The sequence below is a fragment of the Streptomyces celluloflavus genome (genome assembly GCA_000720995.1).
In the GTDB taxonomy this organism is placed as follows: domain Bacteria; phylum Actinomycetota; class Actinomycetes; order Streptomycetales; family Streptomycetaceae; genus Streptomyces; species Streptomyces celluloflavus.
Genome location: JOEL01000010.1, coordinates 1 through 53,208 on the forward strand (window position 1 = coordinate 1; position 53,208 = coordinate 53,208).

Annotated in this window: 61 protein-coding genes (1 of these 61 only partly in view); 25 read left to right on the forward strand and 36 right to left on the reverse strand. The window is 71.7% G+C overall.

Going from position 1 to position 53,208, the window contains the following annotated elements; translation table 11 throughout:
- Positions 1-110: 110 nt before the first annotated feature.
- Positions 111-419, reverse strand: a complete 309-nt coding sequence (locus IH09_RS10940; RefSeq protein ID WP_052855956.1) for a hypothetical protein — start codon at positions 417-419, stop codon at positions 111-113.
- Between the two features lie 467 nt (positions 420-886).
- Between IH09_RS10940 and IH09_RS10945 the strand changes: the two genes are divergently transcribed.
- Both IH09_RS10945 and IH09_RS10950 read left to right on the forward strand, forming a co-directional pair.
- Positions 887-1,894 carry an NlpC/P60 family protein gene (locus IH09_RS10945; RefSeq protein WP_052855957.1) on the forward strand — a complete coding sequence of 336 codons (1,008 nt, stop codon included), beginning with the start codon at positions 887-889 and terminating at the stop codon, positions 1,892-1,894.
- Positions 1,895-2,130: 236 nt separating this feature from the next.
- Positions 2,131-2,880: a phosphatase PAP2 family protein gene (locus tag IH09_RS10950; protein ID WP_052855958.1), complete on the forward strand. Its 750-nt coding sequence runs from the start codon at positions 2,131-2,133 to the stop codon at positions 2,878-2,880.
- 192 nt (positions 2,881-3,072) lie between these two features.
- On the opposite strand, the gene IH09_RS36955 is transcribed toward IH09_RS10950, so the two are convergent.
- Entirely contained in the window at positions 3,073-3,345 is a 273-nt protein-coding gene (locus IH09_RS36955) for a hypothetical protein (RefSeq protein WP_094793896.1), read from the reverse strand.
- A gap of 218 nt (positions 3,346-3,563) precedes the next feature.
- Between IH09_RS36955 and IH09_RS10955 the strand changes: the two genes are divergently transcribed.
- The gene (locus tag IH09_RS10955; protein WP_052855959.1) at positions 3,564-4,433 is read left to right on the forward strand and encodes a hypothetical protein; all 870 of its coding nucleotides are present in this window, start codon (positions 3,564-3,566) and stop codon (positions 4,431-4,433) included.
- A 521-nt stretch (positions 4,434-4,954) separates the two neighbouring features.
- On the forward strand, positions 4,955-5,215 hold the full coding sequence (locus IH09_RS10960) for a hypothetical protein (RefSeq protein ID WP_205380335.1): 261 nt from the start codon (positions 4,955-4,957) through the stop codon (positions 5,213-5,215).
- A gap of 29 nt (positions 5,216-5,244) precedes the next feature.
- On the opposite strand, the gene IH09_RS10965 is transcribed toward IH09_RS10960, so the two are convergent.
- Positions 5,245-5,646 carry a metal-sensitive transcriptional regulator gene (locus IH09_RS10965; RefSeq protein WP_052855960.1) on the reverse strand — a complete coding sequence of 134 codons (402 nt, stop codon included), beginning with the start codon at positions 5,644-5,646 and terminating at the stop codon, positions 5,245-5,247.
- A 194-nt stretch (positions 5,647-5,840) separates the two neighbouring features.
- Between IH09_RS10965 and IH09_RS10970 the strand changes: the two genes are divergently transcribed.
- Positions 5,841-6,461, forward strand: coding sequence for a DUF47 domain-containing protein (locus IH09_RS10970; RefSeq protein ID WP_052855961.1), 621 nt, complete (start codon positions 5,841-5,843; stop codon positions 6,459-6,461).
- Positions 6,462-6,470: 9 nt separating this feature from the next.
- Positions 6,471-7,469, forward strand: a complete 999-nt coding sequence (locus IH09_RS10975) for an inorganic phosphate transporter (protein ID WP_052855962.1) — start codon at positions 6,471-6,473, stop codon at positions 7,467-7,469.
- 129 nt (positions 7,470-7,598) lie between these two features.
- Here the strand turns inward: IH09_RS10975 and pstB are convergent, their stop codons facing one another.
- The 4 genes from pstB to pstS form a co-directional block, all read right to left on the reverse strand.
- The gene (gene pstB / locus IH09_RS10980; protein WP_052855963.1) at positions 7,599-8,375 is read right to left on the reverse strand and encodes a phosphate ABC transporter ATP-binding protein PstB; all 777 of its coding nucleotides are present in this window, start codon (positions 8,373-8,375) and stop codon (positions 7,599-7,601) included.
- A gap of 57 nt (positions 8,376-8,432) precedes the next feature.
- Positions 8,433-9,521 (reverse strand): phosphate ABC transporter permease PstA, encoded by a 1,089-nt coding sequence (gene pstA, locus IH09_RS10985; RefSeq protein WP_052855964.1) that lies wholly within the window; start codon positions 9,519-9,521, stop codon positions 8,433-8,435.
- On the reverse strand, positions 9,518-10,519 hold the full coding sequence (pstC, locus tag IH09_RS10990) for a phosphate ABC transporter permease subunit PstC (RefSeq protein ID WP_052855965.1): 1,002 nt from the start codon (positions 10,517-10,519) through the stop codon (positions 9,518-9,520). The genes pstA and pstC overlap by 4 nt, the downstream gene beginning before the upstream one ends.
- A 143-nt stretch (positions 10,520-10,662) precedes the next feature.
- On the reverse strand, positions 10,663-11,790 hold the full coding sequence (gene pstS, locus IH09_RS10995) for a phosphate ABC transporter substrate-binding protein PstS (RefSeq protein ID WP_052855966.1): 1,128 nt from the start codon (positions 11,788-11,790) through the stop codon (positions 10,663-10,665).
- 470 nt (positions 11,791-12,260) lie between these two features.
- Here pstS and IH09_RS11000 point away from each other — a divergent pair, with 470 nt between their 5' ends.
- Entirely contained in the window at positions 12,261-13,373 is a 1,113-nt protein-coding gene (locus tag IH09_RS11000; RefSeq protein WP_240151110.1) for a C40 family peptidase, read from the forward strand.
- A 12-nt stretch (positions 13,374-13,385) separates the two neighbouring features.
- On the opposite strand, the gene IH09_RS38950 is transcribed toward IH09_RS11000, so the two are convergent.
- Positions 13,386-13,541 carry a hypothetical protein gene (locus IH09_RS38950; RefSeq protein ID WP_172451022.1) on the reverse strand — a complete coding sequence of 52 codons (156 nt, stop codon included), beginning with the start codon at positions 13,539-13,541 and terminating at the stop codon, positions 13,386-13,388.
- Between the two features lie 152 nt (positions 13,542-13,693).
- On the opposite strand from IH09_RS38950, the gene IH09_RS11005 reads away from it, so the two are divergent.
- The gene (locus IH09_RS11005; protein ID WP_052855967.1) at positions 13,694-15,271 is read left to right on the forward strand and encodes a PP2C family protein-serine/threonine phosphatase; all 1,578 of its coding nucleotides are present in this window, start codon (positions 13,694-13,696) and stop codon (positions 15,269-15,271) included.
- 93 nt (positions 15,272-15,364) lie between these two features.
- Here IH09_RS11005 and IH09_RS11010 read toward each other — a convergent pair whose 3' ends face one another.
- The 3 genes from IH09_RS11010 to IH09_RS11020 all read right to left on the reverse strand — a co-directional run bounded on the left by IH09_RS11010 (position 15,365) and on the right by IH09_RS11020 (position 17,049).
- Positions 15,365-15,703, reverse strand: coding sequence for a DUF2516 family protein (locus IH09_RS11010; RefSeq protein ID WP_052856115.1), 339 nt, complete (start codon positions 15,701-15,703; stop codon positions 15,365-15,367).
- Positions 15,704-15,896: 193 nt separating this feature from the next.
- A complete protein-coding gene (locus IH09_RS11015; RefSeq protein WP_052855968.1) occupies positions 15,897-16,451 on the reverse strand; it encodes a hypothetical protein in 555 nt (184 codons plus the stop codon).
- Positions 16,452-16,545: 94 nt separating this feature from the next.
- Positions 16,546-17,049 (reverse strand): helix-turn-helix domain-containing protein, encoded by a 504-nt coding sequence (locus IH09_RS11020; RefSeq protein ID WP_052855969.1) that lies wholly within the window; start codon positions 17,047-17,049, stop codon positions 16,546-16,548.
- A 212-nt stretch (positions 17,050-17,261) separates the two neighbouring features.
- Between IH09_RS11020 and IH09_RS11025 the strand changes: the two genes are divergently transcribed.
- From IH09_RS11025 to IH09_RS11045, 5 genes are all read left to right on the forward strand, one after another.
- Entirely contained in the window at positions 17,262-17,771 is a 510-nt protein-coding gene (locus tag IH09_RS11025; protein WP_190233264.1) for an NUDIX hydrolase, read from the forward strand.
- Positions 17,772-18,069: 298 nt separating this feature from the next.
- On the forward strand, positions 18,070-19,086 hold the full coding sequence (locus IH09_RS11030; RefSeq protein WP_052855971.1) for a YdcF family protein: 1,017 nt from the start codon (positions 18,070-18,072) through the stop codon (positions 19,084-19,086).
- A 192-nt stretch (positions 19,087-19,278) separates the two neighbouring features.
- A complete protein-coding gene (locus tag IH09_RS11035; protein WP_052855972.1) occupies positions 19,279-19,848 on the forward strand; it encodes a GrpB family protein in 570 nt (189 codons plus the stop codon).
- 183 nt (positions 19,849-20,031) lie between these two features.
- Positions 20,032-20,451, forward strand: coding sequence for a hypothetical protein (locus IH09_RS11040; protein ID WP_052855973.1), 420 nt, complete (start codon positions 20,032-20,034; stop codon positions 20,449-20,451).
- Positions 20,448-20,774, forward strand: coding sequence for a transcriptional regulator (locus IH09_RS11045; protein WP_052855974.1), 327 nt, complete (start codon positions 20,448-20,450; stop codon positions 20,772-20,774). The genes IH09_RS11040 and IH09_RS11045 overlap by 4 nt, the downstream gene beginning before the upstream one ends.
- 263 nt (positions 20,775-21,037) lie before the next feature.
- On the opposite strand, the gene IH09_RS11050 is transcribed toward IH09_RS11045, so the two are convergent.
- Positions 21,038-21,427, reverse strand: a complete 390-nt coding sequence (locus IH09_RS11050) for a VOC family protein (RefSeq protein WP_052855975.1) — start codon at positions 21,425-21,427, stop codon at positions 21,038-21,040.
- Positions 21,424-22,035, reverse strand: a complete 612-nt coding sequence (locus tag IH09_RS11055) for a TetR/AcrR family transcriptional regulator (protein WP_052855976.1) — start codon at positions 22,033-22,035, stop codon at positions 21,424-21,426. The genes IH09_RS11050 and IH09_RS11055 overlap by 4 nt, the downstream gene beginning before the upstream one ends.
- Before the next feature lie 225 nt (positions 22,036-22,260).
- On the opposite strand from IH09_RS11055, the gene IH09_RS11060 reads away from it, so the two are divergent.
- Complete coding sequence (locus IH09_RS11060; RefSeq protein WP_052855977.1) at positions 22,261-23,100, forward strand: class I SAM-dependent methyltransferase; 840 nt, start codon at positions 22,261-22,263, stop codon at positions 23,098-23,100.
- A 119-nt stretch (positions 23,101-23,219) separates the two neighbouring features.
- Here IH09_RS11060 and IH09_RS11065 read toward each other — a convergent pair whose 3' ends face one another.
- The 4 genes from IH09_RS11065 to IH09_RS11070 form a co-directional block, all read right to left on the reverse strand.
- Complete coding sequence (locus tag IH09_RS11065) at positions 23,220-23,573, reverse strand: winged helix-turn-helix transcriptional regulator (RefSeq protein WP_052855978.1); 354 nt, start codon at positions 23,571-23,573, stop codon at positions 23,220-23,222.
- Between the two features lie 276 nt (positions 23,574-23,849).
- On the reverse strand, positions 23,850-23,990 hold the full coding sequence (locus tag IH09_RS39780; protein WP_240151097.1) for a hypothetical protein: 141 nt from the start codon (positions 23,988-23,990) through the stop codon (positions 23,850-23,852).
- Between the two features lie 317 nt (positions 23,991-24,307).
- Positions 24,308-24,595 (reverse strand): hypothetical protein, encoded by a 288-nt coding sequence (locus IH09_RS39785; RefSeq protein ID WP_240151098.1) that lies wholly within the window; start codon positions 24,593-24,595, stop codon positions 24,308-24,310.
- Positions 24,596-24,659: 64 nt separating this feature from the next.
- Positions 24,660-25,073: a VOC family protein gene (locus tag IH09_RS11070; RefSeq protein WP_052855979.1), complete on the reverse strand. Its 414-nt coding sequence runs from the start codon at positions 25,071-25,073 to the stop codon at positions 24,660-24,662.
- Between the two features lie 204 nt (positions 25,074-25,277).
- On the opposite strand from IH09_RS11070, the gene IH09_RS11075 reads away from it, so the two are divergent.
- Entirely contained in the window at positions 25,278-25,859 is a 582-nt protein-coding gene (locus IH09_RS11075; protein WP_052855980.1) for a TetR/AcrR family transcriptional regulator, read from the forward strand.
- 11 nt (positions 25,860-25,870) lie between these two features.
- On the opposite strand, the gene IH09_RS11080 is transcribed toward IH09_RS11075, so the two are convergent.
- From IH09_RS11080 to IH09_RS11100, 5 genes are all read right to left on the reverse strand, one after another.
- Positions 25,871-26,437 carry an NADPH-dependent FMN reductase gene (locus IH09_RS11080; RefSeq protein WP_052855981.1) on the reverse strand — a complete coding sequence of 189 codons (567 nt, stop codon included), beginning with the start codon at positions 26,435-26,437 and terminating at the stop codon, positions 25,871-25,873.
- A 221-nt stretch (positions 26,438-26,658) separates the two neighbouring features.
- Positions 26,659-27,090, reverse strand: coding sequence for an ankyrin repeat domain-containing protein (locus IH09_RS11085; RefSeq protein ID WP_052855982.1), 432 nt, complete (start codon positions 27,088-27,090; stop codon positions 26,659-26,661).
- A gap of 292 nt (positions 27,091-27,382) precedes the next feature.
- On the reverse strand, positions 27,383-28,624 hold the full coding sequence (locus tag IH09_RS11090; RefSeq protein ID WP_052855983.1) for a GNAT family N-acetyltransferase: 1,242 nt from the start codon (positions 28,622-28,624) through the stop codon (positions 27,383-27,385).
- 109 nt (positions 28,625-28,733) lie between these two features.
- Positions 28,734-29,738 carry an asparaginase gene (locus IH09_RS11095; protein ID WP_052855984.1) on the reverse strand — a complete coding sequence of 335 codons (1,005 nt, stop codon included), beginning with the start codon at positions 29,736-29,738 and terminating at the stop codon, positions 28,734-28,736.
- A 47-nt stretch (positions 29,739-29,785) separates the two neighbouring features.
- The gene (locus IH09_RS11100) at positions 29,786-30,454 is read right to left on the reverse strand and encodes an RsiG family protein (RefSeq protein ID WP_094793911.1); all 669 of its coding nucleotides are present in this window, start codon (positions 30,452-30,454) and stop codon (positions 29,786-29,788) included.
- A gap of 175 nt (positions 30,455-30,629) precedes the next feature.
- Between IH09_RS11100 and dtd the strand changes: the two genes are divergently transcribed.
- Positions 30,630-31,055: a D-aminoacyl-tRNA deacylase gene (gene dtd, locus IH09_RS11105; RefSeq protein ID WP_052855986.1), complete on the forward strand. Its 426-nt coding sequence runs from the start codon at positions 30,630-30,632 to the stop codon at positions 31,053-31,055.
- A 56-nt stretch (positions 31,056-31,111) separates the two neighbouring features.
- Here dtd and ygfZ read toward each other — a convergent pair whose 3' ends face one another.
- The 6 genes from ygfZ to IH09_RS11135 all read right to left on the reverse strand — a co-directional run bounded on the left by ygfZ (position 31,112) and on the right by IH09_RS11135 (position 36,436).
- Positions 31,112-32,092 (reverse strand): CAF17-like 4Fe-4S cluster assembly/insertion protein YgfZ, encoded by a 981-nt coding sequence (ygfZ, locus tag IH09_RS11110; protein ID WP_052855987.1) that lies wholly within the window; start codon positions 32,090-32,092, stop codon positions 31,112-31,114.
- A gap of 20 nt (positions 32,093-32,112) precedes the next feature.
- Positions 32,113-32,550: a Fur family transcriptional regulator gene (locus IH09_RS11115; protein WP_110952211.1), complete on the reverse strand. Its 438-nt coding sequence runs from the start codon at positions 32,548-32,550 to the stop codon at positions 32,113-32,115.
- Between the two features lie 46 nt (positions 32,551-32,596).
- Positions 32,597-33,661 (reverse strand): ABC transporter substrate-binding protein, encoded by a 1,065-nt coding sequence (locus IH09_RS11120; protein ID WP_052855989.1) that lies wholly within the window; start codon positions 33,659-33,661, stop codon positions 32,597-32,599.
- 11 nt (positions 33,662-33,672) lie between these two features.
- The gene (locus IH09_RS11125; RefSeq protein ID WP_052855990.1) at positions 33,673-34,503 is read right to left on the reverse strand and encodes an ABC transporter ATP-binding protein; all 831 of its coding nucleotides are present in this window, start codon (positions 34,501-34,503) and stop codon (positions 33,673-33,675) included.
- On the reverse strand, positions 34,503-35,603 hold the full coding sequence (locus IH09_RS11130; RefSeq protein WP_052855991.1) for a FecCD family ABC transporter permease: 1,101 nt from the start codon (positions 35,601-35,603) through the stop codon (positions 34,503-34,505). Before IH09_RS11130 ends, IH09_RS11125 begins: the two co-directional genes overlap by 1 nt.
- A gap of 269 nt (positions 35,604-35,872) precedes the next feature.
- A complete protein-coding gene (locus tag IH09_RS11135; RefSeq protein WP_052855992.1) occupies positions 35,873-36,436 on the reverse strand; it encodes an FABP family protein in 564 nt (187 codons plus the stop codon).
- Between the two features lie 252 nt (positions 36,437-36,688).
- Here IH09_RS11135 and IH09_RS11140 point away from each other — a divergent pair, with 252 nt between their 5' ends.
- Complete coding sequence (locus IH09_RS11140) at positions 36,689-37,054, forward strand: DsrE family protein (protein WP_052855993.1); 366 nt, start codon at positions 36,689-36,691, stop codon at positions 37,052-37,054.
- A 45-nt stretch (positions 37,055-37,099) separates the two neighbouring features.
- On the opposite strand, the gene IH09_RS11145 is transcribed toward IH09_RS11140, so the two are convergent.
- From IH09_RS11145 to IH09_RS11170, 6 genes are all read right to left on the reverse strand, one after another.
- Positions 37,100-37,387, reverse strand: a complete 288-nt coding sequence (locus tag IH09_RS11145) for a DUF3099 domain-containing protein (RefSeq protein ID WP_094793921.1) — start codon at positions 37,385-37,387, stop codon at positions 37,100-37,102.
- A 180-nt stretch (positions 37,388-37,567) separates the two neighbouring features.
- Positions 37,568-37,855 (reverse strand): DUF1416 domain-containing protein, encoded by a 288-nt coding sequence (locus IH09_RS11150; RefSeq protein ID WP_052855994.1) that lies wholly within the window; start codon positions 37,853-37,855, stop codon positions 37,568-37,570.
- Between the two features lie 35 nt (positions 37,856-37,890).
- Positions 37,891-38,730, reverse strand: a complete 840-nt coding sequence (locus tag IH09_RS11155; protein WP_052855995.1) for a sulfurtransferase — start codon at positions 38,728-38,730, stop codon at positions 37,891-37,893.
- Between the two features lie 513 nt (positions 38,731-39,243).
- Positions 39,244-39,948, reverse strand: coding sequence for an LmeA family phospholipid-binding protein (locus tag IH09_RS11160; RefSeq protein WP_052855996.1), 705 nt, complete (start codon positions 39,946-39,948; stop codon positions 39,244-39,246).
- A 180-nt stretch (positions 39,949-40,128) separates the two neighbouring features.
- Positions 40,129-41,535 carry a hypothetical protein gene (locus IH09_RS11165; RefSeq protein ID WP_110952226.1) on the reverse strand — a complete coding sequence of 469 codons (1,407 nt, stop codon included), beginning with the start codon at positions 41,533-41,535 and terminating at the stop codon, positions 40,129-40,131.
- 370 nt (positions 41,536-41,905) lie between these two features.
- Positions 41,906-42,151, reverse strand: coding sequence for a MoaD/ThiS family protein (locus IH09_RS11170; RefSeq protein ID WP_052855997.1), 246 nt, complete (start codon positions 42,149-42,151; stop codon positions 41,906-41,908).
- 218 nt (positions 42,152-42,369) lie between these two features.
- Between IH09_RS11170 and IH09_RS11175 the strand changes: the two genes are divergently transcribed.
- Both IH09_RS11175 and IH09_RS11180 read left to right on the forward strand, forming a co-directional pair.
- Positions 42,370-44,103, forward strand: coding sequence for an ABC transporter transmembrane domain-containing protein (locus tag IH09_RS11175; protein WP_052855998.1), 1,734 nt, complete (start codon positions 42,370-42,372; stop codon positions 44,101-44,103).
- Positions 44,104-44,204: 101 nt separating this feature from the next.
- Complete coding sequence (locus tag IH09_RS11180; RefSeq protein ID WP_094794416.1) at positions 44,205-46,106, forward strand: ABC transporter ATP-binding protein; 1,902 nt, start codon at positions 44,205-44,207, stop codon at positions 46,104-46,106.
- 124 nt (positions 46,107-46,230) lie between these two features.
- On the opposite strand, the gene IH09_RS11185 is transcribed toward IH09_RS11180, so the two are convergent.
- Positions 46,231-46,851 (reverse strand): TetR/AcrR family transcriptional regulator, encoded by a 621-nt coding sequence (locus tag IH09_RS11185; RefSeq protein WP_052856000.1) that lies wholly within the window; start codon positions 46,849-46,851, stop codon positions 46,231-46,233.
- A gap of 159 nt (positions 46,852-47,010) precedes the next feature.
- Here IH09_RS11185 and IH09_RS11190 point away from each other — a divergent pair, with 159 nt between their 5' ends.
- Positions 47,011-47,925 carry an NAD(P)-dependent oxidoreductase gene (locus IH09_RS11190; protein ID WP_052856001.1) on the forward strand — a complete coding sequence of 305 codons (915 nt, stop codon included), beginning with the start codon at positions 47,011-47,013 and terminating at the stop codon, positions 47,923-47,925.
- 21 nt (positions 47,926-47,946) lie between these two features.
- Here the strand turns inward: IH09_RS11190 and IH09_RS11195 are convergent, their stop codons facing one another.
- The gene (locus IH09_RS11195) at positions 47,947-48,831 is read right to left on the reverse strand and encodes an alpha/beta fold hydrolase (protein WP_094793929.1); all 885 of its coding nucleotides are present in this window, start codon (positions 48,829-48,831) and stop codon (positions 47,947-47,949) included.
- Between the two features lie 259 nt (positions 48,832-49,090).
- Here IH09_RS11195 and IH09_RS11200 point away from each other — a divergent pair, with 259 nt between their 5' ends.
- The 5 genes from IH09_RS11200 to IH09_RS11220 form a co-directional block, all read left to right on the forward strand.
- Positions 49,091-49,870 (forward strand): response regulator transcription factor, encoded by a 780-nt coding sequence (locus tag IH09_RS11200; protein WP_052856002.1) that lies wholly within the window; start codon positions 49,091-49,093, stop codon positions 49,868-49,870.
- Positions 49,871-49,894: 24 nt separating this feature from the next.
- Positions 49,895-50,920 (forward strand): LacI family DNA-binding transcriptional regulator, encoded by a 1,026-nt coding sequence (locus IH09_RS11205; protein WP_052856003.1) that lies wholly within the window; start codon positions 49,895-49,897, stop codon positions 50,918-50,920.
- Positions 50,921-51,254: 334 nt separating this feature from the next.
- On the forward strand, positions 51,255-52,517 hold the full coding sequence (locus IH09_RS11210) for a S1C family serine protease (protein ID WP_052856004.1): 1,263 nt from the start codon (positions 51,255-51,257) through the stop codon (positions 52,515-52,517).
- A 144-nt stretch (positions 52,518-52,661) separates the two neighbouring features.
- Complete coding sequence (locus IH09_RS11215) at positions 52,662-52,961, forward strand: hypothetical protein (protein WP_052856005.1); 300 nt, start codon at positions 52,662-52,664, stop codon at positions 52,959-52,961.
- Positions 52,962-53,012: 51 nt separating this feature from the next.
- A protein-coding gene (locus IH09_RS11220) for a response regulator transcription factor (protein ID WP_052856006.1) crosses the window boundary here: on the forward strand, positions 53,013-53,208 show its beginning. Its footprint extends 542 nt past the window's final position; the window shows 196 of its 738 coding nt (coding positions 1-196); the start codon lies at positions 53,013-53,015; the stop codon falls past the right edge of the window.

Genomic DNA, 53,208 nt, shown 5'->3' on the forward strand with positions numbered 1-53,208 from the left:
GGGGCACGGGGCGGCGGAGAGAGGGGAGGCGGGGGCGCACAGGGGGCGGGGCAAGGGGGCGGCGCCGGGGCGGGCTGGTGCGGAGCGTGTGTACGGGGCGGGGCGCGGGGCTAGACGGCCATGCCGTAGACGATGGTGAAGAGCGTCCCCAGGGAGCCGATGATGAAGACGCCGGTCAGGCCGGCCACGATCAGGCCCTTGCCCTGTTCGGCGCTGAAGGTGTCGCGGAGCGCGGTGGCGCCGATGCGCTGTTTGGCGGCGCCCCAGATCGCGATGCCGAGACAGAGCAGGATCGCGATCGCCATGATGACCTCGACCATCACACGGGCCTCGTTGCCCAGGCTCCCGAACGGTCCCCAGTCCGGGGCGATTCCGCCGATGATGGTGGTGATATCGCCCTTTTCGGCTGCCATGAACATAAATGAACTCACCGCCCCTTATGGGTAGTTGTACGCCTGCGCCATGCAGTGCAGGTCAGTCTCTATCTTCGCTGACAAAGACGCCATCAGATGTCGACTTGGCGGCTTTCTTTGACGGATCCGGTGGGGATGGCGTGTGCGCGGCTCCGTGAATCGTCCGCCGAGCCCATTAGTCTCACTTTGTGTATCACGACTGATCACTCTGAGCAATGATCATTGGCGAGAGGCGCGGACCGGGCCGTCGCGCCCCGCCATTCGGAGTCCGGCCGCTGAATCGATCCGGAGCCCAAAGGGGCCAATGAGCCCGGTGAACCCGATGAAGCAGCAGGGCGGGGCGTCCGTGTGGCGCGATGCCGGCCGCCCCCGGTGCTCCCCTGCGCCGTGTGGTGCTCCGTCAGACGGCGATAACTGGCGGTCGGATGGGGGGAGGGGGTGTGAATCGGGGCCGAATGAGGGAGGGTTGGGGGGTGCGGAAATTCTGGATTGCCGGTGGGCTCGGGGCGGGGCTGCTGCTCTGCCTCGTCGGGCTGCTCGTGGCCGGGACGTTCGCCGCCGCCGCGGGGGTGGCGGGCGCGGCCGGGGGTCGCTCCGTCGGGCTGGCCAAGGGTGCCGTACCGGCCGCGTACCAGGGGCTGGTGCAGAAGTGGGGCAACCTCTGCCCGGCAATAAGTCCCGCGCTGCTTGCCGCGCAGCTCTATCAGGAGAGCGGCTGGAACCCGAAGGCGCAGAGCCCCGCGAACGCGCAGGGCATCGCGCAGTTCATCCCGGGGACCTGGGCGGAGTACGGTATCGACGCGAACGGCGACGGCAAGAAGGACGTCTGGGATCCGGAGGACGCGATTCCGTCGGCGGCCTCGTACGACTGCGACCTCGCGAAATATGTGAAGGACGCGCCGGGCGACGCCACCAGCAACATGCTCGCCGCGTACAACGCGGGGGCGTATCGGGTGATTCAGTACAACGGTGTCCCGCCGTACAGCGAGACGCAGAATTACGTGAAGACGATTACGACCCTGGCGAAGAGTTTCGAGGCGCCGGTGGGGCGGGTGGCGTCCTCGAAACAGGCGGCCGCCGCCATCTATTACGCACAGGGAAAGCTTGGTACGCCCTATTTGTGGGGCGGTAACGGCACCGCCGATCAGAACGGCCGGTTCGACTGCTCGGGGCTCACCAAGGCCGCTTACAACTCGGTGGACATCGATCTGCCGCGGGTGGCGAACGATCAGTGGAACGCCGGTCCGCATCCGCAGCGGGACGAGTTGCTCCCGGGCGACCTGGTGTTCTTCGCGCACAACCTGAACGACCCGCGGACGATTCACCACGTGGGGATCTATGTGGGAGGCGGGTACATGATCAATGCGCCGCATACCGGTGCGGTGATCCGTTTCGACAAGATCGATGCGCCGGACTACATCGGTGCGACCCGGGTCACGGCGGATGGCGCAAAAGCGCTCCCGACTGCGAACGCCGGGTGAATATAGGGCCCTGAACTGCGGCGATGAGTCAAGCTTCGATAACGTCCTGGTGATCATCCGGTGGAGAGTGGAACGCCAGGACCAGGCATCACGTTTTCCTGGCGGGGACGTGGCACAGGGCGTGGCGGCGGGCGTGCGGACGTGGCCGCGACCGGTGCGGCGGATGCTCGACGACCACGGGGGTGGGCAGCAAGACCTAGGCGCTCGCGCGCGCGAAAGATAAGGGGCCGCGGCAGATGGCTGGACTCGCACTGGAGGGACCGAACCCCGATGTCGATGTGCTCGACGGCATCAACGGTCTCGCGAAAGGTGCCCCGCACTGGGTCAACCGTGCGATGGAGTTCATCGGCGAGTACGGCATCATCGCCGGCCTCGCGGTGCTGTGTCTGATCGCCTGGTGGTCCGCACGCCGCAAACAGGACGCGCCGGCCGCCGTCGCGGGACTGGTCTGGGCGCCACTGGCCGCCGGACTCGCGCTGCTCGCCAATATCCCGATCCGCGCGTTCGTCTCGCGACCGCGGCCGTTCAACGACCACGCCGAGATGACGGTCCTGATCCAGGGGAAGACCGACTTCTCGTTCGTGAGTGACCACGCGACGCTGACCATGGCGGTCGCCGCCGGACTGTTCATCGTCCATCGCGTCTACGGCCTGATCGGGATCGGGCTGGCGCTGCTGGAAGGCTTCTGCCGGGTGTACATGGGTGTGCACTATCCGACCGATGTGGTCGGCGGGTTCGCGCTGGGCACGGCCGTCGCGCTGCTGCTGGCGCCGCTCGCGCAGGCGCTGCTGGTACCGCTGGCGACGACGGTCGGGCGGTCGAAGGCCGGGTGGCTGGTGCAGGCCCCGGCCGCGGCGGCGCGGGCGGCGGCCGAGGCGGGCGCGGCCGGCCGTGCGGGCCAGGACGCCGCCGGCGGACAGTTCGTGACCACCGGGCCGCCGCTGCCGCCCCGCCACGACGGACGGGACAAGGACCTGGCGGCCTGAGGATCCGGGATATCCGAGAGACCTGAGGGATACGAGAGACCCGAAGGTCTGACGGCCCGGCCCCTTCACGGGGGCCGGGCCGTCGGCGTTCTCCGGCCTCGGCGGCCGGTGGGGCACCGGGCGGTCGGCGAGGGCGGCGGCGTCGGGAGGCCGGGAGGCCGGGAGCGAGGTCACGTGGAGGCTCGGGCCGGGCTACTCCGGGGGACGTTCGGCAGATGTGTGGTGGTCGGTCAGATGGCGGGCGGCATCCGTACGGGCCTGGGAGCGGGCGCGGCGGGCCGGGCCCGACCAGCCGCAGTCGCAGCGGGCCAGGCAGAAGGAGCCGCGTTCGGTGGTGGAGACGTGAGGGTGTCGTGCGGGGGCGTGATCCGGGCCGGCCGGCCGTGCGGCCGGGGCGGAATCCGGGGTGCGGTGGGGGACGGGGGCGGGACCTGGCGGTGGATCCTGGGGGGCTCGGTCGGGCACCCGGCCACGCTACGCGCCCGGGGTGGCCGGGCGTGACGGGCCCCCGGAACGGTCGTTGAACGGAGCGGTGGACAAAACGCCCGGTCGGCGGCCGGGGGAACGGTCTGTCGGCTGGATCAGCCCGCAGGGATCAGCCCGGCCACCTGGCACGGCCGGCCCGGACCGGCAGAAATGACCGTCCGGAACACGAACACAGCGGCCGAGGGGGCTCGTACGCGATGGTGGTGCAGGACAGACGGAGCGGCGGCGCGGTCGCGGGCGCGGTGGCCGTGGCGTGCGGGACGGGGCTGACGGCGGGGCTGCTGACGACGGGGTGTTCCCCGGGCGGTGCCGCGGCCGGCGAACAGGTGGTGTCCGGCCGGACCGCGGTGGCCGCCCAGGACGTCCGCGGCAGCGCCGACGCGCTGGTCCGGGCCGGCTCCGCCAGGGTCCGTACGGCGATGGAGACCGCCAGCGGCGGCACCCGCGTCGTCATCCGCGGCGCCGGCGGCTACGACTTCCGGACGAGCAGCGGTCAGCTGCGGGTCGTACTGCCCGGTCCGGCGGGCGGGCACGGCGGCGGGCATCCGCCGATCACGGAGATTCTGGCGCCCGGTGCGCTCTTCATGAAGAACCGCGGTGCGGGGGTGCCGGCCGACAAGTGGGTGCGGGTGGACATCGCCACGCTGGCCGACGGGAATCTGGTCACCGGTGGCGTGACGGATCCGCTGGTCGCCGCCGAACTGCTGCGCGGGGCGCGGGAGGTGACGTACCGGGGCGAGCAGCGGCTGGGCGGGGTGCCGGTCCGGCACTACAGCGGGACGACGGACATCGGGGCGGCGGCCGCGGTGGCGTCGGAGCGGGTGCAGTCCGTGCTGCGGGCGGCGGAGAAAGGGTTCACCACCCGTGCCGTGCCGTTCGATGTGTATCTGGACGAGACCGGCCGGCTGCGCCGGGTGCGGGAGCGGTTCCGCTTCGCCAACGGTGCGCCCGGGGGTGCGTCGGTGATCTCGACGACGGAGCTGTACTCGTTCGGGGCGAAGACGGCGGTGCGGCTGCCGGCCGCGGGGGACATCTACGCCGGGAAGATCGCCTCCGCGGCGTCGTAGCGCGGAGCCGGTGGGCGAGGGCCGGTGGCTGCGGCCCGGTGACGGTGGGTCGGCTCCGTAACTGGTCCCGTACCTGGGCCCCCGCGCCTGTCCCCGTTCATGCCCCGTCAGCTGCCCGCCGCCCGAGGCCCTGCCCCGTCGCAGCCGTCGGTACCCCGCGCCCTGTGGTGGCTCGGCTCGGTCGTGGCCGTCCGCTCCCCGCCCCCTGCGGTGGCCCGGCTCCGGCGTGGCCGTCCGCTCCCCGCCCCCTGTGGTGGCCCGGCTCCGGCGTGGCCGTCCGCTCCCCGCCCGCCACCCGCTGCCGTCGCACCGCCGTCGTCGGACCGCTGCCGTCGCACCGCCGCCGTCGTCGCACCACCCTCGTCCCTGGCGCGGAGTATCGCGGGACCGCCCGGTGGCCGTGTGCGCCCCCCTGTGCCGGGGAGGTGACCGGGGACGCGTGCTCGGGGGCGGAAATGGTCCATCCGTGCCATGCGCGGAGCGTACGCCCGTCCCTACGCTGGGCGGGAGCCACCAGGGGTGTGGGACGGCGCTCGGAGGAGGAGGTGCGGTACGTGGCCGCGCACTGCCATGTGACGGGGCCGGACCACGTAGCCCTCGTCGAGATCGATCTGACCGGTGAGCTGATGATCGCGGCGGCGTCCGCGAGCGAGGATCGGCTCAGTGCGGACCGTATCGACGAGGTGCTGGACGTGGCCGGGCGCGGGGACGGCGGATCGGCCGGCCGCCGCGCGGAGCGGCTGCCGCGGCGGCCCGGCCCGGCGGGACGGCGCCCGCGGTAGGCGGGGAGCCGCGTCCCGGGCGCCAGGCGTCAGGTGCGCAGCATCCGTTCGATCGCCTTCGTCGCCTCTTTGACCTTCTCGTCGATGGCGTCAGGTCCCTTGACGGCGGCGTCCGCGACGCAGTGCCGCAGATGCTCCTCCAGGAGCTGGAGGCCGAAGGACTGCAAGCCCTTCGTGCTCGCCGAGACCTGGGTGAGTATGTCGATGCAGTAGACGTCCTCTTCCAGCATCCGCTGGAGGCCGCGGATCTGGCCCTCGATGCGGCGCAGCCGCTTGAGGTGGGCGTCCTTTTGCTGAGCATAGCCGTGAATGCCCAGATCGTGATTGGTCACGGCGTTTGGGTCGCCTTGGCGGTCGGTTTTCGGCTGCGGGGTGTGCGGGGCCGCGGCGGCTGCGGCGGGGCCGCTGGTGTCGGCGTCCGTGGTCGTCATGGCCGTCTCCCGTGGTATCTAGGCGATGCGTATACCCCTGGTGGGTATATGTTAGCGAATTTCGCGGGCACCGGCGGTACCCCGTGCAGAGCATGCTGCCCGATGGGCGACACTGAAGGAATGCCGGTTAGCTGTGGCTGGATGATGCGCCTAGCATCAACCCGACCGAATCCGATGCACCCCGAGGATTTCACGTGCGCTTTCGTCTGACCCCCAGGGAGACGAGCTTCTACGACATGTTCGCCGCCTCCGCGGACAACATCGTCACGGGCTCCAAGCTCCTGATGGAACTGCTCGGGGCGGACGCCTCCGCGCGGGCAGAGATCGCCGAAAGGATGCGGGCGGCGGAGCACGCGGGAGACGACGCTACCCACGCGGTCTTCCACCAGCTGAACTCCTCCTTCATCACGCCGTTCGACCGCGAGGACATCTACAACCTCGCCTCGTCGCTCGACGACATCATGGACTTCATGGAAGAGGCCGTCGATCTGGTCGTCCTCTACAAGGTGGAGGAACTGCCGAAGGGCGTCGACCAGCAGATCGAGGTGCTGGCGCGGGCGGCGGAGCTGACCGCCGAGGCGATGCCGAATCTGCGCACCATGTCCAACCTCACCGAGTACTGGATCGAGGTCAACCGCCTGGAGAACCAGGCCGACCAGATCCACCGCAAGCTGCTCGCGCATCTCTTCAACGGCAAGTACGACGCCATCGAGGTGCTCAAGCTGAAGCAGATCGTGGACATCCTGGAGGAGGCGGCGGACGCGTTCGAGCATGTCGCCAACACGGTCGAGACCATCGCGGTCAAGGAGTCCTGAGCCCCGGCCATGGACACCTTCGCGCTCATCGTGACCATTGCGGTCGCACTCGGTTTCACATATACGAACGGCTTCCACGACTCCGCGAACGCCATCGCCACCTCGGTCTCGACGCGGGCGCTGACCCCGCGGGCGGCGCTGGCGATGGCCGCGGTGATGAACCTCGCCGGTGCCTTCCTGGGCAGCGGGGTCGCCAAGACGGTCAGCGAAGGGCTGATCTCCACACCACAGGGCAACAAGGGGATGGGCATCCTCTTCGCCGCGCTGCTCGGCGCGGTGGTGTGGAACCTCGTCACCTGGTACTTCGGGCTGCCGTCGTCGTCCTCGCACGCCCTGTTCGGCGGCATGGTCGGTGCGGCGCTCGCGGGCGGCACGGAGGTGATCTGGAGCGGGGTGATCGAGAAGGTCGTGCTGCCCATGTTCATCTCGCCGATCATCGGCCTGGTACTCGGCTATCTGGTGATGGTCGTGATCCTGTGGATGTTCCGGAAGGCGAACCCGCACAAGGCCAAGCGCGGTTTCCGGATCGCCCAGACGGTCTCGGCCGCGGGCATGGCGCTCGGCCATGGCCTCCAGGACGCGCAGAAGACCATGGGCGTCGTGGTGATGGCCCTGGTCATCGCCGATGTCGAGGGCGAGAACGACGCGATCCCGATCTGGGTCAAGCTGGCCTGCGCGATCACCCTCTCGCTCGGTACGTACGCGGGCGGCTGGCGCATCATGCGCACGCTCGGCCGGCGGATCATCGAACTGGACCCGCCGCAGGGCTTCGCCGCGGAGACCACGGCCGCGTCGGTCATGTACACCGCGTCGTTCATGTTCCACGCGCCGATCTCCACGACGCATGTCATCACCTCCGCGATCATGGGCGTGGGCTCGACCAAGGGCTCGCGCGCGGTGCGCTGGGGCGTCGCCAAGAACATCGTGATGGGCTGGTTCATCACGATGCCGGCGGCGGCGCTGGTCGCGGCGCTGGCGTACTGGATCGTGCAGGGAGCCTTCGGCTAGCGGCCGACGCAGGCAGTTGAGGACGAGGACGGGCCCGCCCCCCGGGAAGGAGGGGCGGGCCCTTCGTCATGCGGTGGCACCGCCATGCAGCACCGCAGGACGTGCTGGGGCCGGCCAGGCCGGGCAGCTCTAGCCGAAGCGGCCGGAGATGTAGTCCTCGGTGGCCTGGACCGACGGGTTGGAGAAGATCCGCTCGGTCTCGTCGATCTCGACCAGCTTGCCGGGCTGCCCGACGGCCGCGAGGTTGAAGAAGGCCGTACGGTCCGAGACCCGCGCGGCCTGCTGCATGTTGTGCGTCACGATGACGATCGTGAAGCGCTCCTTCAGCTCGCCGATCAGGTCCTCGATGGCGAGGGTGGAGATCGGGTCGAGCGCCGAGCACGGCTCGTCCATCAGCAGGACCTGCGGCTCGACCGCGATGGCGCGGGCGATGCAGAGCCGCTGCTGCTGGCCGCCGGAGAGGCCGGAGCCGGGCTTGCCCAGGCGGTCCTTGACCTCGTTCCAGAGGTTGGCGCCCCTGAGGGACTTCTCGACGATGTCCTTGAGCTCGTTCTTCTTGTGCGTGCCGTTCAGCCGCAGGCCGGCCGCGACATTGTCGAAGATCGACATCGTGGGGAACGGGTTGGGGCGCTGGAAGACCATGCCGACGGTGCGGCGGACGGCGACCGGGTCGACGCCGGAGCCGTACAGATTCTCGTCGTCCAGCAGCACCTTGCCCTCGACGCGGCCGCCCGGGGTGACCTCGTGCATCCGGTTCAGGGTGCGCAGGAAGGTGGACTTGCCGCAGCCGGACGGGCCGATGAAGGCGGTCACGGAACGCGGTTCGACGGTCATGGATATGTCGTCGATGGCCTTGTGGCCGCCGTAGTACGCGGAGAGGCCGCTGACGTCGATGCGCTTGGCCATGGGGATCACTACTTCTTTCGTACGGGTAGCCACGCGGCGAGGCCGCGGACTGACGTCTTAGCGTCCGGTCTTGGGGGCCTTCCAGCGGGCGATGCCGCGGGCCACCAGATTCAGGATCATGACGAAGGCGATGAGGACGAGCGCCGCGGACCAGGCGCGGTCGTACGAGGCATCGGAGCCCTGCTGCCACTGCTGGAACACATACAGCGGAAGCGACTGCTGGGCGCCTTCGAAGGGGTTGCCGTTGATCGTCTTCGCGCCCCACACCAGGAGCAGCACCGGGGCGGTCTCACCGGTGATGCGGGCGATGGCGAGCATCACACCGGTGGTGATGCCGCCGATCGACGTCGGCAGGACGACCTTGAGGATGGTGCGCCACTTCGGGACACCGAGGGCGAGGGACGCCTCGCGCAGCTCGTTGGGGACGAGCTTGAGCATCTCCTCGGTGGAGCGGACGACGACCGGCATCATCAGGATCGCCAGGGCCATCGAGCCGGCGAAGCCGGACGGGCCGAAGCCGAGGATCAGGATCCAGACGGAGAGGATGAACAGACCGGCCACGATCGACGGGATACCGGTCATCACGTCGACGAAGAAGGTGACGACCTTGGCGAGCCTGCCGCGCCCGTATTCGACGAGGTAGACCGCGGTCAGCAGCCCGAGCGGCGCGGCGATCAGGGTCGCCAGGCCCACCTGCTCCAGGGTGCCGATGATCGCGTGGTAGATACCGCCGCCGGGCAGCGCGTCCGGGAGGGTGCCCATCGAGTGGGACAGGAAGAAGCCGTCCAGGACCGTGGTGCCGCGGGCGACGGTCTCCCACAGCAGGGAGGCGAGCGGGACGACGGCGAGCAGGAAGGCGATCCAGACCAGGCTGGTGGCCAGCCGGTCCTTGGCCTGCCGGGCGCCCTCGACGCCGGCGGCCAGCGCGAACGTACCGCCGATGAAGAGCAGGGCGGCGATCAGGCCCCACTGGATCCTGCTGTCCAGGCCCCCGACGAGGCCGATGCCGGTGCCCAGGGCGGCCGAGACCAGCGCGAGCGCGGCCGGGGTCCAGCGGGGCAGCCGGGCCTGGCGGAGGGAGACCGGGAGCGGGGTGCCGCCGGGATGCTCGGCGCGCGGGCGGCGGTCGGTCATGACGTCGCTCATGATGCGGCTCCCGAGTACTCCTTGCGGCGGGCGATGATCAGCCGGGCCGCGCCGTTGACGAGCAGCGTGATCACGAAGAGGACGAGACCGGAGGCGATCAGGGCGTCCCGGCCGAATTCGTCGGCCTCGTTGAACTTGCTCGCGATGTTCTGGGCGAAGGTGCCGCCGCCCGGGTCCAGCAGGCTCGCGCCGATGAGGAAGCTGGGGGAGAGGACCGTGGCGACGGCCATCGTCTCGCCGAGCGCGCGGCCCAGGCCCAGCATCGAGGCGCTGATGATGCCGGAGCGGCCGAAGGGGAGCACCGACATCCGGATGACCTCCCACCGGGTGGCGCCGAGCGCCAGGGCGGCCTCCTCGTGCATCCGCGGCACCTGGAGGAAGACCTCGCGGCTGACGCTGGTGACGATCGGCAGGATCATGATCGCGAGCAGGATGCCGACGGTGAAGAGCGACCGGGCCGCGCCGTCGCCGTACCGGAAGATGCCGGTCCAGCCGAGGTAGTCGTCCAGCCAGCTGTAGAGGCCGGTCAGGTGCGGGACGAGGAAGAGCGCGCCCCACAGGCCGTAGATGATGCTGGGCACCGCGGCGAGCAGGTCGATGACGTAGCCCAGCGGCGAGGCCAGCTTGCGCGGTGCGTAGTGCGAGATGAACAGCGCGATGCCGACCGCGACCGGGACGGCGATGACCATCGCGATCAGCGAGCTGACGACGGTGCCGAAGGCGAGCACCGCGATGCCGAACTTCGGCTCCGTCCCGGTGGCGTTCCAGTCGAAGGTGGTGAAGAAGTTCGCGTGATCGCCGGAGATGGCGATCACCGACCGGTAGGTGAGGAACGCCGTGATGGCGCCCATGATCACCAGGAGGGCGATACCGGAGCCGCGGGAGAGCCCGAGGAAGATCCGGTCACCGGGGCGGATGGCCCGGCCGGAGATGGCGGAGGGCGCGTCGGTCCGCGGTGGTGGTGGGGGTACGTCGGCTGTCGGGGTTGCTGAAGTCATGGTTTCTCCGGTCTGCGGAGCCGGCGGGGCTCCTGGCGCGGCGGTGCACCGGATGGGCGGCGGCGGCCCGGGGCCGTACGGTCCGGGGCCGGGGAGGCGGGCCCGGGGGCCGTACGGCGTCGTGGGGGCCGCCGCCCGGTGGGTCAGGAGAGCGAGGCGACGGTCTTGCGGACCTTCTCGACGATCTCAGTGGGGATCGGGGCGTAACCCAGCGCCTTGAGGGCGTTCTGACCGTCCGCGCTTGCGGTGTAGGTCAGGAAGGACTTGGTCGCGGCCAGCGTCTCGGCCTTGTTGCCCTTGTCGCAGGCGATCTCGTACGTCACCAGGGTGAGGGGGTAGGCGCCCTCGGCCTTGGTGGTGTAGTTGAGCTTCAGCGCGAGGTCGTTGCCCTTGCCGACCTGCTTGGCCTCGGCGATGGCCTTGGAGGCGTTGTCGACGTTGGCCTCGACCGGCTCCTTGGCACCGGTGTTCAGCTTGACGGTCGAGATCTTGCCGGCCGTCGCGTACGACAGCTCGAAGTACGAGATGGCGCCGGCGTTCTGCTTGACCTGCGCGGCGAGACCGGACGAGCCGGAGGCCGCCTGGCCGCCCTTGCCCGCCCAGGTCTTCGCCGGCTCGTGCTTCCAGGCGTCGGGGGCCGCGCCCTTGAGGTACTTGGTGAGGTTGTCGGTGGTGCCCGAGTCGTCGGAGCGGTGGAACGCCTGGATCTTGAGGTCCGGCAGCTTGGCGTCCGGGTTGAGCTTCTTGATCTCGGCGTCGTTCCAGTTGGTGATCTCCGAGTCGAAGATCTTCGCGAGGGTCGGGGCGTCCAGCACCAGGTTCTCGACGCCGGGGACGTGGTAACCGATCGCGATCGGACCGCCGACCATCGGGAGGTTGATCGCCTGGCCGCCGTCCTTGCAGACCTTCTTGGACTTCTCGACCTCTTCGGGCTTGAGCGGCGAGTCGGAGCCCGCGAACGCGGTCTGGCCCTGGAGGAAGGTGGTGATACCGGCGCCGGAGCCCGGGTCCTGGTAGTTGATCTCGGTGTCCTTGCAGACGCCCGAGTAGTTCTGCACCCAGACGTCCATGGCGTTCTTCTGCGCGGACGAGCCGGACGCGAGCAGCTTGCCCTTGCCTTCGCACTTGATGCTGGCGGGCTTCGCGGACGTGCCGCTGCCGCTGGAGCCGCTGGCGTCGTCGGAGCCGCACGCCGTCAGGGCCAGGGCACCGGAGACGGCGAGAGCGCCAACGGCGAGGGCGCGAACCCGGTTCTTGCGCTGAAGCTTCACTGTCGAGAGTTCCTTCCTGGGGCGCGCCGCTGCTCGGCGTGCGGGGTGGTGACGTGATGATGACGCGTTCGCGGCTGTCGCCGCTCCGCGGTGCCAGCCGGCCGGTTCGCGAGTGCCCTGGGGGCCTGCCGCTCACTCGGTACGGCCGAAATTAGGCAGAACAGGTGAAGCCGCCGATGGAGGAGAGTGAACGCAGAGTGAACCTCGGCCGTCAGGTGGGTGCGCTGCGGGAAGTGGGCGGCAGTCAGCGGGAAACGGCCCGTCACCCTGTCGAATTACCAGCCGGTATGGCAGCATCCGCGCGAGATGGACCACGCGAATCGGTGCGGAACGACCGGAGGTGACTGGTGGGGAGCCAGGGGACACGGCAGGGCGTTCGGGGCGCAGGGGCCGTACGGGGTGCATACGGCGCGCCTGACATACGGGGAGCCGGGGGGCGGGGCGGCAGCCGGGGGACACGGGGCCGGGTGCTGGCGTGCACGGCCGTCGTCCTGTGCGCGATGGGGCTGCTCGGCGGGACGGCGACGGCCGCGTACGCGGATCCGGGGCCGGGGAGCGGAGCGGGCCGGGACGCCGGCGGTGACGCAAAGAACGGTGGCGGCGCCAAGAGCGATGACGCCAAGGGCGGTGGCTCGGCGGCCGCGGAGGACAAGCGCCTGGACGACGTCCGCAAGGAGATCGAGGACCTCTACCGCAAGGCGGAACAGGCCACCGACGCCTTCAACGGGGCCAGGGAACAGGTCGAGCTCCAGCAGAAAGAGATCGTCAAGCTGGCGCGGAACATCGATTCGACGCAGCAGAAGCTGGCCGTCCTCAAGCGCCGGGCGGGTGCGCTGGCCAGTGCCCAGTACCGCGACGGCGGCCTTCCCCCCGAGGCCCGGCTGATGCTGGGCGACGATCCCGAGGGCTTTCTCGACGATGCCACGCTGGCCCGTAAAGGACAGCAGGCGGTCAAGGGCGTGATCAGCCAACTCGCTCGGACGAAGGGCGATTTGGAGGGCTATTCGAAGGCCGCCACGGAGCGCTGGAAGGTGCTGGAGGAGAACCGCAAGAAGAAGGAGAGCGCGCAGCAGGACATCAAGAAAAAGATCGATGCGGCGAAAGATCTGGAATCCCGGCTGGCCGCCAAGGAGAAAGACCGGCTGAAGAAGCTGGAGGAGGATCAGGCATTCCTGAAGCAGCAGAAATGGCTGGACTCCGGAGCGCTGAAAGAGATCAGCGGCAAAGCGTCCGAACAGGGCAAGAAAGCGATCTCGTTCGCCACGTCGCAGATCGGCAAGAACTATGTGTGGGGCGCGGCCGGGCCGGACACCTTCGACTGCTCGGGGCTGACCCTGCGGGCCTGGCAGGCCGGCGGCAAGACGATCCCGCGGACCTCGCAGGAGCAGTGGCACCAGCTGCCCAGGGTCGCCCTCAAGGACATGCGGCCCGGTGACCTGATCATCTATTTCGCGGACGCCAGCCACGTCGGGATGTACCTGGGCGACGGCGCGATCGTGCACGCCCCGCGGCCCGGCCGGCAGGTCACGATCACCGGGGCCGGCTCGATGCCGATCCTGGGGATCGTACGGCCCGATAAGTAGTTGAATTGATCGTTAAATGACCGGATTGATCGTTTTCGGAGGGTTGCCCGGCTGCGGTTGAATGCGGTCGGGCAGGGTGATTTTCGTCATTCCCTTTTCCGCCTTCCCGGGCCCTGTCCAGGTCATTTCCCTTATGGGGTACGGCATATGACGATGGTCGATTGCCATCGGTCATTCCCTCGCCCTCGGCACTGACGCTATGGTCGCCTTTCAGTGCCCGGTGGCGCCTCGCTCCTGTGACGACGAGCGGCGTGGACCGGGCACGGTGGCGCGCCGTCGGCGCACCACCGCACCCTCTGGGGAGGGAAGGAAGCAGAGGAATGCCCGTACCCGTGCCGGACCGGCGGACGGTCGTACTGCCGCACCAGGCAGGACCGGTGGACGACGACGGCTGCGCGGCCGCGGCGGGGCCCCCGGCCGGACCGGCGCAGGCGTCCGCGCGCCCGGCGGGTGCACCGGCGGCGGCCCCGGCGGCCGGGAGTGAACGGGCGGACGCGGCGGACGGGGCGGCGGCCGGCCACCCGGCCGCCGGGGACGCCATCCCCGGGGAGCGGACCGGCCACGGTGCGTTCCCGCAGGACCTGACCCTGCTCCTCATCGGCGCGGACCCCAACAGCCCCGTCCCCGAGCTGTGGGACGGTGCGGACCACAAGGTCCGGCTGCGGACCGCCCGGAACCTCACCGAGGCCGAGCGGCTGCTCACCGACGATGTGCACTGCATCCTGCTCGACCTGGCCCCGCCGGAGCGCGACACCCGGGACATCCGCGACACCCGCGACACCCGGGAGGCGCGGGCGGAGCGCGACGAGCGGGGCCCCGGTGACGGGTGCGACCCCGGAGACGTACGCGGCCGCGGCGGCGCCCGCGGTCCCGGCGAAGCGTGCGACCCCGGCGAAGCGTGCGGCCCCGGCGACGAGCTGGACGCACTGCGCGAGGTGCTGCGGATGGCGCCCACGCACGCCGTCCTCGTGCTGACCTCCCAGACGGACGCCGAACGGGCGGCCGCCGCCGTACGCGTCGGCGCCCAGGACTACCTCTTCCGCGACGAGCTGGACGGCGCGGTGCTGAGCCGCGCGGTGCGCTACGCGGTCGAGCGCAAGCGCGCCGACCGCGCGCAACACCAGCTCACCGAGTCGCGGATGCTGGCACAGGAGAACGCGCGGCTGGAGCGCGGTCTGCTGCCCACGCCCCTGCTCGAAGGCTCCGGCCTGCGGTTCGCGGCCCGCTACCGCCCCGGCCGCAGCCGCGCGCTGCTCGGCGGCGACTTCTACGACACCGTCCGCACCCCGGACGGCACCGTCCACGCGATGATCGGCGACGTCTGCGGTCATGGCCCGGACGAGGCCGCGCTCGGCGTCGAACTGCGCATCGCCTGGCGGGCGCTGACCTTCGCCGGACTGTGCGGCGACGAACTGCTCGCCACGCTCCAGAAGGTGCTGGAGCACGAGCGCGCCGACGACGAGATCTTCGCGACGCTCTGCACCGTCGACATCTCCCCGGACGGCCGGCACGCCGGCCTGTGCCTGGCCGGCCACCCCGCGCCCCTGCTGGCCCGCGCCGGACGGCCGCCGCGGCTGCTGCCGTACGAGTCCGGCGGCCCGGCGCTCGGTCTGCTGCCGCACGCCCGCTGGCCGCGCCGGCGGATCGAGCTGGGCGGCGCCTGGAGCCTGATGATGTACACGGACGGCCTGATCGAGGGCCGGACGGGGGAGGGCAACCAGCGCCTCGGCCAGGAGGGGATGACCGACCTCGTGAGCCGTCAGATGGCGTCCGGTCTCCGGGGCGAGGAGCTGCTCGACGCGGCGGTCACGGAGGTCCGCGCCCTCAACGGCGAGGAACTGACCGACGATGTGGCCGTCCTGCTGCTGGACCGGCGGGAGAAGGGCCGCCCGGAGTAGCGCGCGGTGCGCGGCGCGGGCGGGCGGCCGGGGCGGTGCCGGGCCGAACGGTCCCCGCCCCGCCCGGGAGCGGCGGGGCCGTACGGTCCGCGCTCAGCGGCCGCCGTTGTAGGGACCGTACGGTCCGTCCGAGCTGGAGCCGCCGCGCCGCGGACCGCCGCCGGCGACCTGCTTGATCGCCGGGCGTACGTCGACGGTGTAGACGATCACGGCGATGACGCCCATGATCGGCAGGAACGACATCAGGGGGAGCAGGAAGAGCAGCGCGGTGGCGATCACGAGGAAAATCAGCCACATGCCCTTGGACTGCTTGTCCGCGGCGCGATAGGCGTCCTCACGGCGCACGGCCGCGTCGATCAGCATCACGGCCGCGTAGATGCCCAGAACGAGCTGGAGCCAGTCCAGGACGTTCTGGAACCCGTAGATCAACACGCTGCCCACCGTCCGTTCATCCGGTTCGTCTCGGCCTTTCGCGGCCCCACCGTACCCGGAGAACGGGCCGGACACCTGAAGTGTGCCCGGCCCGCCCCATGGATCCGGTGCACGCCGCCGTGGCGCGCGCCCGCTCCACTACCCGTCCGCCCCGCCACCCGCCCGCTCGGCGAACGGCCAATGGTGAGCGAGCTCACTCCGCGGTCGGCGGGGTGGGCTTCTTCGCCGCCGGCTTGCGCGGCGCGGGCTTCTTCACGGCGGCCGGCTTGGCGTTGGCCCCGCCGCCGGCCGGGGGCGTGACCACCGGCTCCGGCTCGATGACGACCGCGAGCTCCTCGACCTGGTCGGCGGCCTCGCCACGCCAGGACTGCACGGCGCCGCGACCGCGCTCGGCCAGCTCGTCATACGTCTCGCGGGCCTTGACGGCGTACTCGGCGGCCCGGCCCACGCCCTGCAACGCGAGGTCCTGCGCCTGCTCGCGGATCTTCTTCAGATCGGTGTCGAGCGAGCCCAGCAGCTCGGTCAGCTTGTCCTGGGCGTCCTTCGCCTGCTTGGTGAACCGGTCCTGGACGTCCTTCGGGTCGGTGCCGCGGACGGCCTCGAAGCGCTTGGGCGCCTCGATCCGGATCTTCTCGACCAGCGCCGGCACCTCGCCGAGCTTCTCGGCCGCCAGGTCGGCGGTGCCGGCCAGGGCGTACAGCGGGGTCGCGTCGGTCAGCGTCTTGCGGAGGTCATCGGTGATGGCCATGACGTGGTTCCTCCTGGAATCGAAATCGGTCGCTCAGGTGGTGTACGGGCCGCCCTCGGCCGCCGCCTCACGGGAGTCCGCGCCGCCCGCACCCTCATTGCCCGCCGGCGGCACCGCCCTTGGCGCCCTTGCCACCGCCGTTGTCTTCGGCACCGTCAGTACCTTCGGCACCGTCGGTACTTTCAGCACCCTCAGCACTTTCGGAGCCTTCGGTGCTTTTGCCGTTCTTGGTGCCCCTACTCTCGCTCCCGAGCCCGTTCTCCTTGCGGAAAGACTCGTAGATCTGGAGCAGGGCCTGCTTCTGCTTCTCGGTCAGGGACGGGTCGGTCAGGATCGCGCTCTGCACCTCGACCCCGTCCAGCCCCCGCCGCTCGTCGAGGATCCCGGCCTGGACGTACAGGGTCTCCGCGGATATCCGCAGCGCCTTGGCCAGCTGCTGAAGGATGTCCGCACTCGGCTTGCGCAGCCCGCGCTCGATCTGACTGAGGTACGGATTGGACACCCCGGCGGCATCCGCGAGCTGCCGCAGACTCAGCTGCGCCGTGCGCCGCTGCTCCCGCAGGAACTCACCGAGATTGCCGACGTTGAGTGAGGCCATACCCCGATGGTGCGCCATGAGTGCTAACTATTGCAAGCAGGTGCTAGCAAAAGTGGTGGGGGACACGTGGGGGGCTTCGTGAGCCTGAGCGCGATAGGTGTCGTCTTTGCAGGACAACTGTCGTCATCCGGGTGCAGCCTCCTGGTGCAGGTGCTCCTGGGTCGGTCTCCACGGGGCTCCGAGAAGCGGCGTTGTCGGTGGGCTCTGCCAGGGTGTGCGTCGTGGACGAACTGGTGGAGCGTGTCGACGATCAAGATCGTGTGCTGGGGGTGGTCAGCCGTCGGAAGGCCATCCGGGAGGGTTGGCTGCATCGGGTCGCCGTGACGGTGTGTCGTGATGATCGTGGGCGGATCCTCGTCCACCGGCGGTCGGAGCGGGTATCGCGCTTCCCCGGGCTCTATGAGGTCGAGGTCGGTGGCGCCGCGAATGTAGGCGAGACCTATGAACAGGCCGCCGCGCGGGAGCTGGCCGAAGAGCTGGGCATTCGTGCGCTGCCGCGCCTGCTGTTCACGTTCCTCAACCGCAGCGGTTTGAGCCCTCACTGGCTCGGCGTGCATGAAGCCGTGGTGCCGGATGCCGTGGTCGCCGACCCCGATGAGGTTGCCTGGCACGGCTGGCTGACCGAGCCGGAGCTGCGGTCGGCCCTGCTGGAGTGGCGCTTCACCCCCGACAGCCACGAAGCCTTCAGCCGGTATCTCGCGTTCCGGAGCGCGCAGTCCTGACCTCTCTCACCTTCCAAGAGTCGGTGATCTTTGGAGTTGGCGACAACTAGCTCGCTCCGTCTCACTTCGGGACGTCTCCGGTCGGTGCGGTTCGAGCCAGTGCGGCCTCAGCGTCGGTTTCCGGCTTTACCCAACCACAGGCATCGCAGGTCAGAGCCCCGCACTGCCCACAGTTATCCGGGACAGGGCACGAGCGGGCATACGGAGCAGGAGCCCGACCCCCGCACCCCTCGTGCGCGGATCCGCTGCCGCCGTCCGCGGCTGAGGTAGCGGCGCCCGTGTTGCGTACGATACGGGCGTGATCGCCTTTGCCCCCGCGGCCTTGTTTCTCGTTCTTTTCGGCTTCGGTGTTCTGCGGGACCGTCGGCGCTTCAGCAACGCCGTCTATCTGGGGCTCGCCGTCATCTGCCTGATGTTCGCGCTGCTGCCGGTGCTCGGCAGTGCCGGCGACAGCGGTCATCCGGTCCTGGGGTTGCTGGTGGTCGCGGTCCTCCTGGGCGTCCCCTTCCTCGGCGCCCTCGTGCTGCCGGTGTTCCTCCTGGCCAACGGCGTGAAAATGATCCGCAAGGAGGGGCGGCGCCCGGCGAACCTGCTCTCCTTTCTCGCCGGGCTCGGCATCTTCGGCCTCATGGGACTGCTGATCACGGCCGCCGCCACGCAGTCCCGCGGGCTGGCGGTCGTCGCCGGCACCATTCTGCTGATCGTCGGCTATGTGTCGTTCCTCTTCTTCTGCTTCGTCGGGTACGCGTTCCTGTACGGCCGGATGCAGCCGCGCCGCGACATCGACTTCGTGGTGGTGCTCGGCTCAGGTCTGATCGGCGGCACAAAGGTTCCGCCGCTGCTCGCCAGCCGCCTCGAACGCGCGCGCAAGGTGCACGAGACGCAGGCGGCGCGCGGCAATCCGCCCGTGCTCATCACCTCCGGCGGCCAGGGCCCGGACGAGCGGCTCCCCGAGTCCCATGCCATGGCCGACTACCTCACCGGGCGCGGTTTCCCCGCCGAGCACATAACGCGCGAGGACAAGTCCCGCACCACCGAGGAGAATCTGGAGTACAGCAAGGCGATCATGTCGGCGGCCGGGCCGGACTACTCATGCGTGATCGTCACCAACAACTTCCATGCGTTCCGGGCCGCCCTGATGGCCCGGAAGACCGGTGTCAACGGCCAGGTGGTGGGCTCCCCGACGGCCGCGTACTTCTGGCCGAGCGCGACCATCCGCGAATTCGTCGCGGTCTTCCTCCAGCACAAGCTCGTCAATTTCACCGTCTGCGGTCTGCTCGCCCTCTGCGGGCTGTTCGCCTGGTGGTTGGCCTGACCGTCGCCCCGTGGCGTACTTCGTTACCGCCCGCCGCCAGACCGTCGCCCCCGTCGCCGTACGCACTTCACCGCCGCCCGCCGTCCGCCGCCTGACCCGTCGCCGTACCGCGCTCCACTGCCGTGCTGCCGGGACTCGTCCGGTGGTCCCGCTCGGGGCGGTGTCCGCGACGGTGGCCGGTAGCGTCCGGGTATGCCTTTTCCCGATGAGCGGCGGCCGGTCGCCGTGGTGGCGTACCGGGCGTCGTGGCCCGAGGAGTTCGAGCGGCTGGCCGGGCGGCTGCGGGCCGCGCTGGGGGATCTCGCGGTGGCGGTCGACCATGTGGGATCGACATCGGTTCCCGGGCTGCCGGCGAAGGACTGCGTCGATGTGCAGGTCCGGATGCGGTCGGTCGATGCGGCGCGGGACGTTCCGCTGCTCGCCGCGATCGGCTTCCGCTGCCGGCCCGAACCGTGGAACCGTACGGAGATCACCGCCGGACAGCACTGCGCCAAGCTCGTCTTCGCGCCACCGGTCGGAGAGCGCCCCTGCAATGTGCACCTCCGGGAGAGCGGCGGGCCCAACTCCCGTTACGCGCTGCTCTTCCGCGACTATCTGCGGGCCGACGCGGACGCGCGGCGGGCGTGGGGCGCGTTCAAGCGGCGCCTGTCGGTCAGCGTGCCCGACCTGCTGGACTACGGGCAGATCAAGGCCCCCGCCACGGATGTCCTGATGGGCGCGGCGGAGCGGTGGGCCGCCGAGGCGGGGTGGGTGGTGCCGTGACGCGGGCTGCGCCGTGCGGTGCGGACGCTCCGGTGCGGTCCGGTGCGGTCCAGCGCGGTCCGATGCGGTCCAGTGCGGTCCAATGCGGCCCGTCGGGGCGTGGTTGTGGTGATGGAAGGTACTTGTCGTTTTGGAAAGTACTTGGCATTGTTGAACCATCGTCATCAGACAGGGGAGGCAGGCATGTCCGAGTACGCCGCGAAGGACGCGTCGGACGCACTGGCCCGCGCGCGGGAACTTGGCTCCAGCGTGCGCGGTAGCGGGCGGTGGTACGTCCGCTATCAAGTGATCTTCGGGTGCGCGGCCGCCCTCTGCGTGCTCGCCATCGGGCTGCTGCACCATCCGTACGGCGTGGCGCTCGGCACCGGGTTCTGGGTCGTCGTGATCGCGGGGCTGTCGGTCTATTCGGCCAGGCAGCGCGTCGTCGGCCGCGGGTTCGCGCTGCGGCACGGCGGCCTGATCGCCACCTGGGGGGTGCTGAACGGCGCGGTGCTGGCCGGCGGCGTGACCTGGTTCCCGGGCGTCGCGGCCTGGTGGGTGCCGGGCGCGGTGGCCGTGGCGCTGCCCGGTCTGGTCGGCGGCTTCCTGGCGGCCCGGCGGTGACGCGTCCGGGTCCCGGTACCCATCCGCGCCACGGGCTCGACGAGGTGATCCACGCGCCGGTCCGGTTCTCGGTCATGGCGGCCCTGGCGGCCGCCGACAAGGCCGAGTTCGCCTTCGTCCGGGACACCGTCGAGGTGAGCGATTCGGTGCTGTCGCGGCAGGTGGCCACTCTGGAGAAGGCTGGCTATGTCGCGGTCACCAAGGGGTACGTCGGCAAACGCCCGCGTACCTGGCTCGCCCTCACCGCGGACGGCCGCACCGCCTTCGCCGCCCACTGCGACGCCTTGCGGGCGATCGCGGGAGGCGATGTCGCGGACGGGTAGGGGCGGATGCGTAGGGGTGGACGGGTGGGGGCGGATGGCGGGGGATCTCTTCACGGTTCCTCTCCAGTGCTCCGTTCCACCGTTCCTCCCAGCGCTCCGCTCTACCGTTCCCTGCGGTCGGGTGGGCGTGTGGTGCCGATTCCTGATTCCGGATTCCCGGTACCCGGCGGCTGACATAACCGGGCGTACCTGGCGGAGAACCCCGGCGCCCGCGCCGTACCGCCGACCGCCGAGGGCCCGCGTGCCGGTGGCCGGATCGCGTACTACGCCGGGGACATGACCTCGTAGAGGTTGTGGGCATCGTCGGTGAAATACAGGCCGCGGGCGCACAGCGGGTGGTTGGTACGGCCGTTGCCCGGCCGGGCGGGGTCGTCGCCGTACGGGATGCCGGCGGCCCGGAGGCGGGTGAGGATCGCGTCGAACGTGTCGGGGGTGACGTCGAAGGCCAGGTGGTGGCCCATGGGAGGCCCGTCGGCCGGTATGTCGGCCGTCATGAAGTCGAGGGTGAGCGTTTCGTTCACGCGGACGGGGGCGAAGTGCCCGTCGCGACCGGCCGGCGGGAGTTCCGGCAGCCCCATCACCGAGGCGAAGAACCGGGCGGCGGCGCGGTGGTCGGTGGCGGGGACGATGGTGTGGTTGAGGGTGACGGTCATCGTGCGCTCCCGGGGTGGGTGAGGGTGCCGTGCAGCAGTACGGCGATGAGTTCTTCGGGTGAGAGGGGTACGTCGTCCTCGGCGATCGGCGTCCGCAACCGGGCGAAGAGCAGGCCGAGGAAGGCGGCGGCGACCTTTTCGGGGCTCAGGCGCAGGGCGTCCCGGTCGGGTTCGATCAGTTCGGCCACGCTGTCGCGGAGGGCGGCGAGGGACTGCGTCCGGCCGTCCGGTGTCCGGCCGTCCGGCGGCGGGCGGTCGCCGGGGCGGGCGGGGCCGCCGCGGCGGTGACCGGAGGCGTGCAGGGCGCCGACCAGGGTGCCCAGCCGCTCCAGGTGGGCGCGGACCGCCTCGGCGGCTTCGGCCAGCCGTACGGCGAGTGGTTCGTCCAGGGAGATGGAGCCGAGTGTGCGCAGGACATGGTCCGTACCGAGCGCCTCGGCGACGCAGGCGTCCAGTACCTCGCTCTTGTCCTTGAAGGCCCGGAAGATCGTGGCTTCCCCGATGCCGGCGGCGCGCGCGATCTGACCGGTGGTGGCCGCGGCCCCGTACTCGGCGACCAGCGGCAGCGCCGCCGCCACGATCATGGCCCGCCGCTGCTCGACGTTCATGCCGGGGGCGCGGCGGCGGGGAACGGCGGCCGAAGGCCGTTCTTCGTTTCGGGGTGGGCGCTGCGGAGGAGAGGGCGGAGGCATGCGCGGGACAGTACGGAGTGAATGCTCACTCCGTCAACGAGTTATCCCCTTCGCCCAGTTGCCCCGTCCCGCCTCCGGAGCGAAAACAGGCAAGCCCGCGAACGCCGGGCGGTGAGCAGGGGGGCCTCCTAGGATCGGCGGATGACGACGGAACAGGAAGTGTTTCTGCGGGCGTTCCACGCCTCGCATCCGGCGGTGACCGCGCGGGCGATGTCCCGGGGCCGGGCGGCGGACGGTCGGTCCAGCTACGCGATCCTGCGGGACCGGATGGCCGGGCGCGACCGGGTGCTGGATCTCGCCTGCGGCGACGGGCTGTTGCTGGAGCTGCTGGCCGAGGCGGGGGAAGGGCAGGGGAGCGGCGGTCGCGGGCGGGAGCTCGCCGGACTGGATCTCTCCGCCGAGGAGTTGGCGCTGGCGCGCCGCCGTCCGGGCGTCGGGCGAGCCGATCTGCGCGTCGGGCGGGCACAGCAACTCCCGTTCCGAGACGGGCAGTTCGACGGCTGTGTGTCGCATATGGCGCTGATGCTGATGAGCGACGCCGAGCAGGTCGCCGCGGAACTGGCGCGGGTGCTGGGGCCGGGCGGTGTGCTGGCCGCGGTCCTGGGCGGCGGGCCCGGTGGCGACGAGGCGTACGAGAGGTTTCTGCGGCTGGCGCGGCCGCTGTTCGACGCGGCGCCGGCGGCGAAGCGGATTCCGCTTCTGGGGGACCGGCGGCTCCGTAGCCGCGAAGGGTTCGACGAGGTCTTCGGGCCCGCCGGGTTCGGCCCGGCGGAGTGGGAGACCGTGGCGATCGATCTGACCGGTTCGCCGGAGCAGGTGTGGGAGACGGTGAGTGGGATCTACGATCTCGGCCTGTTCGGCGCCGGGGCCACGGCCGAGCTCCGGGCCCGCTTCGAGGCGGAGTCGGCGGCGACGGCGCTGCCGGACGGCCGGATTCCGTGCGCGATGCGGGTACATATCGCGACGGTGCGCCGGGGATGAGACGGCGGTGATCGGCGCGCGGGCTCGCCCTGCGCGCCCGTCGCCGCGAGCGAACGCGGTATCCAGGACACGGTGTCGCGGACGGCAGGGTGGCGGACCGGGTACGGGCAGGGGCAGACCTAGGCCGGATGACGCTGCGGGTAAGTGGCCTCCAGGTGTGCCATGTGGGCGCGGCCCCAGGCGCCGAGCGGTGACAGGGCCTCGTTGAGGGAGGCGCCGAGGTCGGTGAGGGAGTACTCGACCTTCGGGGGGATCTGCGCGTAGACCTCGCGGTGCACGATGGCGTCCGCCTCCAGTTCGCGTAGCTGCTGGCTGAGCACCTTCTCGCTGATCTTCGGCAGTTCCCGCCTCAGCTCGCCGAACCGGCGCGGCTGCTCGGCCAGTGCCCACAGCAGCAGGACCTTCCACTTCCCGCCGATGACGTCCACGGCCGCGTCCACACCGCAGGTGTACGGACCGTTGCGTGCGCCCATGAGGTGTGTCCCCTGTCTGTCGTTCGTCGCGTTGTCCAGCTGTCGTCCAACTGTCGCGCCGCCGTCGCGTCTTCGTGCGTTGTCGTTCGGTCCGCCGGTCCGCCGGTCCGCCGGTCCGCCGGTCCGCCGGTTCGCCGGTTCGCCGGTTCGCCGGTCCGTCGGTCCGTCGGTCCGTCGGTCCACGGTGGCGCCGGCTGTGCCGGTGGCCGCGATACGGGATAACGGTGGTCGCCCGTCCGATGTTCCCCGGGGCCCGGGGAGGGAGCCGGGGTGGCGTCAGGTGCGGACCGTCCAGATCCAGCCCGGTGGAGTCAGCCCGAGGGTGCGCGCGACCGACCGGGAGGCGTGGTTGGCGGCGGTGGTGCTGTGGAAGAGCACCTCCTTGTGGCGGCGTTCGCGCTGTGACCAGGCCGCCACGACGGCGGGGCGAGGCGGCGGCCGCGGAAGTCGGCCCGGGGCCAGATGCCCGCCTCCGCCGCGGTGTCGTTCGATGCCGGGGAGAAGCAGATGGAGACCGGCGAGTTGTCGTGCACGGCCATCGCCCACTCGCCCGTCTCCCCGCGGATCAGCTCGGCCACTCGCCGGGCTGCCAGTTGTCGGGACGGTTCAGGCGCTGCGCCGGGCGCCGCCCTTCGGCGTTCGATACGAGGAGGGGCGGCGGGGCCGGGGTGTGGGCGGCGAGCCGCTCCGGGAAGACGAAACAGGGGCCGCCCGCCACCACCGCCGTCCGGTCGTCAAGGGACGCGGCCAGTGCGGTGAGTGCGCGCGGTGGCTCGTCCGGTGTGTACTCCTGCTCGCTGCCGCTGCTCGCTGCCGCTGCCGCTGCCGCTGCCGCTGTCGTGGAGGAGGGCGGGAGCGTCGATGTCCGGCGCCAGGGCCAGTAGCCGTGCGCGGGGTGACCAGGCCCATACCGCCCGCACTGCCTTGTCCCGCACGGTCGCCGTACGGTTCCCCGAGGCCGGGGTGAGTCCGTGGATCGCGTCGGCTTCCAGGGCCGGCGGCCGTTCTTCGTCCCAGATCATGGCGGGAGGCCAGGGCCTGTCGTCGGAGGGCGGCACCCCCTTCGTCGCCCACCGGCCGCCGGGGTCACAGTCCCTGTGCGGCCATCCAGTCCGGGTCGGGGTCGATGGTCTGGAGTACCTCGATCAGGGTGCCTTCGGGGCTCCAGACGTTGAAGCGGCGCTGGCCCCAGGGCTCGTCGCGCAGGGGTTCCGCGATGGGGACGCCGGCCGCGCGCAGGGTGGCCTCCTCGGCCGCGGCGTCCGCCACCAGGAAGCCGAGGAGGACGCCGCCGGTCTCCTGGGTGCGGAAGTCCGCGGGCATGGCGGCGTGTCCGCGCTGGGTGAAGTCCAGGGTGAATTCCGGGTGTTGGGGGTGCTGGAGCGAGGTGTACCAGCCCAGGTCCGCGAGGGTGCGGAAGCCGAAGTGGTCGACATAGAAGCGCGTGCTGGCGGCGACGTCGTCGGTGAGCAGGGCGGTGCCGAGCTTGGCGAAGCGCATACGGGTCCTCTTTCCGTTCTCCGTTGCCGCGGGCTGCTGGGGGCGCCGCGATCCGGGTTAACCACTCCAGTTGTAGTACTCTGGGTGTAGTGGTTGCAAGTCGGTTCGGGAAGATTCCGGAATCGGCTTCGCGGGCCGGTTCCGGGCCGGGTTGGTTCGGGGCGGTGCGCGGAGTGGTGTTCGGTGTGGAAGGAGACGGGTCGGATGGTGCGTAACCCTGAGCGGCGTACGGCGTTGGTGGACGCCGCGATCGAGGTGCTGGCGCGGGACGGTGCGCGGGGGCTGACCTTCCGCGCCGTCGATGTGGCCGCGGGGGTGCCCAACGGCACCGCGTCCAACTACTTCGCCAACCGGGACGCCCTGCTGGCGCAGGTCACCGGGCAGATCCACCAGCGGATCGCGCCCGACCCGGCGGAGGTCGCCGAGGTCATGAAGGCCCCGCCGAGCCGGGCGCTGGTGGTCGAGCTGATGGGGTGGATCAACCGCCGGGTGGCGGCGCAGCGCACCGGCTATCTGGCGATGCTGGAGCTGCGCCTGGAGGCGACGCGGCGGCCCGAGCTCCAGGAGGAGCTGACCCGGGCCATTCGCGAGACGCTCGACGACGACCTCCGCTTCCACGAGGAGGGCGGACTGCCGGGGGACCGTACCGCCGTGCTGCTGACCTATCTCGCGATGACCGGGCTGATGCTGGAGCAGCTGACGCTGCCGGGGGTGGTGCCGGCCGAGGAGACCGACGGGCTGATCGCCGCCCTGGTCGAGCGGACGATCGGGCCGTCGGAGGGGTAGCGGGCGGGGCGTTACGCGCCGTAGGGGCGGGCCGCGCGGGCGTCGCGGAGGGCCAGCGCCCACCAGCCGAGCTGGTGGAGCAGGGCGTCGGCGGCCTGGTGCGCGGGGGCGGGGTCGTGCAGCCGGCCGTCGTCGTCGAAGAGGTTCCCGGCGAGGGCGAAGCTCACCGTTTCGCGCACCGTCATCGCGTGCAACTCGGCGAATACGAGGCGCAGTTGCTCGACGGCGCGCAGCCCGCCGGAGATCCCGCCGTACGAGACGAAGCCCACCGGCTTGGCCTGCCACTGCGCGCGCAGCAGGTCGATCGCGTGCTTGAGCGGGGCCGGGAACGAGTGGTTGTACTCCGGGGTGATCACGACGAACGCGTCCGCCGCCGCGACACGTTCGGCGAAGGCGTCGTACTCCTCGCTGCCGTACCGGAGTTCGTACGGACGGATGGTGTCCAGGTCGATGACATCGACGTCGATGTCCCGGTGGTTCGCGGTGTGCCGGGTGAACCAGTCCGTGACGACCGGTGCGAACCGGCCCTCCCGGGTGCTGCCGACGATCACTGCGAGGGTGTAGCGGTGCTCGGACATCGGGGGCCCTTCGTGGCGTGCGCGCGGGACCGCGTGCGGGGGTGGCCGCGGACGCGCCTCGGTGGGCGCGCCGGTGGCCGGGCACGGGGTGCGGGTGCGCGGCTGCGGGTGAGCGGCGGTGTTGCCGTCGACGCCGACGCTAAGACCTCAAGTTTTGTTGAGGTCAAGCGTCCGTCGTATGTCGTCCGTCGTCCGCCGTATGCCGGGGGCCCTGCCGTCGGTCACTCGGCGCCGAAGAGCACCAGCAACTCCGTCTTCTGGAACATCCGGGCGGTGTCGACCGCCGACGGCGTCCCCGCCGTCGGGTCCGCGCCGTGGGCGAGCAGGACCCGGATGACCTCGTCCTCACCCTTGAAGACCGCGCCGGCGAGCGGTGTCTGGCCCCGGTCGTTGGCGCGGTCGGCGTCGCCGCCGCGCCGCAGCAACGCCTCCACGGTGGCGGCGTGGCCGTGATAGGCGGCGAGCATCACCAGGGAGTCACCGCTGTCGTTCGTCAGGTTGGCGGGCACGCCCGCGTCGACGTACGCGGCGACGGTGTCGGTGTCGCCGTGCCGCGCCAGGTCGAACACCTTGGCCGCGAGCTGCAGCACCTCGGGGTCGTGTGCGTGCTCGATCGCCTCGGGCCCCTGCGGCTCGCTCTTCGCATCGCTCATGGTCGCCGGCCTCCTGCTGTGATGGGTGGGACGTGGTGTGCCGTGGGTGGTGCACGGTGTCGTCGCCACCTTATGCAGGCCATGGCCGCGGAGCACGGTGCGCGGCGAGGGATGGCCGGTGTCTGTCGGAGCGTGCCGGAGCGGTGGTGATCGGTGGGCTGCCACTCGGCTCGGGAGGGGCGTTCGCCGGGTGGGCGGGGCCGGCGGGGGGTACCGGGGCGGGTACCTCCCCGCCGGCCGTCCGGCGGGGCATCCGTAAGCGTGTGTACCGGCACCCGTACCGCCCGCGCCCTCAGAAGATGTCCGGGCACCACGGGCGTCGTGCGGTGTGCAGCAGGGTGTCGGCGGTGCGGAGGGCGCCGGGGCGTTCCTCGTGGACGCGGCCCAGTGCGGCCAGGCGGGAGGCGGGGGTGTCGCCCAGATAGAGGGTGGCCAACTCGCCCACGTCCAGGGTGAGATCGGCGGAGCGGGTGGTGGGGGCGCAGGTGGCGCCGTCCGGTCCGGCGTCGAGCAGGAAGCGGCCGCCGGCCAGCCCCGCCCGGTCCTCGACCTCCAGGACGAGCGAGTCGGACACCGGATAGGTACGGGCCGCCAGGAGGCGCGGTACGTCCAGCGGGCGCAGCCAGAGATAGTCGGCGTGTTCCTGGACGGCCGCCGCCCGCGGGTCGCCCAGATGGTGCGGGAGCAGATCGTCGGGGGCGCGGCGGCCGGTGTCGACGTGCAGCACCCAGTCGATGGAGCACAGGAAGCGCCACAGGGCGCGCTCGGCGGCAGGCGTGGTGGAGATCAGCCGGTGGACCTGCGCGGTGTTCTGCGGCTGCTTGGCCTCCCAGCGGTCCTTGATGACGTAGTCGGCCAGCCCCTCGACCTCGCCCGAGGGGGAGCGGTAGACGACGTGCTGGCGCTCCGGCGACGGCTGGTTGGGGAAGCGGACGAGGCCGGTGGCCCGCTCCCACCACTGGCCGGGACGGGAGACCGCGCCCGGCGTCAGGGCGCGGAACCGGTCGTGCAGCGCCGGGCCGAGCGCGCAGACCTCCTCGGGGGAGGCGAAGTCGATCCGGCCGCCGCTCTCCGGGCCGGCGTGGCGGGGATCGATCCCGGCCCGGCGGACGTCGATCCGCCAGGAGGTGGTCCACGTCGCCGGGCCGTAGCCGAACCGCCCGTAGATCGGGTACTCGGCGGCGATGAGGGAGGAGACCGCGTCGCCGCGCTCCTTGGCGGCCCGCAGATCGCGCTCCATCATCCGGCTGAGCACGCCGCGCCGCCGGTGGGTGGGGGAGACGGTCACGTTCGAGACGGCGTCCGAGACCAGCCGCGCGCCGCCCACCACCGTCAGCTCCTGGGCGAAGCTGCGGAAGGTGGCGACGCAGCGGCCGCGGTCGAACGCCCCCTGGGTCCGCGCCGGCTCGTAGTCCGCGCGGCGGTGGGCGATCTCCTCCGCGGAGACCACCGGCGGGCGCAGCAGCCCCGTCGACAGGGCAAGAATCCAGCCGGGTATGTCGTCGTCGTGCACGGTACGGATCTCAAGGCTCATCTCCGTACGGTATCCGGCCAACTGACGGTCCGTCGTGGTGTTTTCAGCGCTCCGAGACCTGCTCCGAGCCCCGCTCGGAGCGGTACCGGAACGCCGTCCGGCGCGGTGGTCAGAACACCGCGCGGATCTCGCCGACCCGTTCGGCGCCACCCGTCAGCGGGGCGTCCTCGATCCTGGACAGGACGGGGGAGTCGATCCCCATCGTGCGCAGGACGCGGCCCAGGACCGGGCCGAGGGCGCGGGTCGCCCCGTCATCGATCTTGAAGGCCAGCGCCCGGCCGTCCGGCAGCGCCAGCGCCTGTACGGCCTCGGCGCCCATCTTCGACAGGGTGCCGGGCAGCTCCCGCATCAGCCAGGTGTCGGGGCGGCGGGTACCGGCGACGTACTCGGGGTGGGCGCGCATCGCGTCCGCGACCCGCCGCTCCGGCGTGCCGGGCGCCGCCAGGACGAAGTGCCGGAAGGCGCGGGCGAGACCGGTCAGCGACAGCGACATCAGGGGCGCCCCGCAGCCGTCCGTACCGATGTGCGCGACCTCCTCGCCACTCGCCGTGCGGACGTCCTCCAGGACCAGCCGCTGGAGCGGGTGGTCCCGGTCGAGATAGGAGTCGAGCGGCCAGCCGTTGCGGGCACAGGCGGCCAGCATGGCGGTGTGCTTGCCGGAGCAGTTCATCGCGAGCCGGTCGCGGACCTGGCCGGACGCCAGGTAGCGCTCCGCCTCCTGCGGGTCCAGCGGCAGGTCGGGCGGTGTCTGGAGCCGGTCGGCGGGCAGCCCGAACTCGTCCAGCATGGTCCGTACGAGAGCGAGGTGGAAGGGCTCACCGGAGTGGCTCGCGGCGGCCAGCGCCAGCCGTTCGCCGGACAGCTCCAGGCCCGCCCGCAGCACGGCCGACGCCTGCATCGGCTTGTTCGCCGACCGGGGGAAGACCGGGGCGGTGATGTCGCCCAGCGCCCGCTCCACGGAGCCGTCGGCCGCCAGCACCACCAGCGAGCCGCGGTGCCGCCCCTCGACGAAGCCGGACCGGACGACCTCGGCGAGAACGGGGGACGCCGCGGGGGCCGGGGCGGGCGGGGCGGCGTCCTGGGACGGCTCGGGTATCGGGGTGGGCGAGGTCATCGGCGGCCTTCCGGGATCCTGACCCGGCCCCGAGAGCTTGTGGCAGGTCAGGACAGCAGGTCGTCTACTTGTGCTTCGCCTTCACGGTACCTGCGGGCAATCTCGCCGCTGCAATCGTCGGCCGTCCGCTGCAGGGACTGACGGCGCTGGGAGACCTGCCGTTCGTAGCGGATCAGCCGGCGCATCGCGTCGTGCAGTTCCCGGTCCGTACGGGCGGTGAGATCGGAGAGCTCGACATCGCCGAGCATCTCCTCGGCCAGCTTGCGGTACTCCGCGCTCTGCGGCGTCCCGAGCGTCACATGCCGGGCCGAGGAACGGTGCCGCGACGGCAGGTCCGTCAGGATCTCCGGCAGGCGGTCCAGCAGGGGCGTGAGCGGGGTCGCGCGGCGGGCGGTCTCGGCCCGCAGAATGTCGATCCGGCCCTGGAGCAGCCGCCGCAGATAGCTCAGATCGGCCTCCTCCCGCTGGGAGTCACGCCGCACCATCCGCAGCTCGGGCAGGTCCAGACCGGACAGATCGGGGTGTGCGGCCGGGCGGCTGCCGTCGCGTTGCTGCGGCGGGCGGGGGGGCCGCGCCTGGCCTGCCTGGGGCATGGAGCCATCCTCGGTGCGGGCGGGCTCGACGCGAGCCGCTGTCGTGGTCGTCGTACGGGCGGCCGGCGCCGTACGGGCGGGTGGTACGGGACCGGGTGTCTGCCCGGATCCGGCAGTGCTCATGAGTCGTTCCGTCCCCTCGTCCGGTGCGGCATCCAGGGCATGTTGTCCGTGAAACGCACCGGGTGCACGCATCGTGCCACTCTGGGCGGTCCGCGCGCAGTGCGATGGCACCCGAACGGCCCCTGCGGGGGTACTGCTGTCCGGGTGCTGTCCGCCGCCCGGCATGATGGCCGGTATGCGAGCTGTGGTGCAGAGGGTGGACGGCGCACGCGTCGAGGTGGCGGGCGCGACGGTCGGCGAGATCGTCGGCGAGGGGCTGTGCGTGCTGGTGGGGGTCACCCACGGCGACACCGCGCAGCAGGCCGCGCAGCTCGCCCGCAAGCTGTGGTCGGTGCGCATCCTCCAGGGCGAGAAGTCCTGCTCGGACACCGGGGCGCCACTGCTGGTGATCAGCCAGTTCACTCTCTACGGTGACGCCCGCAAGGGCCGCCGCCCCACCTGGAACGCGGCGGCCCCCGGCCCGGTCGCGGAGCCGCTGGTCGACGAGGTCGTCGCGCAGCTGCGGGCGCTCGGCGCCCGGGTGGAGACCGGGCGGTTCGGCGCCGAGATGAAGGTGTCGCTGACGAACGACGGGCCGTTCACGGTGCTCGTGGAGGTGTGAGACGGGCCGGCTCCGATGGTGGGGGCCGGCCCGTCCGTGGTCCTCCGGACGCCGCGCTACGGCTCGACCACGACCTCCTGCGCCGCCGCCGTACCGGCCGCGCTGAGCTCCGCGTCCACCGGCACATTGCGCTTGACCAGGGCCAGCGCGATGGGGCCCAGTTCGTGGTGGCGGGCCGAGGTGGTGATGAAGCCGAGCTGCCGGCCCTCCTCGCCGTCCGCGGCCAGCCGGACGGGCGTACCGTGCGGCGGCAGGTGCACCTCGCTGCCGTCCAGGTGCAGGAAGACCAGCCGGCGCGGCGGTTTGCCCAGGTTCTGCACCCGGGCGACCGTCTCCTGGCCGCGGTAGCAGCCCTTCTGGAGGTGCACGGCGGTGCCGATCCAGCCCAGCTCGTGCGGGATGGTGCGGTGGTCGGTCTCCATGCCCAGCCGCGGACGGTGCGCCTCGACGCGGAGCGCCTCCAGGGCCAGTACGCCGATCGCCGGGCCGTGCGCCGCGGCGAACGGTTCCAGCTCGCCGCGCGGCAGGAAGAGCTCACGGCCGTACGCGGTCTCGCGCACGACGGTGCGCTCCGGCACCTCGGCGATGGAGCCGGCCGGGAGGTACACCACCGCGAACTCGTCGGTGCGGTCGGCGGCCTCGACGCGGTAGAAGAACTTCATGCTCTCCAGATAGGCGATCAGCGCCTCCTGGGTGCCCGGTTCGGCGTGCAGCCAGGTCGTCTCGCCGTCGTCGACGAGATAGAGCGCGTGCTCGACATGGCCGTGCGCGGAGAGGATCAGCGCCTCGGTCGCCACGCCCGGCGCGAGATCGCTGACGTGCTGGGTGAGCAGCAGATGCAGCCAGCTCAGCCGCTCGGGGCCGGTGACGGTGACCACGCCGCGGTGCGAGAGGTCCACGAAACCGGAGCCGTCGGCGAGGGCGCGTTGCTCCCGGAAGAGATCGCCGTAGTGCGCGGCGACGCCTTCGTCGGGGGCCTCGGCGGGGACGGCGCCGGGCAGCGACAGCAGCGGGCTGACTTTCGAATGTCGCAGCATGCTGCCAGCCTACGACCCGGCTACGGCTCGCTCCGCCCGGCCTTGGCGGTGCAGGCCGCACAGCGGCCGAAGATGGCGAAATGCTTCATGTCCGTGTCGAAGCCGAACCGTTCGCGCAGCTGCGCCGTGAACGGCTCGACCACCGACAGGTCCGCCTCGATGACGTCCGTGCAGTCCCGGCACACCATGTGGATGTGGTGGTGGCGGTCGGCGAGGTGGTACGTCGGCGCGCCGTGTCCCAGGTGCGCGTGGCTGACCAGGCCGAGCTCCTCCAGCAGCTCCAGGGTGCGGTAGACGGTGGAGATGTTCACGCCGCCCGCCGTCTTGCGCACCTCGGTGAGGATGTCGTCGGGGGTGGCGTGTTCCAGCCTGTCCACAGCCTCCAGGACGAGCTGGCGCTGCGGAGTCAGGCGGTACCCGCGCCTGCGGAGGTCGCTCTGCCAGTCGGTGCTCACCACACAGTCAGTGTAGGAGGGCGGCGGACGGGCGGGTATCTCCGCGGCGTCACCCGGTGTGTACACCGCGGAGATAACGGGCGAGATCGGTGATCGCGGCCGGGTTGCGGGGGCTCTCGACGAGGTCGGCGTAGTCCATGACGTAGATCCGGTCGTGCTTGATCGCCGAGACGTTGGCGAGCGGCGGATAGGACTTCAGGAACGCCTTCTTCTGGTCGGCGGAGGTGTCGCCGTAGTTGTTGATCACGATGACGTCCGGGTCGCGGGCGACGACGGTCTCCCAGCCGACCGTCACCCAGGAGTCCTTGAGGTCCTTCATGATGTGGTCGCCGCCGGCCTTGGTGATGATGTCGTGCGGGCCGGCGTACTCCCCCGCGGTCAGCGGCTTGTCGCGGCCGTCGTCGTAGAGGAAGACGGAGGGCCGGTCGGCCGGTGCGGGCGCCTTGGCCTGGGCGTCGGCGACCTGCCGCCGGTACTTCTCGACCAGGGCGGTGGCGCGGTCCTCGACGTCGAAGATCTTCCCGAGCGTCGTCAGGTCGGTGTAGAGCGCCTCCAGCGGCGGCATGACGCCGCGGGCGCTGCCGTTCGGGCCCTTGCGGCAGGACTCGGTCAGTACGTAGCTGCCGATGCCGAGCTTCTTGAGGGAGGCGGGGGTCAGCGCGTTGTCCTCGCCGAAGCCGTAGTTCCAGCCCGCGAAGACCAGATCGGCCTTGGCGTCCAGGGCCATCTCCTTGGTGATCGCCTTCTTGGAGAGCCAGGGGACCTTGTTGTACGCGGCCTTCCAGGGCACCGCGTCGATGTCGCCCTTGTCGTCGGGCATCACATAGCCCGCCATCCGGTTCTCCAGGCCGAGCGCGAACATGATCTCGGTGATGCCGACATCGTTGGTGACCACCCGCTGCGGGGCCTTGTCGTACGTGGTGCGGGTGCCGCAGTTCTCGATGGTGACGGGGTAGTGGCCGGTGGGAGCGGCGGAGCTCTTGCCGTCCTTGTCGCCCTTGCCGTTCTCGCCGTCGGCGGATATCTGCGCGCCGCAGCCGGTGGCGGTGAGCGCCAGGGTGAGGGCCAGCGGGGCGGCGTAGCGGCGGGCGGTACGGCGGGGGGCCGGGAGCATGGGGCGGGTCCTCACGGTGCGGTCGGGGCGGTGACGGGGGCGCCGTCTGCGGGGGCTTCGGCCTGGGCGCCGGCCGGGGCCAGGCGGTCGAACAGCAGCTGGACCGCGCCGGATTCGGGGTGCCGTACGCGGTGCGCGCGCACGCCGAAGACCTCGGCCAGCAGGCCCGGGGTGAGCACGTCGTGCGGCGCCCCGGAGGCGACGATCCGGCCGCCCGCGATGACGTACAGCTCGTCGCAGTGCACGGCGGCCAGGTTGAGGTCGTGCAGCGCGGTCAGCACCGTCAGCCGGCTGTCCCGCACCAGGGCCAGCACCTCCAGCTGCTGGGCGATGTCCAGGTGGTTGGTCGGCTCGTCGAGGACCAGCACCTTCGGTTCCTGGGCCAGCGCGCGGGCGATCAGCACCCGCTGCTTCTCCCCGCCGGACAGGCTCAGAAAGCCGCGCCCGGCCAGATGGTCCGCGCCGACCCGGGCCAGTGCGCGCGCACAGATCTCGGTGTCGGCGGCGCTCGCCCGGCCCGTGCCGCGCTGATGCGGCAGCCGGCCCATCGCGACGACCTCGGCCACCGTGAAGTCGAACTCGGTGCTCGCCTCCTGGGGCAGCGCGGCCAGCAGCCGGGCGCCCTCCCTGGCGTCCATGGCGTGCAGATCCGTGCCGTCCAGCCGTACCGTGCCGGCGGCCGGGCGCAGCGCGCGGTAGACGCAGCGCAGCAGGGTCGACTTACCGCTGCCGTTCGGCCCGACGAGCCCGACGAGGCGGCCGCTCGCCGCCTTCAGGGCGATGTCGTGGACCAGCCGGTGGCCGGCCACCTCCACCGACAGGTCCGTGATGTCGATCCGCATCAGGCGCCGCCTCCGAAGGTGTAGCCGCGCCGCCGCATCAGCAGCACGAAGCAGGGCACGCCGATGACGGCGGTGACCACGCCGACCGGCAGTTCCACGGGCGCCAGCACCACCCGCGAGAGCAGGTCCACCCACACCAGCAGCACCGCGCCCAGCAGCGGTGCGACGGCCAGCACCCGCCGGTGGTCGGCGCCGACCAGCATCCGCGTCACATGCGGCACCATCAGGCCGACGAAGCCGATCGCGCCGCTGACCGCGACCACGGCGCCGGTGACGGCGGCGGCGACCACGAACAGTTCGCGGCGCAGCCGCTCCGCGTCGATCCCCAGGGCGGCGGCCGTCTCGTCGCCCATGGCCAGTGCGTTGAGCCGGCCCGCGGAGAGCAGCAGATGGGCCAGGGCCGCCAGGACCGCGGCCGCGGCGATCGGCACCGAACCCCAGCCGGCCCCGCTCAGGCTGCCGAGCAGCCACATCATCGCCGAGCGGGCCGCCTCGCCGCGGTCGGCGGTGAACACCATCAGGGTGGTGATCGCGGAGAAGCCGTAGTACATCGCGGTGCCGGTCAGCACCAGCCGCAGCGGGGTGAGCCCGTGGGCGGTGCGGGCCGCCGCGTAGACCAGGGCCATCGCGAGCAGCGCGGAGACGAACGCGGAGACCGACAGCGCCCAGACCCCGAGCGCGCCCAGCGCGCCGAAGAGCAGCACGGCGTTGGCGCCGACCGCGGCACCGGAGGAGATGCCGAGGACGAAGGGGTCGGCGAGGGCGTTGCGCACCAGCGCCTGGACGGCGACGCCGACGGCGGAGAGCCCGGCGCCCACGACGGCGGCCAGGACGGCCCGCGGGAAGCGCAGCTCCCACACGATGGTGTAGGGGGCGACCTCGTCGGGGCGGATGGTGCCGCCGGTCAGCCCGGCGCCCAGATAGCGCACCACCTGCGACCAGCTCACCCCGGACGAGCCGAGGCCGATCCCGCACAGCAGGGAGCCGAGCAGCACCACGGAGAGGGCGGCCACCAGGGGCGGTACGGGCAGGCGCCGCGGTGGCGCCGGCCCGTCGTGCGGGGCCGGGGCGCGGGGCGCGGCCTGAGCGGTGGTCGCCACGGGTGGTGCCTTCCGTCGGACCGTGTCCGAACGGAGGAAGACACGGCCCGGCGCCCGTGGCGGCGGAGGCGTCCCCTCGCAGTCCACGGCGAGTTGTCTGGAGCTGGCGCCGCCACGGGTGATCGGGCTCACGGAAGGGTGTTCCGTTTACCGTTGCGGGTCAGCGCCGGACTCTCACCGGACTTCCCCCGCGGGGCGCGTATGAAGATGTGCGGTGGTGCGGCACGGACCGGCCGCCGGGCGAGGCGCCCGGCGGGGAAGCGTCCGGCTTACCGGAAGAAGGCGATCCCGTCGTCGGGCAGGTCCTTGAGGTCCTTGGCCCATTCGCTCGGGTCGACGACCTTCTTCAGATGCGCGGACATGTAGGGGCGCAGCGCCACCTCGGGGGTGGCCTTCTCGCCGACCCACATCAGGTCGCCGTTGACATAGCCGTAGAGCCGCTTGCCGCCGCTGTACGGGCCGGCGGTCACGGTGCGCGCGACGGCGTCGGTGGCCAGGTCGATCTGCGGCTTCCGGTCGGCGAGCTCGCCGTACCAGATCTCCACCACGCCCTGGTCGCGGACCATCACGACCTCGACCTTGCGGTCCGCGTCGATCCGCCAGTAGCCGCTCTCGGTCTCCAGCGGGCGGACCTTCTTGCCCTCGCCGTCGAGCACCCAGCTGTGCGAGGTGTATTCGAGGAAGTCACGGCCGTCGTGGGTGAAGGTGACCTCCTGCCCGAAGTTGCACTTCTCGGCGCCCGGGAAGTCCGCGACGCCGGCGCCCTCCCAGTTGCCGAGGAGGAAGGCGAGCGGCACCAGGGCCGGGTTCAGGTCGGACGGGATCTCGATCATGAGCTCAGGCGATCTGTAGAGAGGGAGGAGGGGATTCTCAGCGCTGGCCCTGGTACAGCTTCTTCCAGGTCAGACCCGCGAAGGCGACGACGCCGACGGCGACCAGGACGAGCAGGGTGGTGAAGACTGCCTCAAGCACGAGCGCGCTCCCAGGACGGAGTGAGGTGTTACGGGACCGGAAGCGAGTCTAGTCGGCGGTGCCACCGGCGGCACTGTGAGGTCCGTCCCCGGCGGCGGCCCTACTCTTGCCCCATGGCGAAGAAGCTCGTGATCAAGGTGACGGCGGGCGCCGACGCGCCCGAGCGGTGCTCGCAGGCGTTCACGGTGGCGGCCGTGGCGGTGGCCAGCGGCGTCGAGGTGTCGTTGTGGCTGACCGGGGAATCGGTGTGGTTCGCGCTGCCGGGGCGGGCGGCCGAGTTCGAGCTGCCGCACGCGGCGCCCCTGCCGGAGCTGATCGACGGGATCCTCGCGGGCGGCGGCGCGATCACCGTCTGCACGCAGTGCGCCGCGCGCCGCGGTGTCGAGCAGCAGGACCTGATCGACGGGGCGGGCATCGCCGGGGCCCAGCTCTTCGTCAGCGAGATCATGCCGGACGGCGTCCAGGCACTCGTGTACTGAGCGCCCGCGGATGGTGCGGCGCGTCCCGCCACCGGGGGCGCCGTATTACTGCGAGTGCTTGTCGTCCTGTTCGTCGAGCTCGCGCCACCAGCGGTCGGACTCCGGGTCGCCGGACTCGTCCCACCAGCGCTCATCCGGCTCTCTGCGATTGCCGATGATCGCCGCGATGGGTGGGATGACCATGGCGACCACGCACATGCCCACCGCCGCCGGCACCGACCAGAGCCGGACCACGCTCCACGCCAGGACGAACAGCGTGATGCACACGGCCATCATGGCGAAATACCTGCGATGACGCCGTTGCGCGGGCGGCAGCCGACGGTGCGCGTACATAAGTCCACGGTAAGTCCGCGCGGGGCGGGAGAGAAGCCCGGGACGGACACCGGTACGCGACCGGTTCCGGCGGCCCGCCGGGCAGGGGCCGCGCAGCGCGGAGGGCCGCACCCCGGCCAAGGCGTCCAAACCCCTGGGGTGCGGCCCTCCGTCAGCGGGGGAGGTCCGTGACCGGCGCCGTCAGACGGCGATGGCGACCTCCGCCAGGCCGCCCCGCTGGGCGACGACGGTGCGGTCCGCGGTGCCGCCCGGGACGAGCGCGCGCAGCGTCCAGGTGCCCTCGGCCGCGTAGAAGCGGAACTGTCCGGTCGCCGAGGTGGGGACCTCGGCGGTGAACTCGCCGGTGCTGTCCAGCAGGCGGACGTAACCGGTGACGGGCTGGCCGTCGCGGGTCACGCTGCCCTGGATCGTCGTCTCACCGGGCTTGATGGTCGAGGCGTCCGGGCCGCCGGGCTGTGCTCCACACATAGGTACTTCCTTGAGGGATTCGGGGAGAAGCTTGCTTACTTGGCGGCACCGAGCTCGATCGGGACACCGACCAGCGAGCCGTACTCGGTCCAGGAACCGTCGTAGTTCTTGACATTGGACTGGCCGAGCAGCTCGTGCAGCACGAACCAGGTGAGCGCGGAGCGCTCCCCGATGCGGCAGTACGCGATGGTGTCCTTGGCCAGGTCGACGGCCTCGTTCTCATAGAGCGCCTTCAGTTCGTCGTCCGACTTGAAGGTGCCGTCGTCGTTGGCGTTCTTCGACCACGGGATGTTGCGGGCGCCGGGCACGTGGCCGGGGCGCTGCGACTGCTCCTGCGGGAGGTGCGCCGGGGCGAGCAGCTTGCCGCTGAACTCGTCGGGGCCGCGGACGTCCACCAGGTTCGTGGCGCCGCCGGCGGCGAGGACCTCGTCGCGGAAGGCGCGGATGGAGACGTCCTGCTCCTTCGCCCGGTAGGTGGTCGCGGTGCGGGTGGGCACGGCCGCGACCAGGTCGCGCGAGTCCAGCTCCCACTTCTTGCGGCCGCCGTCGAGCAGCTTCACGCTGTCGTGGCCGTACAGCTTGAAGTACCAGTAGGCGTAGGAGGCGAACCAGTTGTTGTTGCCGCCGTAGAGGATGACGGTGTCGTCGTTGGCGATGCCCCGCTCCGAGAGCAGCGCCTCGAAGCCCGCCTGGTCGACGAAGTCGCGGCGCACCGGGTCCTGGAGGTCCTTCTGCCAGTCGATGCGGATCGCGTTCTTGATGTGGTTCTTCTCGTACGCGGAGGTGTCCTCGTCTACCTCGACGATGACCACCTTGGGGTCGTCGATGTGGGCCTCGACCCAGTCGGCGTCCACCAGGACGTCGCTACGGCTCATGTTCTTCTCCTCCGGGCGGTTACGGGGCAGTTGCGGTGGTGCACGCGGATACGCCGGGTACGCGCCAAGGGTTCCCGGACCGCGTCCGAGGAGGCCGAAGGCGCGCGGCGCCGCGCGAGGACGTACGAGGGATACGGGGAGGCCGCTGTGGCAGGGACCGTGCAGACGGGAGCGGAAGGGGCCTGTCAGACAGAGCGACAGAGCATGGCGGCGATGCGGCACAGGTCGACTGCCCGGCGCTTCGTGAGTACCGCCTGTCCCCGCGGACGGAGACCGCTCAAAGAGCTCTGCATGCCACCGATCGTAGGGACGGAGTGCGGGGCATGTCACCGGTGTGTCGGATGACGAGATGCGATTGTCCGCGATGTGGGATGTGCGGGGGTGCCGGACCGCCCCGCGCGGCCGTCCGGCGCCGGTGTGCCGGGGAGAGGTCTGGTGGACGGACTACAGCGTCTCAGCGGGTGGACGGACCGGCGGGTCGGCGGGGCGGCGGGCCGGTCCGCCGGGGCCGGGTCAGCTGCCGGGGAGCGCGACGTTCCGGCCGGAGGCGCTGATCGCGATGCCGTCCGGCGAGGTCACGACCCGCTCCAGCTTGAGGTTGCGGGGCAGCTGGTCCAGCTTCCAGTCGTGGTCCGTCTGGGCCCGCACCTTCGCCTCGCAGCCCGGGAGCGCGGCACACACCGTCGGGATCTTGTCGACCCGCAGCCGGACCGTGTTGCCGTTGACGGCGGAGACCGTGCCGGTCACCTCCAGCGAGCTGAGGATCGCGACCTTCGGTGCGATCTTGACCTGGCTGCTGCCGTTCTTCTCCCCGCCGTAGGAGACCGTGACGTCGCCGCCCGCGGCCTTGGTCAGGTCGGCGTAGGTGATCCGGGCGTCGCCGGTGGCCCTGGCAGCGCTCTTGATGGAGGTGTAGTCGCTGGTCAGTTCCACATCGCGGAACTCGGCGGTCAGCTGGTCCAGCCGCAGTGCGCGGCCCTCGGCGCGGGCCTGGATGCCGCCGAGGTCGGCGTCCACTTCCTCCAGGGTGCGGCCGGCGACCTGGGTCAGGAACGGGAAGCCCTTGATGGTGACGTTCGGCGGCTCGTCGAGCCCCTGGCTGCTGCGGATCTTGTCCGCGGCCTTGTTCTCGGCGAAGTTGACCGCGAGGCGGTCGGCGCCGACGAACAGCGCGCCGAAGATGACGACGACGAACAGCAGCACCCGTAGTGCACGCATCGGACCACTTCCCCCACACATGAGCCGGAGATCCGGCGTTCTCTTCCGCACAGGCCCCCGCCCGCGCATCGGCGAGCCTAGACGACCGGCTCCGGCGACCGCGGCCGTCGGCCGCCGGAAGGCGCGATCTCGTGCGTGCCCGGCGGCCGGCGGACGGTGCCCGGCGGCCGCCGACGCACCTCAGACCAGCGCGCGGCCCAGGACGTACACGGCGGGGGCGGCGAGCGCGAGGGGCAGGGCCACCCCGGCCGTCAGGTGGACGAAGCGGGACGGATAGTCGTAGCTGGCCACCCGCAGGCCGATCAGGGCGCAGCCCCCGGCGGCCAGGCCGAGCAAAGCGCCGGCGATCCCGAGATCGGTCAGCAGACCGGCCACGGCACCGGCGCCCGTGGCGGCCGCCAGGGGGAGGGCGACGGCGACGGCGGCGGCGGTCCGCAGCGGCAGCGCGCGGGCGAGTGTGGCCACGGCCACCGCGACGGCGCCGACCACCACCGCGTGCGGGGCGGCGGCGAGCTGGCCGGCGGCGAGCACCGCGAGGGCGGTCGAGGCCAGGCCCGCGGTCAGCGCGTACATCCGCTCGTCCGCGCTGCCGCGGTTGCGCAGCTGGAGGACGAGGACGAACAGGCACCACACCCCGAGCGTGCCGATGGCCACCAGGGGCGCGCTGTCGCGGTCGGCGGCCAGCAGCGCGATATCGGTGGTCAGGCCCGCCAGGAAGGCGAGCGCGATGCCCTGCCGGGCGGGCCACATGCCGTTGAGCCGGAACCAGCCCGCCGCGGTGACGGCCTGCAGCAGCACCACCGGTACGGCCAGCAGGGGCCGCCCGACCAGCGCGGTCAGCGCGAGCAGCACGGCGAGCCCCGCGGTCAGCAGGGCCGGCTGCCGTCCGGGCGGAATGATCGGCGACCGGCCCTCGGCGCGGGCGCGCTGGTTGGGCGCGAGGTGCGCGGTGGAGACGGGGGCGGCGGCCGGCGCCGGGGAAGCGGCGGGCGCGGCGGCGCCGGCCGGGGCGGCGGGCCCGGTCTGCGGGGGGTACGGGTGCTGCCGGGCGGCCGGCTTCTCGGGCGGCAGTGGGGTCTGGTGCGGGGCCTGCTGGTGGGTGGGGGGCGGGGCGGGGAGGTACGCGGTCTGCTCGGCGTCCGACACCGCCGGGAGCGGTGGCTGGACGCCGGTCTCCCAGGTCAGGGCGGACCAGGTCTGGGTGTGGCCGGTCGACTCGGGCCGGCCCGGCTGCGGGGCGGTGTGGGCGGGCGGCTGCGGTGAGCCGTACGCATCCTGCCCGGACGCCGCCGGCCGGCCGTAGGCGTCGTATCCCGACTGCTCGTTGCCGGGCCGGCGGTGCTGCCCGGGGTGTCCGTACTGCTGACCGTGCTGACCGTGCTGACCGTGCTGACCGTGCTGACCGTGCTGACCGTGCTGGATCTGCTGGCCCTGCTGGCCCTGCTGGCCCTGCTGGCCCTGCTGGTCGTGCTGGATCTGCTGTCCCTGCTGAATCTGCTGGCCGCCGGCCACCGGCCACACCGTGGGCTGCTGCTGCGGCTGCTGTGCGTGCTGCTGGGGCTGCGGTGTCTGCGGCTGCTGCTGCATATAGGGGTCGTGCGGGGCGTACGGCTGCGCCTGCTGCTGTCCGTAGGAACCGGTCTGCTGCTGTCCGTAGGAATCGTGGGATCCGTAGGACGCGTGGGGCCCGTGAGAACCAGGGGACCCGTAGGAACCGCCGTACGGAGCGGCCTGGGGGTCGTGCGCCGCCGCCCGCGGGTCGTGCGGGGCGGGTGCCGCGTACGGGTCCTGTGGTGCGTAGGCGCCCGGCTGGGCGTACGGGTTCGGCTGCGCGTACGGCTCCTGCGGGGGCGCGTACGGGGCGGGGGCCGGGTAGGGCTCGTGTGGTTCGTGCGGGTGCGGGGCGGGGCCGGGGTGCTGCGGCGGGTGCGGCTGGTGGTCGCTCATGGTCGTCTGCTCACCCTCCCGCGAAGGGCGGCAGGACCTCGACGGTGCCGTCCTGGGACAGCGGCACCGCCGCATGGTCGCGGGTACCGACCGGAGCGCCGTCCACCAGGAAGGAGCAGCGCAGCAGGACGCGGGCGAACTCGGGGTTCCCGGTATGCGCGGCGCGCGCCGCGTCCAGCGCCTCGGCGAGCGTCACCGCCGCGTACGGTTCCTCTGCCGTGCCGGCGGCGGCCTTGGCCGCGGCCCAGTAGCGCACGGTGCCAGTTGTTGTCACGGCGGCCTCTTCATCGTGTCGGTCGTGGGAGGTCCGGTGCGGGCGTCCGTTGGCGGGGACGTCCCGTCGTTGCCGCCTCCATGATGGCGTACGCGGCGGCCGGACCCGTTCCGGGCAAGTTCTGGCAAAGTCTGCGGGGCCCTCCTGGGGGGATGGCGTTACTCGGTTGCCGTGGGCAAGCGTTCGCATAGGCTCGACGGGTGTTGGTCCAACTAGCGCGGGCGCATCTGCGGCCCCACAGGCGTTCGATATCCCTGATCGTGCTGCTCCAGCTGATACAGACGCTGGCGACTCTCTATCTGCCCACGCTGAACGCGGACATCATCGACGGCGGCGTCGTCAAGGGTGATACGGGCTACATCTTCCGCCTGGGTGGCGTCATGATCGCCGTCACCCTGCTGCAGATCGTCTGCGCCATCGGCGCCGTCTTCTTCGGCGCCCGGACCGCCATGGCGCTGGGCCGCGACATCCGCGCCGCCGTCTTCGACCGGGTGCAGTCCTTCTCCGCCCGGGAGGTGGGCACCTTCGGCGCGCCCTCGCTGATCACCCGCACCACCAATGACGTCCAGCAGGTCCAGATGCTGGTGCTGATGACGTTCACGATGATGGTCGCGGCGCCGATCATGTGCGTCGGCGGCGTCGTCATGGCGCTCAACCAGGATGTGCCGCTCTCCGGACTTCTCCTGGTGATCGTCCCCATCCTCGGGATGCTCGTCTCGCTGATCGTGCGCCGGATGCGCCCGCTGTTCCGCGGGGTGCAGGAGCGCATCGACACCGTCAACCGCGTGCTGCGCGAGCAGATCACCGGTATCCGCGTCATCCGCGCCTTCGTCCGGGACCAGCACGAGCGCGAGCGGTTCGGCGCGGCCAACACCGATCTGTACGACGTGTCGGTGCGCGCCGGCCGGCTGATGTCGATGATGTTCCCGCTGGTCATGCTGATCGTGAACCTCTCCAGCGTGGCCGTCGTCTGGTTCGGCGGGCAGCGCATCGACAGCGGCGCGATGCAGATCGGCGCGCTGACCGCCTTCCTCAGCTATCTCATGTACATCTTCATGTCGATCATGATGGCGACGTTCATGGTGATGATGCTGCCGCGCGCCGAGGTCTGCGCCGAGCGCATCCAGGAGGTGCTGGCCACCGAGTCCAGCGTCATCCCGCCCGAGCACCCCGTCACCGAGCTGCGGCGCCACGGCGAACTGGAGCTGCGCGGCGTGGAGTTCCGCTTCCCGGGCGCCGAGCAGCCGGTCCTGCGGGACATCTCGCTGCTCGCCCGCCCCGGCGAGACCACCGCCGTCATCGGCTCGACCGGCAGCGGCAAGTCGACGCTCCTCGGGCTCGTACCGCGGCTCTTCGACGCGACCGGCGGCACGGTCCTGGTGGACGGCGAGGACGTCCGCACCCTCGACCAGGAGACGCTGGCCACCACCATCGGCCTGGTCCCGCAGAAGCCCTACCTCTTCTCCGGAACCGTCGCGACGAACCTGCGCTACGGCAACCCCGACGCGAGCGACGAGGAGCTGTGGCACGCCCTGGAGACCGCGCAGGCGCGCGACTTCGTCGAGCGGATGGAGGGCGGTCTGGAGGCCCCCATCGCGCAGGGCGGCGGCAATGTCTCCGGCGGGCAGCGGCAGCGGCTGGCCATCGCGCGGGCGCTGGTGCGCCGGCCGGAGATCTACCTCTTCGACGACTCGTTCTCCGCGCTGGACTACGCGACGGACGCGGCGCTGCGCGGCGCGCTCTCCCGCGAGACCGGCGGGGCGACGGTCGTGATCGTCGCGCAGCGGGTCTCCACCATCCGCGGCGCGGACCGGATCGTCGTCCTGGACGAGGGCCGGGTCGTCGGCACCGGCACGCACGCCGAGCTGATGGCGGAGAACGAGACCTACCGGGAGATCGTGCTCTCCCAGCTCACCGAGCAGGAGGCGGCGTGACCACCGCGGACAAGAAGGCGGCCGACCCGGCCGGCTCCGAGGCGCCCGCCCAGGCGGCGCCGCGGCGGGGCCCGGCCCCGGCGCAGGGACCGGTGGGCCGGATGATGGGCGGCCCGGTCGAGAAGTCGATGGACTTCAAGGGGTCGGGCAAGCGGCTGCTGGGCCAGATGGGGCCCGAGCGCGGCATCATCTCGGTCGCGCTGGCGCTGGGTGTGGTGAGCGTGGCGCTGACCGTCCTGGGGCCCAAGGTCCTCGGGCACGCCACCGACCTGATCATGTCCGGCATCATCGGCCGCCAGCTGCCCGCCGGGATCAGCAAGGCGCAGGCCATGGAGCAGCTGCGGGCGCACGGCCAGGGCGGGCTCGCCGACATGCTCGGCGCGATGCCGGTCGTCCCCGGCCAGGGCATCGACTTCGGCGCCGTCGGCACCGTCCTGATGTGGGTCCTGCTGATCTACATCGGCGCCTCGGCGTTCGGCTTCGTCCAGGCCAGGATCGCCACCACCGTCGTCCAGCGCACCGTCTTGCGGATGCGCGAGCAGGTCGAGGAGAAGCTGGCCCGGCTGCCGCTGAGCTACTTCGACAAGCAGCAGCGCGGTGAGGTGCTCTCCCGGGCGACCAACGACATCGACAACATCCAGCAGACGCTGCAGCAGACCCTCAGCCAGATAGTGGCCTCGCTGCTGACCATCGTCGGCGTCCTGGTGATGATGTTCTGGATCTCGCCGCTGCTGGCGCTGGTCGCCCTGCTGACCGTCCCGGTCTCGATCGTCGTCGCCGCCAAGATCGGCAAGCGGGCCCAGCCCCAGTTCGTCCAGCAGTGGAAGACGACCGGCAAGCTCAACGCGCACATCGAGGAGATGTACACCGGCCACTCCCTGGTGAAGGTCTTCGGCCGCCAGAAGGAGTCCGCCGAGCTGTTCCGCGAGCAGAACGAGGCCCTGTACGCCGCGGGGTTCAAGGCGCAGTTCATCTCCGGGATCATCCAGCCCGCGATGATGTTCATCGGCAACCTGAACTACGTCCTGGTCGCGGTCGTCGGCGGGCTGCGGGTGGCCTCCGGCGCCCTGTCCATCGGCGATGTCCAGGCGTTCATCCAGTACTCCCGGCAGTTCAGCCAGCCGCTCACCCAGGTCGCCTCGATGGCCAACCTCGTCCAGTCCGGTGTCGCCTCCGCCGAGCGGGTCTTCGAACTCCTCGACGCCGAGGAGCAGGAGCCGGACGCCGAGCGGCCCGCCCGCCCCGAACACCTCACCGGCCGCGTCGAGTTCGAGCGGGTCTCCTTCCGCTACGAGGAGGCGAAGCCGCTCATCGACGGTCTGTCGCTGAGCGTGCGCCCCGGCCAGACGGTCGCGATCGTCGGCCCGACCGGCGCCGGCAAGACCACGCTGGTCAACCTCCTGATGCGGTTCTACGAGGTGCGCGGCGGCCGGATCACCCTCGACGGCGTCGACATCGCCGAGATGTCCCGCGAGGAACTCCGCTCGCACATCGGCATGGTCCTCCAGGACACCTGGCTCTTCGGCGGCACCATCGCCGAGAACATCGCCTACGGCGCCCCCGAGGGCACCTCGCTGGAGAAGGTCGTCGAGGCCGCCAAGGCCACCCACGTCGACCGCTTCGTGCGCACCCTCCCCGACGGTTACGACAGCGTCATCGACGACGAGGGCGGCAATGTCTCGGTCGGCGAGAAGCAGCTGATCACCATCGCCCGCGCCTTCCTCGCCGAGCCCGCGATCCTCGTCCTGGACGAGGCCACCAGCTCGGTCGACACCCGCACCGAGGTCCTGATCCAGCACGCGATGGCCCGGCTGCGCACCGGCCGGACGAGCTTCGTCATCGCCCACCGCCTGTCCACGATCCGCGATGCGGACCTCATCCTGGTGATGGAGTCCGGCGCGATCGTCGAACAGGGCACGCACGAGTCGCTGCTGGCGGCGGACGGGGCGTATGCGCGCCTGTACGCGGCCCAGTTCGCGGAGGCGGTCGCGGAAACGGGCTGACGGCTGACGGCGGCCGCCGTCGGATCAGGGTCCGGATACCGAAGGTCCGGTGGGGAGCTCCCCACCGGACCTTCGTCGTACGGCCGTACGTCCGTCCCGCGGGCCGGCCGCTGCCGGCCGGCGGTCAGCGGTAGGTCCGGATCAGGCGGGCCAGATGGCGGCCGGCGATCCGCAGGGGCGCGTCGTCGCGGAAGACCTGGGCGGTGATCTCGGCGCCGCCCAGGGTGTTGATGACCGTGACGGCCAGTTCGCGGGCGTCCGGCTCGGGGATACCGGCGGTGCGCAGCTTGTCGTGGACCGCGTCCTGCCAGCTCCGGAACGCCGCGGCGCAGACCTCTTGGATCTCCGGGCTGGTCCCGGTGGTCTCCAGGGCGGTGGTGGTGACCGGGCAGCCGTCGGTCCAGCCGGAGGCGCGCAGGGCGTCGGCGAACGCGTCGACGGCGGCGAGCACGGCGTCGGCCGGGTCCTCGACGGTGGCCAGGACGGTGCGCAGCAGCTCGGCGAACTCCCGGTCGCCGTGCTGGAGCGCCTCCATCGCCAGCTCCTGCTTCCCGCCGGGGAAGAAGTGGTACACGGAGCCGAGGGTGGCCTTGGCCTCGCGGGCGATCTGCTTGATGCCGGTGCCCTCGTAGCCCTGGTGCTGGAGCAGCCGGGCGGTGGTGGCGAGGATGCGGTCACGGGTGCCGAGTGCGGCGGTGGCGTCGGCGGGCGCGGGGTGCCCGGTGCCGTCCTGGGGCGTCTGCATGCCCCCACCCTAGCCGAGTAGAGCGTTCGTTCCAGAGCTGTGCTACGTTCCCCGTGGACTAGATAGAACGTTCGTTTTAGAGAGCTCCGGGGCCTCCCCGCGCTCTCCGAGGTCCAGGTGTCTTCCGATCCATCCAGGTGTTTTCCGAAAGGTGTCTCAATGAGCAGCAACAGCGGCGACGGGAACGGCATGCGTCAGGACGGGAGCGGCAAGCAGGCCGTGACGGTCATCGGGCTCGGGCCGATGGGGCAGGCCATGGCGGGGGCGTTCCTGGCGGCCGGGCACCCGGTGACGGTGTGGAACCGCACCGCGAGCAAGGGGGACGAGCTGGTGGCCAGGGGAGCGGTACGGGCCCGGACGGTCGCCGAGGCGCTCGCCGCCCACGAGCTGGTGGTGCTGAGCATGACCGACTACGACGCGTGCCACGCCGTCCTCGCCCCGGCCGCCGACGCGCTGTCCGGCCGGACCCTGGTCAACCTGACCTCGGACACCCCGGAGCGGGCCCGCGCGGGCGCCGCCTGGGCGAACGGGCACGGCGCCCGGTACCTCACCGGCGGCGTACAGGTCCCGCCGCCGCTCATCGGGCAGCCCGGTTCCGCGACCTTCTACAGCGGCCCGCGGGACGTCTTCGAAACCCACCGGGCGACGCTGGAGGTGCTCACCTCGGCCGACTACCGCGGCACCGACCCCGGCCTCGCCCAGGTCTACTACCAGGCGCTGATGACCATCTTCTGGACGGGGATGACCGGCTATCTGCACGCCGCGGCGCTGCTCGGCGCGCACGGCGTCACGGCCAAGGAGTTCGAGCCGGACGCCCTGAAGGCGGCCGACCTGGCGTACTTCATCGGGGTGATGGGCGCGCAGCTGGACGAGGGGCGGCACGGCGGCGGCGCGGACCGGCTCGCCATGGAGGCGGCGAGCGCCGACCACGTGGTGCACACGCTGCGGGACGCCGGTGTGGACACCGAGGTGCCCGCCGCCCTCGCCGCCCTCTTCCACCGCGGGGTGGCCGCGGGATACGGCGAGCAGAGCTTCACCAGCCTGATCGATCTGGTCGGGAAGCCCGCCGCGTAGTCCGGTCCACGGCGGCCCGGTTCAGGGGGTCCGGGCAGCCGCGGCCCAGTGGGCGATCCGGGCGAGCAGGTGCTCGTCCGCGGCGTTCTCGGCGTGGCCGAAGCCCGCCTCGATCCAGAGGTCCGTGGACGAGGGGTCGGCGGCCGCGGCGAGCATCCGGGGATGGTCGAGGGGGAAGTACGGGTCCTGGTCGCCGTGGACGATCAGCAGCGGGGCCGGGGCGATCAGGGGGACGGCGTCCGTGGGGGAGAGCGGGACCGGGTCCCAGTCCTCGGGGTGGACCCGGGTGTGCAGGCCGAGGCGGGCGACCAGGCGGCCGGCGGGGCGGGTGACGGCCCAGTGGAGGCGCCGCATGGGCGCGGTGCCGCGGTAGTACCAGCGGGCGGGGGAGCTGACCGAGACCACCGTGTCGGCGTGCGCACCCGTGCGCCCCTCGTGCTTCCCCTGGCCGTAAAGCGCCGCATGCCGCAGGACGACCGAACCGCCCATGGAGAAGCCGACGGTGGCGACCCGGCGGTGGCCCAGGGAGCGGGCCCAGCGGACCGCGGCGGCGAGATCGCGGACCTCGCGGTCGCCGACGGTGGAACGGCCGCCGGAGCCGCCGTGGCCGCGGAAGGAGAACGTCACCACGGCCGCACGCTGCGCGAAGACGGCGGCGGCGCGCCGGAGCGCGGGGCGGTCCAGGGCGCCGGTGAAACCGTGCGCGAGGACCATGACGAGATCGCCGGGGTCCGCGCCGGCCGCGGCGGCGGAGGCGGCGGCAGGGTCCGTCGGCGGGCCCGTACGGGGGGTGTAGGCGGCCTCGATCCGGACACCGTCATCCGTCAACAGGGCGACACGATGACCACTCGAAGTGATCGACGGAACACAAGAACGTGCAAAATCGGCCGCCGGTGTGCAACTCATGTGAGCTATTCTGCTGGGCGTGAAGGATCCGGGCAGCGTGGCCCCCGGATCCTTTTGTGCTTTCGACCGTGCCCCCGTGCGGCCGGGAGAACCGTACGAAGCAGTGCCGCAGACTCCCCCGGCTCCGGCCGGGAGGTGCCCCCGTCGCAGGGACCGAGGAGGAACCAGACGTCATGGGCGAGCGAAGCGAGCAGGACGACGAACCGGCCGACGAGCCGGACAGGACGCAGCACCCGGGGGACCGGGCAGGTGGTCGCAGGTGAGTTCGCTGCTGCTGCTGACCAACGCACTCCAGCCGTCGACGGAGGTGCTCCCCGCGCTCGGCCTGCTGCTGCACAGCGTGCGGGTGGCCCCGGCCGAGGGCCCGGCCCTCATCGACACCCCGGGGGCCGACGTCATACTGATCGACGGCCGTCGCGACCTTCCTCAGGTGCGGTCGCTCTGTCAGCTGCTGCACTCCACCGGACCGGGCTGTCCGCTGATCCTGATCGTGACGGAGGGCGGGCTCGCCGCCGTCACCGCGGACTGGGGCATCGACGACGTCCTGCTGGACACGGCGGGCCCCGCCGAGGTCGAGGCGCGGCTGCGGCTGGTGATGGGCCGCCAGCAGATCACCACCGACGACTCCCCGATGGAGATCCGCACCGGCGATCTCAGCGTGGACGAAGCGACCTACAGCGCGAAGCTCAAGGGCCGGGTCCTGGACCTGACCTTCAAGGAGTTCGAGCTGCTGAAGTACCTGGCGCAGCACCCCGGCCGGGTCTTCACCCGTGCCCAGCTCCTCCAGGAGGTGTGGGGCTACGACTACTTCGGCGGGACGCGGACGGTCGATGTGCACGTCCGGCGGCTGCGCGCGAAGCTCGGCCCCGAGCACGAGTCGCTGATCGGCACGGTCCGCAACGTCGGCTACCGCTTCGTGACGCCCGAGAAGGTGGAGCGGGCGGCGGAGGCGAAGGCGCAGGAGAACGCCGCGAAGGCGGCGAGGTCCGGCACCGGCGCGGCCGCCGAATCCCCTTCCGTACGGCCTGCCCAGCGGTAGTGCCACCCGCGTAGACTGCCGCGCGTGGCCAAGGTGACGCGGGATGATGTGGCAAGACTTGCGGGTACGTCCACCGCGGTGGTCAGTTACGTCATCAACAACGGACCCAGGCCGGTCGCCCCGGCCACGCGCGAGCGGGTGCTGGCCGCCATCAACGAGCTGGGCTACCGGCCGGACCGGGTGGCGCAGGCGATGGCGTCCCGGCGTACCGACCTCATAGGGCTGATCGTCCCGGACACCCGGCAGCCGTTCTTCGCGGAGATGGCGCACGCCGTCGAACAGGCCGCCTCCGAGCGCGGCAAGATGGTGCTGGTCGGCAACGCCGACTATCTGGACGAGCGCGAGGTCCACTACCTGCGCGCGTTCCTCGGGATGCGGGTCTCCGGGCTGATCCTGATCAGCCAGGGGCCGAGCGAGCACGCCGCCGCCGAGATCGACGCGTGGGACGCCCGGGTGGTGCTGCTGCACCGCAGGCCGGACGCGATCGACGATGTCGCCGTCATGACGGACGACGTCTGGGGCGCGCAGCTGGCGACCCGGCATCTGCTGGAGCACGGCCACCCCTACGTCGCCTTCCTCGGCGGTACGGAGGAGACCCCGAAGTCCGGCGACCCGGTCACCGACCACCTGGAGGGCTGGCGGCGGGCCATGCAGGAGTCCGGGAAGCCGCTGACCGGGCGGTACTTCCAGGCGCCCTACAACCGCTACGACGCCTACCAGGTGGCGCTGAAGCTGCTGGCCGGTCCCGACCGGCCGCCGGCCATCATGTGCGCGACCGACGACCAGGCGATCGGGGTGCTGCGGGCCGCCCGCGAGCTGCGCATCGACGTACCGGGCGAGCTGGCCGTGGCGGGCTTCGACGATGTGAAGGAAGCGGCGCTGACCGACCCGCCGCTGACGACGGTCGCCTCGGACCGCCAGGCGATGGCGCGGGCGGCGGTCGATCTGGTGCTGGACGACGGACTGCGGGTCGTCGGCTCGCGCCGCGAACGGCTGCGGCAGTTCCCGTCGCGACTGGTCGTCCGGCAGTCCTGCGGCTGCACGGGCTGACGGGGGCGACCGCCGCCGAATCGGAGCCGCTCCGGACACCGGCCGGTGCCGGGGCGCGCGGACGCGTACGGACGACGCTCCCCAACGGACTTCGCACGGTCCCGCCACCGGTCTTCACACGGCTCCGTCACCGCACTTCGTACGGTCCTACCACCGCTCTCCACACAGCTCTGCCACCGGTCTTCGCACGGCCTCGCCACCGCTCTCCACACCGCTCCGCCACCGCTCTCCACACCGCCCAACCCCCGGTCCTTATACCGGGCATACCGACTTCTGTCGGGTCTCTCAGGGGGCTCTCAGACGGTTCTCATGGGGACCCCGCAGAGTCATAGGCATGACCGAGAGCTACCGCGGACGCGGCGACGAGATGCCCCAGGACAGGCCGTACGGTTACGGCCACGACGCCCGCCAGGGCGCTCCGAGCGGCGACCCGGCGTTCCCGCCGCCGCCTTCGTACGCGCCGCCGGCCCACCCGGTCGCGGCCGGTGACGGGGTCACGGTGTGGCCCGGCAATGGCGGCGCGGCGGGCGCGGCGCACGACGCGCACGGAGCTCATGGTGCGCACGGAGCTCATGGTGCGTACGGTGCGCCGGCCGCGCCCGGTGGCGGTGGCCAGGGCGGCGACGGCGCGTACGCCGGGTTCGCCGCGGCGGACCCGCAGATTCCCGAACCGCGTGAGCCGCGGCGCCGGGTGCGGCGGCCGGTGGCGCTGATCGCGGCGGTGGCGCTGGCCTCCGGGCTCATCGGCGGCGGCAGCGCCGCGCTGATCGCGGACGCCACCCGGGCGCCGCAGAACTCCGTCTCCACCCCGCTCGTCAACGCAGGGCAGACCACCGGCGGCGGCGTCGCGGGCGTGGCCAAGGCGGTCAGCCCGGCCATAGTGGAGATCCAGGCGCAGGCGAACGGCGGCCAGTCCACCGGCTCCGGCGTGGTCATCAGCAGCGACGGCGAGATCATCACCAACAACCACGTGGTGGCCGGCGCGAGCACGGTGTCCGTCAGCTTCAGCGACGGCAGCAAGAAGACCGCGAAGGTCGTCGGCACCGACCCGGGCAAGGACCTGGCGCTGATCAAGGTCCAGAACGCCAAGGGCCTGACCGCCGCCTCGCTCGGCGACTCCAACAAGATCGCGGTCGGCGACCAGGTCGTGGCGATCGGCTCGCCCGAGGGCCTGACCGGCTCCGTCACCAGCGGTATCGTCTCCGCGCTCAACCGGGACGTCACCGTCCCCAAGAGCGGCGACCAGGGCGAGCAGGGCCAGGGTCAGGGCCAGGGGCCGGGCCAGGGCGGGGGCGGCGGCTGGCCGTTCGAGTTCGGCGGCAACCAGTACAACGGCGACACCGGCTCGTCCAAGACCACCTACAAGGCCATCCAGACCGACGCCTCGCTCAACCCCGGCAACTCCGGCGGCGCGCTGATCAATATGCAGGGCCAGATCATCGGCATCAACTCCGCGATGTACTCGCCGAGTTCGGCGTCGAGCAGCACGGCCGGCAGCGTCGGCCTCGGCTTCGCCATCCCGATCAACACCGTCAAGGCCGACCTCAACTCGCTGCGCGGCGGCGGGAACGGCAGCGGCAGCGGCACCGGGGTCTGACCGGTCCGGTCCGGCGCCCGTGGCGCGGCCCCGCCCCCGGGGTCCGCGCCGCGCGCCCGGACCGCGGCCGTACCGGACCGCCGCGGCACCGCGGCGCCCGTACCCCGCGCACCACCCGTGACCCGTAAACCCTGGGAGGCCGGTATGGCTCACAAGATCACCGTTCCGGTCCACCGCGCCCGCCGGGCGCTCGCCGCCGCCATCGGCCGGTGCGCGGGCGGCGAACGGCGCAGCGTGGCCCTGACCCCGGTACGGCACGACACCGCTCGCACCGGCCCCGCGGACCTGGACCTGGCCCTAGGGGGCGCGACCGCCGCCCGGCCGGCCCCGGCGGCGGGCGGGGCGGTCGCGGGCCGCCGCCCCGCCGAGGTCGCCGCCGCGCCGCGCACCCGCCGCGGCACCCGCCGTGCGATGTCCGCCGGGTCCGGCGCCGTGCGAGGCTGAAGGACGATTGCGTCAGCCGTTCCGTCATCCCACCCCGAGGTAGTCACGCACATGAGCCCCGCCGAGCACGGTGATCAGCCCGCCCGCATCCTGATCGTCGACGACGAGCCCGCGGTCCGTGAGGCGCTGCAGCGTTCGCTGGCGTTCGAGGGCTACGGGACCGAGCAGGCCGTCGACGGGCTGGACGCGGTCGAGAAGGTCGCCGCCTACCGCCCGGAGCTGATCGTGCTGGACGTCCTGATGCCCC

What these genes read in the sequence shown, in the direction of transcription:
- IH09_RS10940 (WP_052855956.1), bottom strand. Translation starts at nt 419, where the DNA reads ATGTTCATGGCAGCCGAAAAGGGCGATATCACCACCATCATCGGCGGA.
- IH09_RS10950 (WP_052855958.1), top strand. Translation starts at nt 2,131, where the DNA reads ATGGCTGGACTCGCACTGGAGGGACCGAACCCCGATGTCGATGTGCTC.
- IH09_RS10955 (WP_052855959.1), top strand. Translation starts at nt 3,564, where the DNA reads ATGGTGGTGCAGGACAGACGGAGCGGCGGCGCGGTCGCGGGCGCGGTG.
- IH09_RS10965 (WP_052855960.1), bottom strand. Translation starts at nt 5,646, where the DNA reads ATGACGACCACGGACGCCGACACCAGCGGCCCCGCCGCAGCCGCCGCG.
- IH09_RS10975 (WP_052855962.1), top strand. Translation starts at nt 6,471, where the DNA reads ATGGACACCTTCGCGCTCATCGTGACCATTGCGGTCGCACTCGGTTTC.
- pstB (WP_052855963.1), bottom strand. Translation starts at nt 8,375, where the DNA reads ATGGCCAAGCGCATCGACGTCAGCGGCCTCTCCGCGTACTACGGCGGC.
- pstA (WP_052855964.1), bottom strand. Translation starts at nt 9,521, where the DNA reads ATGAGCGACGTCATGACCGACCGCCGCCCGCGCGCCGAGCATCCCGGC.
- pstC (WP_052855965.1), bottom strand. Translation starts at nt 10,519, where the DNA reads ATGACTTCAGCAACCCCGACAGCCGACGTACCCCCACCACCACCGCGG.
- IH09_RS38950 (WP_172451022.1), bottom strand. Translation starts at nt 13,541, where the DNA reads ATGGCAATCGACCATCGTCATATGCCGTACCCCATAAGGGAAATGACC.
- IH09_RS11005 (WP_052855967.1), top strand. Translation starts at nt 13,694, where the DNA reads ATGCCCGTACCCGTGCCGGACCGGCGGACGGTCGTACTGCCGCACCAG.
- IH09_RS11015 (WP_052855968.1), bottom strand. Translation starts at nt 16,451, where the DNA reads ATGGCCATCACCGATGACCTCCGCAAGACGCTGACCGACGCGACCCCG.
- IH09_RS11020 (WP_052855969.1), bottom strand. Translation starts at nt 17,049, where the DNA reads ATGGCCTCACTCAACGTCGGCAATCTCGGTGAGTTCCTGCGGGAGCAG.
- IH09_RS11035 (WP_052855972.1), top strand. Translation starts at nt 19,279, where the DNA reads ATGCCTTTTCCCGATGAGCGGCGGCCGGTCGCCGTGGTGGCGTACCGG.
- IH09_RS11040 (WP_052855973.1), top strand. Translation starts at nt 20,032, where the DNA reads ATGTCCGAGTACGCCGCGAAGGACGCGTCGGACGCACTGGCCCGCGCG.
- IH09_RS11050 (WP_052855975.1), bottom strand. Translation starts at nt 21,427, where the DNA reads ATGACCGTCACCCTCAACCACACCATCGTCCCCGCCACCGACCACCGC.
- IH09_RS11055 (WP_052855976.1), bottom strand. Translation starts at nt 22,035, where the DNA reads ATGAACGTCGAGCAGCGGCGGGCCATGATCGTGGCGGCGGCGCTGCCG.
- IH09_RS11060 (WP_052855977.1), top strand. Translation starts at nt 22,261, where the DNA reads ATGACGACGGAACAGGAAGTGTTTCTGCGGGCGTTCCACGCCTCGCAT.
- IH09_RS11065 (WP_052855978.1), bottom strand. Translation starts at nt 23,573, where the DNA reads ATGGGCGCACGCAACGGTCCGTACACCTGCGGTGTGGACGCGGCCGTG.
- IH09_RS39785 (WP_240151098.1), bottom strand. Translation starts at nt 24,595, where the DNA reads ATGATCTGGGACGAAGAACGGCCGCCGGCCCTGGAAGCCGACGCGATC.
- IH09_RS11070 (WP_052855979.1), bottom strand. Translation starts at nt 25,073, where the DNA reads ATGCGCTTCGCCAAGCTCGGCACCGCCCTGCTCACCGACGACGTCGCC.
- IH09_RS11075 (WP_052855980.1), top strand. Translation starts at nt 25,278, where the DNA reads ATGGTGCGTAACCCTGAGCGGCGTACGGCGTTGGTGGACGCCGCGATC.
- IH09_RS11080 (WP_052855981.1), bottom strand. Translation starts at nt 26,437, where the DNA reads ATGTCCGAGCACCGCTACACCCTCGCAGTGATCGTCGGCAGCACCCGG.
- IH09_RS11085 (WP_052855982.1), bottom strand. Translation starts at nt 27,090, where the DNA reads ATGAGCGATGCGAAGAGCGAGCCGCAGGGGCCCGAGGCGATCGAGCAC.
- IH09_RS11090 (WP_052855983.1), bottom strand. Translation starts at nt 28,624, where the DNA reads ATGAGCCTTGAGATCCGTACCGTGCACGACGACGACATACCCGGCTGG.
- IH09_RS11095 (WP_052855984.1), bottom strand. Translation starts at nt 29,738, where the DNA reads ATGACCTCGCCCACCCCGATACCCGAGCCGTCCCAGGACGCCGCCCCG.
- IH09_RS11100 (WP_094793911.1), bottom strand. Translation starts at nt 30,454, where the DNA reads ATGAGCACTGCCGGATCCGGGCAGACACCCGGTCCCGTACCACCCGCC.
- dtd (WP_052855986.1), top strand. Translation starts at nt 30,630, where the DNA reads ATGCGAGCTGTGGTGCAGAGGGTGGACGGCGCACGCGTCGAGGTGGCG.
- ygfZ (WP_052855987.1), bottom strand. Translation starts at nt 32,092, where the DNA reads ATGCTGCGACATTCGAAAGTCAGCCCGCTGCTGTCGCTGCCCGGCGCC.
- IH09_RS11120 (WP_052855989.1), bottom strand. Translation starts at nt 33,661, where the DNA reads ATGCTCCCGGCCCCCCGCCGTACCGCCCGCCGCTACGCCGCCCCGCTG.
- IH09_RS11125 (WP_052855990.1), bottom strand. Translation starts at nt 34,503, where the DNA reads ATGCGGATCGACATCACGGACCTGTCGGTGGAGGTGGCCGGCCACCGG.
- IH09_RS11135 (WP_052855992.1), bottom strand. Translation starts at nt 36,436, where the DNA reads ATGATCGAGATCCCGTCCGACCTGAACCCGGCCCTGGTGCCGCTCGCC.
- IH09_RS11140 (WP_052855993.1), top strand. Translation starts at nt 36,689, where the DNA reads ATGGCGAAGAAGCTCGTGATCAAGGTGACGGCGGGCGCCGACGCGCCC.
- IH09_RS11145 (WP_094793921.1), bottom strand. Translation starts at nt 37,387, where the DNA reads ATGTACGCGCACCGTCGGCTGCCGCCCGCGCAACGGCGTCATCGCAGG.
- IH09_RS11150 (WP_052855994.1), bottom strand. Translation starts at nt 37,855, where the DNA reads ATGTGTGGAGCACAGCCCGGCGGCCCGGACGCCTCGACCATCAAGCCC.
- IH09_RS11155 (WP_052855995.1), bottom strand. Translation starts at nt 38,730, where the DNA reads ATGAGCCGTAGCGACGTCCTGGTGGACGCCGACTGGGTCGAGGCCCAC.
- IH09_RS11160 (WP_052855996.1), bottom strand. Translation starts at nt 39,948, where the DNA reads ATGCGTGCACTACGGGTGCTGCTGTTCGTCGTCGTCATCTTCGGCGCG.
- IH09_RS11165 (WP_110952226.1), bottom strand. Translation starts at nt 41,535, where the DNA reads ATGCAGCAGCAGCCGCAGACACCGCAGCCCCAGCAGCACGCACAGCAG.
- IH09_RS11180 (WP_094794416.1), top strand. Translation starts at nt 44,205, where the DNA reads ATGATGGGCGGCCCGGTCGAGAAGTCGATGGACTTCAAGGGGTCGGGC.
- IH09_RS11185 (WP_052856000.1), bottom strand. Translation starts at nt 46,851, where the DNA reads ATGCAGACGCCCCAGGACGGCACCGGGCACCCCGCGCCCGCCGACGCC.
- IH09_RS11190 (WP_052856001.1), top strand. Translation starts at nt 47,011, where the DNA reads ATGAGCAGCAACAGCGGCGACGGGAACGGCATGCGTCAGGACGGGAGC.
- IH09_RS11195 (WP_094793929.1), bottom strand. Translation starts at nt 48,831, where the DNA reads ATGAGTTGCACACCGGCGGCCGATTTTGCACGTTCTTGTGTTCCGTCG.
- IH09_RS11210 (WP_052856004.1), top strand. Translation starts at nt 51,255, where the DNA reads ATGACCGAGAGCTACCGCGGACGCGGCGACGAGATGCCCCAGGACAGG.
- IH09_RS11215 (WP_052856005.1), top strand. Translation starts at nt 52,662, where the DNA reads ATGGCTCACAAGATCACCGTTCCGGTCCACCGCGCCCGCCGGGCGCTC.